Annotated in this window: 50 protein-coding genes and 1 tRNA gene; 19 read left to right on the plus strand and 32 right to left on the minus strand. The window is 73.4% G+C overall.

The window, feature by feature from the left end:
* Together ACFY3N_RS27735 and ACFY3N_RS27740 are read left to right on the plus strand one after the other, a co-directional pair.
* Positions 1 to 305 (plus strand): DUF475 domain-containing protein (locus tag ACFY3N_RS27735; protein ID WP_390819477.1); only part of this gene is annotated, 305 nt, incomplete at its 5' end.
* Positions 306 to 432: 127 nt separating this feature from the next.
* Positions 433 to 1,170 carry a Tellurium resistance gene (locus tag ACFY3N_RS27740; protein WP_390819478.1) on the plus strand — a complete coding sequence of 246 codons (738 nt, stop codon included), beginning with the start codon at positions 433 to 435 and terminating at the stop codon, positions 1,168 to 1,170.
* A gap of 30 nt (positions 1,171 to 1,200) precedes the next feature.
* Here ACFY3N_RS27740 and ACFY3N_RS27745 read toward each other — a convergent pair whose 3' ends face one another.
* Positions 1,201 to 2,142 (minus strand): TerD family protein, encoded by a 942-nt coding sequence (locus ACFY3N_RS27745; protein WP_390819479.1) that lies wholly within the window; start codon positions 2,140 to 2,142, stop codon positions 1,201 to 1,203.
* Between the two features lie 171 nt (positions 2,143 to 2,313).
* On the opposite strand from ACFY3N_RS27745, the gene ACFY3N_RS27750 reads away from it, so the two are divergent.
* The 3 genes from ACFY3N_RS27750 to ACFY3N_RS27760 are packed head-to-tail and all read left to right on the plus strand — an operon-like array spanning position 2,314 to position 6,988.
* Positions 2,314 to 3,480, plus strand: a complete 1,167-nt coding sequence (locus tag ACFY3N_RS27750; protein WP_390819480.1) for an HpcH/HpaI aldolase/citrate lyase family protein — start codon at positions 2,314 to 2,316, stop codon at positions 3,478 to 3,480.
* A 29-nt stretch (positions 3,481 to 3,509) separates the two neighbouring features.
* On the plus strand, positions 3,510 to 6,176 hold the full coding sequence (locus ACFY3N_RS27755; RefSeq protein WP_390819631.1) for a phosphoribosyltransferase: 2,667 nt from the start codon (positions 3,510 to 3,512) through the stop codon (positions 6,174 to 6,176).
* Positions 6,176 to 6,988: an HAD family hydrolase gene (locus ACFY3N_RS27760; RefSeq protein ID WP_390819481.1), complete on the plus strand. Its 813-nt coding sequence runs from the start codon at positions 6,176 to 6,178 to the stop codon at positions 6,986 to 6,988. Before ACFY3N_RS27755 ends, ACFY3N_RS27760 begins: the two co-directional genes overlap by 1 nt.
* Positions 6,989 to 7,021: 33 nt before the next feature.
* On the opposite strand, the gene ACFY3N_RS27765 is transcribed toward ACFY3N_RS27760, so the two are convergent.
* From ACFY3N_RS27765 to tnpB, 5 genes are all read right to left on the minus strand, one after another.
* Complete coding sequence (locus ACFY3N_RS27765) at positions 7,022 to 7,786, minus strand: DedA family protein (RefSeq protein ID WP_390819482.1); 765 nt, start codon at positions 7,784 to 7,786, stop codon at positions 7,022 to 7,024.
* A 463-nt stretch (positions 7,787 to 8,249) separates the two neighbouring features.
* Positions 8,250 to 8,471, minus strand: coding sequence for a zinc ribbon domain-containing protein (locus tag ACFY3N_RS27770; protein ID WP_390819483.1), 222 nt, complete (start codon positions 8,469 to 8,471; stop codon positions 8,250 to 8,252).
* A 37-nt stretch (positions 8,472 to 8,508) separates the two neighbouring features.
* The gene (locus ACFY3N_RS27775; RefSeq protein ID WP_390819484.1) at positions 8,509 to 9,948 is read right to left on the minus strand and encodes a hypothetical protein; all 1,440 of its coding nucleotides are present in this window, start codon (positions 9,946 to 9,948) and stop codon (positions 8,509 to 8,511) included.
* A 74-nt stretch (positions 9,949 to 10,022) separates the two neighbouring features.
* Positions 10,023 to 10,838 carry a DUF4097 family beta strand repeat-containing protein gene (locus ACFY3N_RS27780; protein WP_390819485.1) on the minus strand — a complete coding sequence of 272 codons (816 nt, stop codon included), beginning with the start codon at positions 10,836 to 10,838 and terminating at the stop codon, positions 10,023 to 10,025.
* A 145-nt stretch (positions 10,839 to 10,983) separates the two neighbouring features.
* The gene (gene tnpB, locus ACFY3N_RS27785) at positions 10,984 to 12,387 is read right to left on the minus strand and encodes an IS607 family element RNA-guided endonuclease TnpB (protein ID WP_390819486.1); all 1,404 of its coding nucleotides are present in this window, start codon (positions 12,385 to 12,387) and stop codon (positions 10,984 to 10,986) included.
* An 83-nt stretch (positions 12,388 to 12,470) separates the two neighbouring features.
* Here tnpB and ACFY3N_RS27790 point away from each other — a divergent pair.
* Positions 12,471 to 12,542, plus strand: a tRNA-Val gene (locus tag ACFY3N_RS27790).
* A gap of 66 nt (positions 12,543 to 12,608) precedes the next feature.
* On the opposite strand, the gene ACFY3N_RS27795 is transcribed toward ACFY3N_RS27790, so the two are convergent.
* Positions 12,609 to 12,950, minus strand: coding sequence for a hypothetical protein (locus ACFY3N_RS27795; protein WP_390819487.1), 342 nt, complete (start codon positions 12,948 to 12,950; stop codon positions 12,609 to 12,611).
* A gap of 109 nt (positions 12,951 to 13,059) precedes the next feature.
* Between ACFY3N_RS27795 and ACFY3N_RS27800 the strand changes: the two genes are divergently transcribed.
* The gene (locus ACFY3N_RS27800) at positions 13,060 to 13,293 is read left to right on the plus strand and encodes a DUF2277 domain-containing protein (RefSeq protein WP_390819488.1); all 234 of its coding nucleotides are present in this window, start codon (positions 13,060 to 13,062) and stop codon (positions 13,291 to 13,293) included.
* 306 nt (positions 13,294 to 13,599) lie between these two features.
* Here ACFY3N_RS27800 and ACFY3N_RS27805 read toward each other — a convergent pair whose 3' ends face one another.
* The 4 genes from ACFY3N_RS27805 to ACFY3N_RS27820 all read right to left on the minus strand — a co-directional run bounded on the left by ACFY3N_RS27805 (position 13,600) and on the right by ACFY3N_RS27820 (position 17,540).
* Positions 13,600 to 14,199: a DedA family protein gene (locus tag ACFY3N_RS27805; RefSeq protein ID WP_390819489.1), complete on the minus strand. Its 600-nt coding sequence runs from the start codon at positions 14,197 to 14,199 to the stop codon at positions 13,600 to 13,602.
* 274 nt (positions 14,200 to 14,473) lie between these two features.
* A complete protein-coding gene (locus tag ACFY3N_RS27810) occupies positions 14,474 to 14,926 on the minus strand; it encodes a DoxX family protein (protein WP_390819490.1) in 453 nt (150 codons plus the stop codon).
* A gap of 243 nt (positions 14,927 to 15,169) precedes the next feature.
* Positions 15,170 to 16,816 carry an alkaline phosphatase D family protein gene (locus ACFY3N_RS27815; protein ID WP_390819491.1) on the minus strand — a complete coding sequence of 549 codons (1,647 nt, stop codon included), beginning with the start codon at positions 16,814 to 16,816 and terminating at the stop codon, positions 15,170 to 15,172.
* Between the two features lie 79 nt (positions 16,817 to 16,895).
* On the minus strand, positions 16,896 to 17,540 hold the full coding sequence (locus ACFY3N_RS27820) for an HNH endonuclease family protein (RefSeq protein ID WP_390819492.1): 645 nt from the start codon (positions 17,538 to 17,540) through the stop codon (positions 16,896 to 16,898).
* A gap of 404 nt (positions 17,541 to 17,944) precedes the next feature.
* Between ACFY3N_RS27820 and ACFY3N_RS27825 the strand changes: the two genes are divergently transcribed.
* Together ACFY3N_RS27825 and ACFY3N_RS27830 are read left to right on the plus strand one after the other, a co-directional pair.
* Positions 17,945 to 18,526, plus strand: a complete 582-nt coding sequence (locus ACFY3N_RS27825; protein WP_390819493.1) for a TMEM165/GDT1 family protein — start codon at positions 17,945 to 17,947, stop codon at positions 18,524 to 18,526.
* 206 nt (positions 18,527 to 18,732) lie between these two features.
* The gene (locus tag ACFY3N_RS27830; RefSeq protein ID WP_390819494.1) at positions 18,733 to 19,395 is read left to right on the plus strand and encodes an HAD-IA family hydrolase; all 663 of its coding nucleotides are present in this window, start codon (positions 18,733 to 18,735) and stop codon (positions 19,393 to 19,395) included.
* A gap of 20 nt (positions 19,396 to 19,415) precedes the next feature.
* On the opposite strand, the gene ACFY3N_RS27835 is transcribed toward ACFY3N_RS27830, so the two are convergent.
* Positions 19,416 to 20,489 (minus strand): peptidoglycan-binding protein, encoded by a 1,074-nt coding sequence (locus tag ACFY3N_RS27835; protein ID WP_390819495.1) that lies wholly within the window; start codon positions 20,487 to 20,489, stop codon positions 19,416 to 19,418.
* A gap of 161 nt (positions 20,490 to 20,650) precedes the next feature.
* Here ACFY3N_RS27835 and ACFY3N_RS27840 point away from each other — a divergent pair, with 161 nt between their 5' ends.
* From ACFY3N_RS27840 to ACFY3N_RS27850, 3 genes are all read left to right on the plus strand, one after another.
* Entirely contained in the window at positions 20,651 to 22,741 is a 2,091-nt protein-coding gene (locus ACFY3N_RS27840) for a DHA2 family efflux MFS transporter permease subunit (RefSeq protein ID WP_390819496.1), read from the plus strand.
* Between the two features lie 233 nt (positions 22,742 to 22,974).
* Positions 22,975 to 23,637: a hypothetical protein gene (locus ACFY3N_RS27845; protein WP_390819497.1), complete on the plus strand. Its 663-nt coding sequence runs from the start codon at positions 22,975 to 22,977 to the stop codon at positions 23,635 to 23,637.
* A 3-nt stretch (positions 23,638 to 23,640) separates the two neighbouring features.
* Positions 23,641 to 24,381, plus strand: coding sequence for a hypothetical protein (locus ACFY3N_RS27850; RefSeq protein ID WP_390819498.1), 741 nt, complete (start codon positions 23,641 to 23,643; stop codon positions 24,379 to 24,381).
* Here ACFY3N_RS27850 and ACFY3N_RS27855 read toward each other — a convergent pair.
* Positions 24,370 to 24,798, minus strand: coding sequence for a DUF1992 domain-containing protein (locus ACFY3N_RS27855; RefSeq protein WP_390819499.1), 429 nt, complete (start codon positions 24,796 to 24,798; stop codon positions 24,370 to 24,372). The two genes, ACFY3N_RS27850 and ACFY3N_RS27855, sit on opposite strands and share 12 nt — an antisense overlap.
* A 101-nt stretch (positions 24,799 to 24,899) precedes the next feature.
* Here ACFY3N_RS27855 and ACFY3N_RS27860 point away from each other — a divergent pair, with 101 nt between their 5' ends.
* Positions 24,900 to 25,292 (plus strand): hypothetical protein, encoded by a 393-nt coding sequence (locus ACFY3N_RS27860; protein WP_390819500.1) that lies wholly within the window; start codon positions 24,900 to 24,902, stop codon positions 25,290 to 25,292.
* A 10-nt stretch (positions 25,293 to 25,302) separates the two neighbouring features.
* Here the strand turns inward: ACFY3N_RS27860 and ACFY3N_RS27865 are convergent, their stop codons facing one another.
* Positions 25,303 to 25,980 carry an O-methyltransferase gene (locus tag ACFY3N_RS27865; RefSeq protein WP_390819501.1) on the minus strand — a complete coding sequence of 226 codons (678 nt, stop codon included), beginning with the start codon at positions 25,978 to 25,980 and terminating at the stop codon, positions 25,303 to 25,305.
* A 79-nt stretch (positions 25,981 to 26,059) separates the two neighbouring features.
* Complete coding sequence (locus tag ACFY3N_RS27870; protein ID WP_390819502.1) at positions 26,060 to 27,466, minus strand: MFS transporter; 1,407 nt, start codon at positions 27,464 to 27,466, stop codon at positions 26,060 to 26,062.
* A gap of 393 nt (positions 27,467 to 27,859) precedes the next feature.
* On the opposite strand from ACFY3N_RS27870, the gene ACFY3N_RS27875 reads away from it, so the two are divergent.
* Positions 27,860 to 29,911: a bifunctional glycosyltransferase 87/phosphatase PAP2 family protein gene (locus tag ACFY3N_RS27875; protein WP_390819503.1), complete on the plus strand. Its 2,052-nt coding sequence runs from the start codon at positions 27,860 to 27,862 to the stop codon at positions 29,909 to 29,911.
* A 389-nt stretch (positions 29,912 to 30,300) separates the two neighbouring features.
* Here the strand turns inward: ACFY3N_RS27875 and ACFY3N_RS27880 are convergent, their stop codons facing one another.
* From ACFY3N_RS27880 to ACFY3N_RS27890, 3 genes are all read right to left on the minus strand, one after another.
* Positions 30,301 to 31,419 carry an NADH:flavin oxidoreductase gene (locus tag ACFY3N_RS27880; protein WP_390819504.1) on the minus strand — a complete coding sequence of 373 codons (1,119 nt, stop codon included), beginning with the start codon at positions 31,417 to 31,419 and terminating at the stop codon, positions 30,301 to 30,303.
* Between the two features lie 142 nt (positions 31,420 to 31,561).
* Complete coding sequence (locus ACFY3N_RS27885; RefSeq protein WP_390819505.1) at positions 31,562 to 33,145, minus strand: MDR family MFS transporter; 1,584 nt, start codon at positions 33,143 to 33,145, stop codon at positions 31,562 to 31,564.
* Positions 33,146 to 33,177: 32 nt separating this feature from the next.
* On the minus strand, positions 33,178 to 33,777 hold the full coding sequence (locus ACFY3N_RS27890) for an NADPH-dependent FMN reductase (protein WP_390819506.1): 600 nt from the start codon (positions 33,775 to 33,777) through the stop codon (positions 33,178 to 33,180).
* 114 nt (positions 33,778 to 33,891) lie between these two features.
* On the opposite strand from ACFY3N_RS27890, the gene ACFY3N_RS27895 reads away from it, so the two are divergent.
* Complete coding sequence (locus tag ACFY3N_RS27895) at positions 33,892 to 34,623, plus strand: TetR/AcrR family transcriptional regulator (RefSeq protein ID WP_390819507.1); 732 nt, start codon at positions 33,892 to 33,894, stop codon at positions 34,621 to 34,623.
* Positions 34,624 to 34,807: 184 nt separating this feature from the next.
* Here ACFY3N_RS27895 and ACFY3N_RS27900 read toward each other — a convergent pair whose 3' ends face one another.
* The 8 genes from ACFY3N_RS27900 to ACFY3N_RS27935 all read right to left on the minus strand — a co-directional run bounded on the left by ACFY3N_RS27900 (position 34,808) and on the right by ACFY3N_RS27935 (position 43,929).
* On the minus strand, positions 34,808 to 35,227 hold the full coding sequence (locus ACFY3N_RS27900; RefSeq protein WP_390819508.1) for a transglycosylase SLT domain-containing protein: 420 nt from the start codon (positions 35,225 to 35,227) through the stop codon (positions 34,808 to 34,810).
* 299 nt (positions 35,228 to 35,526) lie between these two features.
* Entirely contained in the window at positions 35,527 to 36,369 is an 843-nt protein-coding gene (locus ACFY3N_RS27905) for an ECF transporter S component (RefSeq protein WP_390819509.1), read from the minus strand.
* Entirely contained in the window at positions 36,366 to 38,030 is a 1,665-nt protein-coding gene (locus ACFY3N_RS27910) for an ABC transporter ATP-binding protein (protein WP_390819510.1), read from the minus strand. The genes ACFY3N_RS27905 and ACFY3N_RS27910 overlap by 4 nt, the downstream gene beginning before the upstream one ends.
* Complete coding sequence (locus ACFY3N_RS27915) at positions 38,027 to 39,073, minus strand: CbiQ family ECF transporter T component (RefSeq protein WP_390819632.1); 1,047 nt, start codon at positions 39,071 to 39,073, stop codon at positions 38,027 to 38,029. The genes ACFY3N_RS27910 and ACFY3N_RS27915 overlap by 4 nt, the downstream gene beginning before the upstream one ends.
* A 283-nt stretch (positions 39,074 to 39,356) precedes the next feature.
* Complete coding sequence (locus ACFY3N_RS27920) at positions 39,357 to 39,998, minus strand: SCO2322 family protein (RefSeq protein WP_390819511.1); 642 nt, start codon at positions 39,996 to 39,998, stop codon at positions 39,357 to 39,359.
* Complete coding sequence (locus ACFY3N_RS27925; RefSeq protein ID WP_390819512.1) at positions 39,995 to 41,221, minus strand: prenyltransferase/squalene oxidase repeat-containing protein; 1,227 nt, start codon at positions 41,219 to 41,221, stop codon at positions 39,995 to 39,997. Before ACFY3N_RS27925 ends, ACFY3N_RS27920 begins: the two co-directional genes overlap by 4 nt.
* Positions 41,222 to 41,603: 382 nt before the next feature.
* The gene (locus ACFY3N_RS27930; RefSeq protein WP_390819513.1) at positions 41,604 to 43,004 is read right to left on the minus strand and encodes an endo-1,4-beta-xylanase; all 1,401 of its coding nucleotides are present in this window, start codon (positions 43,002 to 43,004) and stop codon (positions 41,604 to 41,606) included.
* A 220-nt stretch (positions 43,005 to 43,224) separates the two neighbouring features.
* Positions 43,225 to 43,929 (minus strand): TetR family transcriptional regulator, encoded by a 705-nt coding sequence (locus tag ACFY3N_RS27935; protein ID WP_390819514.1) that lies wholly within the window; start codon positions 43,927 to 43,929, stop codon positions 43,225 to 43,227.
* A gap of 206 nt (positions 43,930 to 44,135) precedes the next feature.
* Between ACFY3N_RS27935 and ACFY3N_RS27940 the strand changes: the two genes are divergently transcribed.
* Genes ACFY3N_RS27940 through ACFY3N_RS27950 form a run of 3 tightly spaced genes read left to right on the plus strand, consistent with a single transcriptional unit; the run spans position 44,136 to position 47,478 of the window.
* Complete coding sequence (locus ACFY3N_RS27940; protein ID WP_390819515.1) at positions 44,136 to 45,656, plus strand: glycosyltransferase family 4 protein; 1,521 nt, start codon at positions 44,136 to 44,138, stop codon at positions 45,654 to 45,656.
* Positions 45,650 to 46,396 carry a class I SAM-dependent methyltransferase gene (locus ACFY3N_RS27945; RefSeq protein ID WP_390819516.1) on the plus strand — a complete coding sequence of 249 codons (747 nt, stop codon included), beginning with the start codon at positions 45,650 to 45,652 and terminating at the stop codon, positions 46,394 to 46,396. Before ACFY3N_RS27940 ends, ACFY3N_RS27945 begins: the two co-directional genes overlap by 7 nt.
* Positions 46,393 to 47,478, plus strand: coding sequence for a prenyltransferase (locus tag ACFY3N_RS27950; RefSeq protein ID WP_390819517.1), 1,086 nt, complete (start codon positions 46,393 to 46,395; stop codon positions 47,476 to 47,478). The genes ACFY3N_RS27945 and ACFY3N_RS27950 overlap by 4 nt, the downstream gene beginning before the upstream one ends.
* An 18-nt stretch (positions 47,479 to 47,496) precedes the next feature.
* Here the strand turns inward: ACFY3N_RS27950 and ACFY3N_RS27955 are convergent, their stop codons facing one another.
* The 6 genes from ACFY3N_RS27955 to ACFY3N_RS27980 all read right to left on the minus strand — a co-directional run bounded on the left by ACFY3N_RS27955 (position 47,497) and on the right by ACFY3N_RS27980 (position 52,592).
* Positions 47,497 to 47,790, minus strand: a complete 294-nt coding sequence (locus tag ACFY3N_RS27955) for a hypothetical protein (protein ID WP_390819518.1) — start codon at positions 47,788 to 47,790, stop codon at positions 47,497 to 47,499.
* Between the two features lie 73 nt (positions 47,791 to 47,863).
* Entirely contained in the window at positions 47,864 to 48,079 is a 216-nt protein-coding gene (locus tag ACFY3N_RS27960) for a DUF2249 domain-containing protein (RefSeq protein WP_390819519.1), read from the minus strand.
* A 93-nt stretch (positions 48,080 to 48,172) separates the two neighbouring features.
* Positions 48,173 to 49,000, minus strand: coding sequence for a hypothetical protein (locus ACFY3N_RS27965; protein ID WP_390819520.1), 828 nt, complete (start codon positions 48,998 to 49,000; stop codon positions 48,173 to 48,175).
* A gap of 155 nt (positions 49,001 to 49,155) precedes the next feature.
* Positions 49,156 to 50,091: an N-acetylmuramoyl-L-alanine amidase gene (locus ACFY3N_RS27970; protein WP_390819521.1), complete on the minus strand. Its 936-nt coding sequence runs from the start codon at positions 50,089 to 50,091 to the stop codon at positions 49,156 to 49,158.
* An 18-nt stretch (positions 50,092 to 50,109) separates the two neighbouring features.
* Positions 50,110 to 50,760 (minus strand): class I SAM-dependent methyltransferase, encoded by a 651-nt coding sequence (locus ACFY3N_RS27975; protein WP_390819522.1) that lies wholly within the window; start codon positions 50,758 to 50,760, stop codon positions 50,110 to 50,112.
* A gap of 98 nt (positions 50,761 to 50,858) precedes the next feature.
* Positions 50,859 to 52,592 (minus strand): MFS transporter, encoded by a 1,734-nt coding sequence (locus ACFY3N_RS27980; RefSeq protein ID WP_390819523.1) that lies wholly within the window; start codon positions 52,590 to 52,592, stop codon positions 50,859 to 50,861.
* A gap of 236 nt (positions 52,593 to 52,828) precedes the next feature.
* On the opposite strand from ACFY3N_RS27980, the gene ACFY3N_RS27985 reads away from it, so the two are divergent.
* Positions 52,829 to 54,256 carry an MFS transporter gene (locus tag ACFY3N_RS27985; RefSeq protein WP_390819524.1) on the plus strand — a complete coding sequence of 476 codons (1,428 nt, stop codon included), beginning with the start codon at positions 52,829 to 52,831 and terminating at the stop codon, positions 54,254 to 54,256.
* Positions 54,257 to 54,540: the final 284 nt, after the last annotated feature.

Consider the following 54,540-nt stretch of genomic DNA (forward strand, 5'->3'; position numbering starts at 1 on the left):
TCGTCCTGATGGCCCTCGGCCTGGGCATCGGCGCCATGTACGTGCGGTCCCTGACCGTCTACCTGGTCCGCCAGGGCACCCTCGACGAGTACGTCTACCTCGAGCACGGCGCCCACTACGCCATCGGCGCCCTGTCCCTGATCCTGCTCGTCACCATCCAGTACGAGATCCACGAACTCATCACCGGCTCCCTCGGCGTCATCCTCATCGGCGCCTCCTTCTGGTCCTCCGTCCGCCGCAACAAGCGGCTCGCGGCGGCCGAGGGGAACGCCGACGACAAGACTGAGGTCACCTCCGGGGTGTGACAGCCCTCCGGGTGAGGAACGCTCTCGACGGGGCGGCCACCGAGGACCACTCCTCGGGGCCGCCCCGTCGGCCGTCCGGGAGTCCCGGCGGCCCGAGCGGGGTTCGGCGACTGGACTTGGGGCGGGAATGGGTTTCCTGGACGGACTGTGGCGCGGACGTGAGAGCGCCTTCGACTCGGGCAGCGCGGCCAGCAATGCCATCGAGCTGACCAAACGGCACGGTCAGGTGTCCCTGACCAAACAGGGCGCGGCCACCGGCCACCTGCGGGTCAACCTGAGCTGGCGGATGCGGACCTCCGACTTCGGCGGCTCCCAGCGGGAGAGCCTGCTGCGCCACCCCCTGAAGGCGCTCAAGCCCCCGGAGGTGATGGGCCACAGCCAGTCCATGGTCGACGTCGACCTCGACCTCGGCTGTCTGTACGAGCTCCAGGACGGCACCAAGGGCGTGGTCCAGCCCCTGGGCGGCCTCCTCGGCGACGTCAACGCCCCGCCGTACGTCAAGCTCAGCGGTGACGACCGGTTCGGGTCGGGCTCGGGCGAGACCATGTACATCAACCTGGACCACCGCGAGAACATCAGGCGCCTGCTGGTCTTCGCCTACATCTACGACCAGACGCCCGCGTTCGACCGGACGCACGCCATGGTCACGCTCTACCCCAGCAGCGGCCCGCGGATCGAGATCGGCCTCGACGAACGCCACCCCCAGGCCCGCTCCTGCGCGGTGGTGATGATCGAGAACGTCAAGGACGAGATCCTCGTCCGCCGCGAGGTGAAGTTCGTCTACGGATTCCAGGCGGAGCTGGACCGGCTCTACGGCTGGGGGCTGCAGTGGGGGAGGGGCTTCAAGACGAAGGCCGGACGCTGAGGAGCCCCCGATGACGCGGGCGGTGCTCCGTCAGCGTCCGATGAACTGCGGCCCCTGCGGCGGAAGCCGGAAGTCCGGGTCGGGGGAGGCGGTGGCCGGCGGCGGGAAGCCGTACCCGGACGGCGCCCCCGGGGCGGCCGTGGCGGGCGCCGGCGGATAGCCGTAGGCGGGCTGGGCGGTCGGGTGCGGGTAGCCGTAGGCCGGCTGCGTGGCCGCGGGCTGCTGCGGCGGGTAGCCGTAGGCGGGCTGGGCGGGCACCCCCGCCGGCTGCTCGGGCGGCAGCGGCCGGGACACCTCGGGCGCCGGCGGGACGAGCGGGGCCTGCGGCTGCGTCAGGGCCTCGGAGGAGGTCCGGTCGGCGGCCGGCACCTGCGCGGTCGGGGGCGGCTGCTGGGTGACGTCGGAGGCGTCGGGCTCCTGCGCGGCCTCCGACTCGTCCACCGAGATGCCGAAGTCGGTCGCCAGGCCCTTCAGCCCGTTCGAATAGCCCTCGCCGAGCGCCCGGAACTTCCAGCCCTCCCCGCGCCGGTACAGCTCACCGCAGATCAGCGCGGTCTCCTGGCCGGTCTCCGGCTTGACGTCGAAATACGCCAGCGCGTCCCCGTCGGCGGCCTGCGCGTCGTACAGCAGGATGCGCAGGTCCCGTACGCGGTCGAAGGTGACGCCGTCCGCCGAAGCGACGAGCAGAATCCGGCCGACGGCGGACTCGACACCGGCGAGATCCGTCTGGATCGTGTCGGTCAGGCCCTCGGCGACGCGCTTCTTGCCGAGCCGCCACACCTGCCCGGCGGGGTGCCGCGGCTGGTTGTAGAACACGAAGTCCTCGTCGGAGCGCACACGACCGTCGGGACCGAGGAGCAGCGCGGAGGCGTCGACGTCCGGCACCCCCTGCCCGGGCGACCAGCGCAGCACGGCACGTACCGTGGTGGCCTCGAGAGGGACGTTCGACCCCTTGGGCATCGCGTGCGTCATGCGGTCATCCTGCCTTCTCCGTCCTGGTCACGACAACGCGGGGTTGGGGTCGACACGGCGGGGTTACCTGAAGTTCATGCCCCACGGGAACCGCCGACACGGATCCCTACGTACTATTACCGGCCACCTTCCGACATTCCCGAGATTCCAGAGAGGCCACGGGGGAGTTCTATGCGTCATTTCGGTCACCTCGCCCCTGCGGTGCGGAAACGTCTCTTCTACCGGGAGCCCGGCGAGTTCACGCCCGATTCCCCGGCCCGGCTGCTCTCCGCGGCCCTCGGCGCCACGCTCTACAGCCCCGCGACCCGGCCCCGGCTCGCCGACGACGTCGTCAAGCAGGGCGGACGCGGCGTGGTCTCCATGGTGCTGTGCCTGGAGGACTCCATCGACGACGCCGAGGTGACCGCCGGCGAGGAGAACCTCGTCCGGCAGTTCACGGACCTGGCCGGGCGGCCCGGGGCGGACCTGCCGCTGCTGTTCATCCGGGTCCGCACCCCCGGACAGATCCCCGACCTCGTCCGCCGCCTCGGCCCCGCCGTCCCGCTGCTGTCCGGTTTCGTACTGCCGAAGTTCACCGCGGAACGCGGCCTGCCGTTCCTGGAGGCGCTGGCCACCGCCGAGGCCGGGAGCGGCCACCGGCTGTTCGCCATGCCGGTGCTGGAGTCGCCCGAGCTGCTCTACCGCGAGTCCCGCGTCGAGACCCTCGAAGGCATCTTCCGCGCCGTCGACAAGTACCGCGACCGCGTGCTCGCCCTGCGCCTCGGCGTGACCGACTTCTGCTCCTCCTACGGGCTGCGCAGGGGCCCCGACATGACGGCGTACGACGTCCAGGTCGTCGCCTCCGTCATCTCCGACGTGGTGAACATGCTGGCCCGGGCCGACGGCACCGGATTCACCGTGACCGGACCCGTCTGGGAGTACTTCCGGGTCCAGGAACGCATGTTCAAGCCACTCCTGCGGCAGAGCCCCTTCCACGAGGTGCAGGCCGTGGCGCTGCGCGAGAAGCTGATCGAACACGCCATGGACGGCCTGCTGCGCGAGATCTCCCTCGACCGGGCCAACGGCCTGCTGGGCAAGACCTGCATCCACCCCTCGCACGTGCTCCCCGTGCACGCGCTGTCCGTCGTCAGCCACGAGGAGTTCAGCGACGCCCAGGACATCCTCCGGCCGGAACGCGGCGGCGGGGGTGTACTCAGGTCGGCCTACACGAACAAGATGAACGAGGTGAAACCCCACCGCGCCTGGGCCGAACGGACGCTGCTGCGCGCCGAGGCCTTCGGCGTCGCCAACGAGGACATCGGCTTCGTGGAACTGCTCGCGGCGGGCCTGGGCGAGTGACCGGGACGGAGAAGACCGTGAACGACGGGATGCGCCGCCCGGTGCGTCACGGAACGCGGACCGGCGAGGACGTGTGGTCCGGCAGCTGGGTCACGGAGCGGCTCGGCGTCGAGCTGGCCGGGGACGAGAGCCTGCCCGGCCTGCTGGGACTGGCCCTGCGCCGCAACCCCAAGCGGGCCCACCTGCTGGTGTCCAACGTCCTCGGCAAGCACGTCCCCCAGTCCCCGTCCGTCGTGTACGGCCACGGCGTGGCGCTCGGCCGCCGGGTGCGCGAGCTGCTGGGCGGCGAGGCGGACGGCGCGGTCGTCCTCGGCTACGCCGAGACCGCGACCGGTCTCGGCCATTGCGTCGCCGACGGCCTGGGCGCCGCCCCCTACCTGCACTCCACCCGCCGCCCGGTCGCGGGGACCGCCACGGCCGGCGGCTTCGAGGAGTCCCACTCCCACGCCACGTCCCACCTGCTGCTCCCGGAGGACCCGTCCCTGCTGGCCGGGGACGGCCCGCTGGTCCTGGTCGACGACGAGTTCTCCACGGGGAACACGGTGCTGAACACCGTCCGGGACCTTCACGCGCGGTATCCGCGGGAGCGGTACGTCGTGGTCGCCCTCGTCGACATGAGGTCGCCCGCCGACGCCGGCCGCCTGGACGGGTTCGCCCGCGAGATCGGGGCGCGCATCGACCTGGTGACCACCGCGTCGGGCACGGTGCGGCTGCCGGACGGTGTCCTGGAGAAGGGACAGGAGCTGGTGGCGCGGTACGAGGGTGCCACGAAGGGTGACCGGTCGTCCGCGGCCGCGTCGGGGCCGGCCGCGCAGTTCCCCGCGCCCCTTGAGGGAGATGCCCTTACCCCGAGCCTTGAAGCCGGTGCCCGGACTCACCCTCCGGGGGCGCGGGACGCAGTCGAATCCGCGGCCACCGCCGCGTGGGCGCGACCAGCCGCATCCGGCCCGCACCCGGCCGACGAGCCCGGCCGCGCCACGCGGGTGGACCTGCGCTGGCCGGACGGCCTCCCCGACGGCGGACGCCACGGCTTCACCCCCGCGCACCGGGCCCGCCTCGAACGCGCGCTCCCCGACATGACGGCCCGCCTCGCGGCGGCACTCCCCGACGGCGCGCGCCGCGTCCTGGTCCTCGGCTTCGAGGAACTGATGTACACCCCGCTCCGGCTCGCCGCCGAGCTGGAGCGGACCTGCGCCGACGTGCGCTTCTCCACCACCACCCGCTCGCCCGTCCTCGCCGTCGACGACCCCGGCTACGCGATACGCACCCGCCTGGTCTTCCCCGCCCACGACGACCCCGCCGACGGCCCCGGCGAGCGCTACGCCTACAACGTCGCCGGCGGCGGCTTCGACGCCGTCGTCGCCGTCGTCGACTCGGCCGCCGACACCCCCGCACTGCACGCGCCCGGCGGCCTGCTCGCCCGGCTCGCCGCGCACACCCCGCGGGTCCTCCTCGCGGTCGTACCGTCGTACGTGCCCGCCCCGCAGGACACCGCTCCCCAGGACGCCCGACCGGACGCCCCCGAAAGGCCCGCCACCATGCTGCCCGACCCCCTCAGAGGCCCCGCCTTCTCCTCGTACGCGCCCGAGGAGGTCGGCTGGCTGCTCCAGGACCTCTCGGACGTGACGCTGGAGGCGCCGACCGAGGAGCGCGAGGAGGCCATCCAGAGCGGCGGCGCCCACTACGCGGAGTCGCTGCCCGTGGAGTACCAGCCGAGCGAGCAGTACCAGGAGCTGTTCCACGCGGCCCTGGACGAGTCGGCGGCCCGCCTGGCCCACGCGGTGGGCGTGGTCACCGAGACCGTGCTCGCCGAGCGGTCCCCTCATCCGGTGCTCGTCTCGCTGGCCCGCGCCGGCACCCCCGTGGGCATCCTGATGCGCCGCTGGGCGCAGCACCGCCACCGTCTCGACCTCCCGCACTACGCCGTCTCGATCGTCCGCGGCCGGGGCATCGACGCCAACGCGCTGCGCTGGCTGGCCGCCCACCACGACCCCCGGGACGTGGTCTTCGTCGACGGGTGGACCGGCAAGGGCGCCATCACCCGCGAACTCGCCCAGGCCATCGAGGAGTTCGAGAAGACCGAGGGTGTCACCGGCTTCGACCCGGAGATCGCGGTCCTGGCCGACCCCGGCTCCTGCGTCCGCACCTACGGCACCCGCGAGGACTACCTGATCCCCTCCGCCTGCCTCAACTCCACGGTGTCCGGCCTGATCTCACGCACCGTGCTCCGCGCCGACCTGGTCGGCCCGCACGACTTCCACGGCGCCAAGTTCTACCGCGAACTCGCCGGCGCGGACCTCTCGGTGGCCTTCCTGGACGCCGTGTCCGCCCGCTTCCCGGAGGTCACCGACGCGGCCTGCGCCCAGGCCAAGGAACTGCTCTCCACCGACCGCACCCCCACCTGGGAGGGCTGGGCGGCGGTCGAACGCATCAGCGAGGAGTACGGCATCCACGACGTGAACCTCGTCAAGCCCGGCGTCGGCGAGACCACCCGGGTGCTGCTGCGCCGGGTGCCCTGGAAGGTGCTCGCCCGGGCCGGAGCCGGCCGCGACCTCGACCACGTACGCCTCCTCGCGCGGCAGCGGGGCGTCCCCGTCGAAGAGGTCCACGGACTCCCCTACACCTGCGTCGGGCTGATCCACCCCCGCTACACCCGCGGCGCCACCGGCGCCGACGGCAAGGCGGTGACCGGCTGATGCCCGTCATCGTCGCCAGCGACCTCGACCGCACGCTCATCTACTCCGCCGCCGCCCTCGCCCTGACCATGCCGGACGCGCGGGCGCCCCGTCTGCTGTGCGTGGAGGTCCACGAGAGCAAGCCCCTGTCCTACATGACGGAGACGGCGGCCCGGCTCCTCACCGACCTCGGCGACGCCGCCGTCTTCGTGCCGACGACGACCCGCACGCGCAAGCAGTACCAGCGCATCAACCTCCCCGGCCCGCCGCCGACCTACGCGATCTGCGCCAACGGCGGGCACCTCCTCGTCGACGGCGTGTCCGACCAGGACTGGCACGCCCGGGTGCTCGCCCGCCTGGCCGACGAGTGCGCCCCGCTGTCCGAGGTGCAGGACCACCTGCTGCGGACCGCCGACCCGGTCTGGGTGCGCAAGCACCGGGTCGCCGAGGACCTCTTCGCCTACCTCGTCGTCGAGCGGGAACTGCTGCGCGAGGAGTGGGTGAAGGAACTCGGGGAGTGGGCGGAGAACCGCGGCTGGACCGTGTCCCTCCAGGGCCGCAAGATCTACGCCGTCCCCAAGCCCCTCACCAAGAGCGCGGCCATGCGCGAGGTCGCCCGCCGCACCGGCGCCGAGCTCACCCTCGCCGCCGGCGACTCCCTCCTCGACGCCGACCTGCTCCTCGCCGTGGACCGGGGCTGGCGCCCCGGTCACGGCGAACTCGCCGACGCCGACTGGACGGCCCCCGCGATCAGTGCCCTCCCCGAGCGGGGCGTCCTGGCCGGTGAGCGCATCCTGCGCGAGTTCCTGCGGGCGGTGCGCTCACCCCGGTGAGGCCGTACGGCTCCGCGATCGTGCGGCCGGGCGTCAGCGGTGGCGGCGCAGGACCACGGTGTCGGCGGAGTCGTACCCGTCGCCGTGACCGTCCCCGGAGCGCGGCGGGTGCGGATGTCCCGTGTCCGCCCGCCCGTCCCGCCGCCGCCGGCCGGCGCCCGAGCGCAGCAGCCGCAGGACCACGAACGCCAGCAGCGCCAGCGCGGCCACGCCGAGGACCACCTTCGAGTACGCCGAGACGACGGTCGACACCTGCTCCCAGTTGTCCCCCAGCACATACCCCGCGAGCACGAACGCGGTGTTCCAGACCGCGCTGCCCAGCGTGGTCAGACCGAGGAACAGCGGCAGCCGCATGCGCTCCACACCGGCCGGCACCGAGATGAAACTCCGGAAGAGCGGAATCATCCGGCCGAAGAACACCGCCTTCGGCCCGTGCCGCAGGAACCACGCCTCCGTCTTCTCGATGTCCGCGACCTTCACCAGCGGCAGCCGCTCCGCTATCGCCACCGTCCGGTCCCGGCCGAGCAGCGCGCCCACCCCGTACAGCGCGAGCGCGCCGATCACCGAGCCGGCGGTGGTCCACAGCAGCGCGGCGAGCAGGCTCATCCGCCCACTGCTCGCGGCGAACCCCGCCAGGGGGAGGATCACCTCGCTGGGTATGGGAGGGAAGAGGTTCTCCAGCGCGATGGCGAGACCGGCCCCGGGGGCGCCCAGGGCGTCCATGAGGTCGTTGACCCACTGCGGTCCGGCACTGCCGTCCGCTGCCGCCGTGATCGTGTGCGCTGCGATGGCTGTCATGCCCGCCACGCTAGGAAACCGGAGCTGAAGGAAGGCTGAGGAAAGCCGCGCGCGCCGCGGCACTCAGCGTCCGCGCGTGCGGTTCTCCGCAGGGTGTCCGCATGGCCGCGTCCGGCCGGCCCCGCGATCGTGCGAGACATGGCGCGGTGCGCGGTGGGGCTGAGGGAGGGGGCGCCACCGCGGCCGTCGCCGAGCTGCTCCGCACCGTCCCGGCCGGCGCCTGCTCCTCCTGCTCGTCATGGCCCGCTCGCCCGTCCCACCGCGCGGGAGCGGGCGGTGCCGGCCGGGACGGCGCGGGGGCGCACCGAGGCCGCCGCCGTCGCGCGGGGCGCGGTGGGAAGACACACCGGCGCGATCTTGGGCGAGTTCGGGCCGGCCGGGGGCGGGGGCTGTCCGCGCGGGGCGCTCGCGGTGCCGCGCCGCCCCGGCGGCCGGTCTCCGGCGCCGTGGCCTCCGGCGGGGGTCAGCCGCAGCAGCCGCCACCGCAGCAGCCGCCGCCACCGCCACCGCCGCCCGCACGGGGGGCCGGGGCCGCGGCGCCACCGGCCACCGCGACCGTGGAGAGGAGCTTGACCGTGTCGTCGTGACCCGCCGGGCAGGCGGCGGGCGCGGAGGACTCCGCCATGGGGCGGCTCAGTTCGAAGGTGTCGCCGCAGGTCCGGCAGCGGTACTCGTAGCGAGGCATGGGCCCAGGTTAACCGGCGCGGCCGGTGCCGGGACGGTCAGTGGGCGCCGCCGCCGCGTTCCTCCCGGATCCCGGCCACCACACGGCTCACCGTCGCCCGCACCTCCTCCGTCTCCGTCAGGAAGTGCCAGTAGTCGGGATGGCGGCCCTCCAGTCCGGCGACGGCCCGCTCCAGACGGGCCACGGCGTCGTCCAGGGGGCGGGCGTGGCGCGGGTCGGGGGTGTGGCGGCCGGCCATGGCCAGTCGTTGGGCGTCCCGGATGGCGAAGCGGGTGCGTTCGATCTCCTGTCCGGGGTCCTTCTGTACCGCGTTCAGCCGCCGCAGCCGGTCGCCGGCGGCCGAGACCGCCTCGTCGGTCGTGTTCAGCAGCGCCCGCGCGGTCGACAGCAGGGCGGTGGCGTCCGCCCAGCGCTGCTCCTCGCGGGCCGCCCGGGCCTCGGCGAGTCTCGCCTCCGCCCGGCCCACGTTCTCCGAGGCGACGTCGGGGACGTGCTGCAGGTCCTGCCAGCAGGCGGCGGTGAAGCGCCGGCGCAGTTCGCTGAGGACGGGTTCGACCTGTTCGGAGCGGGTGGTGAGGGCCTGGGCGCGGGTGCGCAGGGAGACCAGCCGGTGGTCGATCTCGGCGGCCCGCTCCGGCAGCCGTCCGGCTTCGACGCGGACCGCCTCGGCCTCGCGCGTGACCCGTTCGGCCCGCTCCAGGGTCCCCGGCACGCCGTGCTGTCCCGCGCCCTGGTTCAGCTTGGTCAGTTCCGGGGAGAGGGCGGCGAGCCGGGCGGCGAGGTCGTCGGCCCTCAGGCCCGATCCGCGTGCGGTGTCGAGGGCGTTCGAGGCGGCGAGCAGTGTCTGCCGGGCGCGTTCGACGGCGGGCGCGAGCCGGGCGAGCTGGGTCTCGGCCTTGCCGAGGAGGGGGCCGAGCCCGTCGGCGAACCGGTCCAGCTCCTGCCTGACCCGGCCGAGTTCGTCCTTGGCGGCGGTCAGCCGGTCGCGGGCCTGGGCGGCGGCCGAGGCCTCCAGGTCGTCGCGGTCCAGGTCGTGGGCGTCGACGGCGCTGATGTACCGGTGGCTGGCCTCGTCGATGCGCCGGCCGAGCGCCTCGAAGTCGGCGACGGCACGGCGGGCGGCGGGGGAGGCGTCGACAGCGGTGATCGTCTCGATGGAGATCCGCAGGTCGCGCTGGGCGGTGTCGAGTTCGTAGAAGGCGGCCGCCGCCGCGTCCTTGGCGGCCTGCGCCTCGGCCCGCTGGCTCTCGGCCCGCCCGCCGAACCAGCGCCGCGTCCCGCCCCCGGCGAACGCGGCGGGCAGCACCAGCGCCGCGGCCAGCGGCAGCCCCACGAGGGCGAGCACGTCCCGCAGCCCGCCGGGGGCCCGGCGGGCACCCGGCCGAGGGGGAAGAGGAGGAAGAGGGGGCACGGCACGACGCGTGCGGGGCACGCGCGGCTCCGACGGCGAGTACGGCTGCGCTGGTGTCGCCGTCACATCCCTCTCCCGTACTGTCGTTCGCCCGGCCCGATGTCATTCTCCCACCGGTGAAGGACGAAGACACGGGCCGGTCAGTTCGCCGTGCGGACGGTGAGTCTGCCGTCGCCGGTGCGCGCGGTCACCGCGTGGGAGCTGGAGTCGTCGCGGGGCACGGACACGTCCTCGGCGCCGTCACCGGTCCCGGTGTCCACGCGGTAGGAGGCCCGCGGCAGGTCGATCGTCAGGGAACCGTCGCCGCTGCGGGAGTCCACCAGGTCGGGTACGGCGGCCAGTTCGAGGCGGACCGAGCCGTCACCGCTGCGGGTGCGCACCGTACGGGAGGAGACCTGCGCGCGTATGGACCCGTCACCGGTGCGCAGTTCCAGCGGCCCGGTGGAGTCCGTGACCCGGACCGAACCGTCCGTCGTGCGGATGCTCAGCGCGTCGCGGAAGCCCCGTGCCCGCACGCTGCCGTCCTCCCCCTCGACCTTGACGGAGACCCCGCGGGGCACCTCGATGCGGTGCTTGGTCGAGCAGTCGGCGACGACCCCCGAGCACTTCTCCCGCAGGACCAGCCGGTCGCCGTCCATGGACCAGGTGACCTTCGGGTCCGAGCCGATGGCGACGGTGCCCTGGAACCACCGGGTGACCTCGATCCGGCCCGGGGCGTTCGCGTCCGAGGCGACGATCTCCAGGGCGGATTCGTCGGAGTCGACGGTGAGGGTGGTGCCGGGCAGGTCGAAGGAGCGGCGGTCGGGATCGTCGTCGTCGGAGGCCGACGCCCCGCAGGCGCCCACGCCCGCGACGATCACCGCGGTGGCCCCGGCGAGGGCGAGGGCGCGGCTCCACACGGCACGGGCGCCGGAAGCGGAACCGGTGGTGCGGGTGGTGCGGGTGGTGCGGGTCATGGCGGTCTCCCCCTGGGACGGACGGTGGCGCTCTCCGGCGGTGTCCGAGCGCTCCTCGACCGTACGGACGGGGAGCCCGCAGGGGGATCCGGGTGGCTGGTGGATCCGGGGTGGGGATATCCGTTGCTCTGAGTCTCAGTGACTCTCAGCATTCAGGGTGTTTCCGCCCGGAAGGTTCGTGACGGTTTCGCCAGAGCGCGAGTTGCTCGTGTCCGGTGTCCTGTCGACGATCTCTCGTTTCCGTCCCCTGGCGGGGTGTTGCGCCGGCCGCCCGCGTGCCCGTCCCCTTGCGGGTTCGGGCGGTGCGGGTCTTCTGCTCGGCTCCACGAGGCTTCGGCACCACCGCCAGGGTGGGGCCCGGGTCTCCGGCCACTCCGGTACCCGTTTCACGGTTGGTCGCCGCGAGGGCGGCCAGGTTGTGGCCTGCGTTTGCGTCCCGGTCCAGGACGAATCCGCAGGCGTCGCACTCGAAGACACGCACGCCGAGGGGCAGCTTGGCTTTCACCACACCGCAGCGGGAGCAGGTCTTCGAGGAGGGCATCCAGCGGTCGGCGACGATCAGACGTCCACCGTGGCGCTGGGTCTCGTAGGTGAGCTGGCGCCGCAGTTCCCCGAACGCCGCGTCGGAGATACGGCGGGACAGACGCCGGTTGCGGACCATGCCTTTGACGTTGAGGTCCTCGACCACGACGGTGCCGTACTCGGCAGGGATACGCGCGGTGGCCTGGTGGAGATGGTTCTCCCGCAGGTTCGCCACCCGGTGGTGCACCCGGTTGCGGACCGCGTCGGCTTTCTCCCAGCGGCGGGACGGTGCCTGTCCGTTGCGCCGGTTTGGGCCGCGGCGGCGGGAAACGGTCCGAGATGCCTTCCGAAGCTGCGTGAGGGCTTGGTCGTAGTGCTTGGGGTTGGCGACTTCGCGGACTTCGCCGGTCGAGTCCGCCATGACGAGGAGCGTCTTCACGCCGAGGTCGATCCCGACCGCCGTGCCGGACCGGGTGGCAGGGGTGATGGTGCGGCGTTCCTCGGTCTGCAGGACCGCGAACCAGCGGCCCCGCTCGAACCGCACCGTCACCGACAGAATCCGCATCCCGCCCTCGCTGATCGCGTCCACGAGAGGCTGGGCGTCCTCGTGGAGGCGGATCCGGCCGAGGCGGGGCAGGACAATATGCCGCCGGTCATCGAGACGGATGGTGCCGGTGGTGAACCTGCACGCCAAACGGGCCTTCCGCTTCGACTTCAAGCGGGGCCTACCCATTCGGGCGCCCTTGCGCTTGCCGCGCCGGGACCTGGCGTAGTTGTCGAACGCTGCGGCAGCGTTCGCGAGGCCGGTGTTGTAGGCCTCCTTGGAGTTCTGCGCCCACCACTGGCGCAGGAACGGGTCGGTGTGCTTGGCCTCGTTGAACGCCTTCCGCAACGAAGGCAGCGACCACGACCGCCACGGAACACGCTCTACTTCGTAGATGCCGTAGGTCTCCTCCGCCGCACGCTGTGACCAACTTGCCAGTACATGCCGCACCGCCCACTGATAAGGAATGAGACTATTGTTCACCCTCGGTGACCGGTAGGGGTGTGCCGGTCCATGCCCCGGCCATGTAGGCTGTCGACTCGACCTGGGCGCACCGCCCGGGTCCCGGGTGCGTAGCTCAGGGGTAGAGCGCCTGCCTTACAAGCAGGATGTCGGCGGTTCGAAACCGTCCGCGCCCACCGGGACACAGGGCCTCCGGAGTCGCTCCGGGGGCCCTTCTCGTGTGCCTCCCCGGTCCTTCCCTCCTACGAGGGCTCCTCGGTGTCCTCGTGGGCGTGCTTCAGCCGGGAGCGGGCGTGCACGCGGTCGGCGCCGGCGAGTCCGGCCCAGTGGCGGTGGGTGCTGACGAACACCGCGAGCTCGTGCTCCCGTTGTCTCAGCTTCTCCACCTCGGCCTGTTCGTCGGCGGTCCAGCCGGGCGAGGCGGGGCGCTCGATCTTGCGCCAGCCGTTGTCGTCGCTGAACCCGTCGAGGGGTTCGACCGACCAGGGGAGCCGCTTCAGCAGGGCCGACAACTCGGCCCGGACCTGATGCAGTTCCTCCTGACCGGCGAGGAGGTCACTCGGAAAGTCATAGGTCGCAGCCACGACCCAATGATACGCCTGTTCGATTTTGAGTGGCGAGTCGCTCAGCGGTCTCCACCCGTGATTCACCCGTTCGTGGCCCTCCCCGGGCTCCGCGCGCCAGACTGGGGGCATGTGCCGGAGCATCAAGACCCTGCGCCCGCCCGTACTGCCCGAGGAGGCCACGGAGGAGGAGATCCGGGCCGCCGCCCTGCAGTACGTGAGGAAGGTGTCCGGCTTCCGCGCGCCGGCCGCCCACAACCGCGAGGCGTTCGACCGGGCGGTGGACGCGGTCGCCGAGGCGACGGCCGAGCTGCTGGACGGGCTGGAGGTGCGCGGGAACGCGGCGCGGCGGACGGCGGGATAGCGTCCTCCGGGCGCCGTGACCGCGGGCGGTCGTCGCCTTCCGCCCGTGCCTCGAAGGCCGGGGAGTCACCCTCCAGGGCGATGGGGTCCCCGCTCATGGGGTCCCTCCCGCCCGAGCGAAGCCGAGCGCGGGGGAGAAGCCGAGCGCGGGGGAGAAGCCGGGAGCGGAGGGGGAAGGGCGGGAGCGGAGGGGGAGGGCGGGCGACGGGGGAGGCGCCCGGCAGGCGCCGGGCCGCGCAACATCCCCGGTCGGCCCGGTCGTTCCCGGCTTCGGGACTCCGCGCGGAGTCCCGGGGTCCCGCGGGACCTAGGAGGCCTCCGAAGGCTGTGGCCGGCGGCGCATCAGGTACCCCGCGCCCGCCCCCGCCGCGAACAGCGCGCCCACCGACACCGCCGTGGCCAGCCAGGTCGCCCCCAGCCAGTGGGCGCCGAAGTAGCCGAGGGCCACGCTGTACGCGGCCCAGGACAGCCCCGCCAGGGCGGACCAGGGGAGGAAGTCGCGGGCGCGGTGGCGCGCGGCGCCGGCGCCGAGGGAGACCACCGAGCGCCCGGCCGGCGCGAAGCGGGCGAGGACGACCAGGGCGCCGCCCCGGGCGAGTGCCGCGCCGAGACGTTCCTGCGCGCTCCTGAGCCGCCGCGAACGGGCCATCGCCCGGTCCAGACGGGCGCCGCCGCGCCAGGCGAGGCGGTAGGCCGCCAGGTCGCCCAGGACGGAGGCGGTGGCGGCGCACAGCGTCAGCACCAGGATGTCGGGCACGTCGGTCGCCGTGCCCGCGGCCGCCGCCGTGGCCGCGGTGATCACCAGTAACCCGCTCGGCAGGACCGGCACGAACACGTCGAGCAGGACCGAGAGGGCCACCACCCCGTAGATCCACGGGCTGCCGACCAGCGACCCCAGACTCTCCACCCGAACTCCCCGTGGCTCCCCCGCGGGCCGCGCCGTACCGCGCTGTCGCGGGGGGAGCGGCAGGAGTGGCAGGAGTGGCCGATGACAGCCATACAGCGTACGCCCGGTGAGTGGCGGAAAGGTCACGGGGGGTTCGTGTGTTCAGCACCCGGTGTTCCCCTTCCCTTCCCCCGCGCACGGGGGAAGGGTGTCCTCCCCGTCGTGCGGGGAGGACACCCGTGCGCCGTCCGGGGGAGGGCGCCCGTGGGGCCCGGAAGGGCCCGGCGGGAGACGGTCAGGCCGTCACCGGGGTCCGTTCCGCCTGCCGTTCGCCGTTCGCCGACGAGCGCCTGGTGAACAGGCGGTCCAGGCCGAAGGCTCCGGAGCCGGTGAACACCAGCAGGAACATGGCCCAGCAGTACAGGGCCGCGCCCTCGCCGTTGTTCTCTATCGGCCACAGGGCCTCGGGCTGGTGGACCTTGAAGTACGCGTAGGCCATCGCGCCGGACGAGACGAACGCGGCGGCGCGGGTGCCGAGGCCGAGCAGGACCAGGGTGCCGCCGACGAGTTCGATCACGGCCGCGTACCAGCCGGGCCAGGCGCCGGTCTCGACGGTGCCGCCGTTGCCGTCCGCGCCGCCGAGCAGGCCGAACAGGGAAACGGCGCCGTGGCAGGCGAAGAGCAGTCCGACGACGATGCGGAACAGGCCGAGGACATACGGCTGGGCGCTGTTGAGGCGTCCGGTCATGTGGGGGGTCTCCTTCGGTCAGGCCGGCCCCCGGGCGGGGCCGGTCCGGGGGGACGGAACCGAGTCGACCACCCACGTTAGGTGTCCCTAATCGATACTTGCAAGTTCAACATTTGGCCACGGGTTCACCTCCGCTTGGCCGTTCGGGCGCCCGCTCCCGCCGGTCAAGGGGGCGCCCGCCCCCGCCTCCGTGGCCCGCGAGGTGACCGGATTCGCACCACGGTGCACAGCGGGCTCACAGGTTCACCGGCTCAGCCGGGTCTCCGTCACGCTCCTGAGGCGCGTTCCGGCCTGCTCCTCCTGCGCGTGCTCCAGCCGCAGCACCGCCGAACGCCCCTGGGTGGTCAGCGTCATGAGCTGGTTGCCGAACCAGGGGCCGCCCGTCTTGCGCCAGGTGACCGGCGGCGGACCGAGGCGGCCGTGCCGCGCGAACAGGCGGCCGAGGAGCCGGGCGGCGCCGCCCCAGCCCACGCGGAAGCCGAGCCGCATCGACAGCGGGATGGAGTTGTGGACGGGCGAGCAGGTCAGCTGCACCACCCGGGAGTCCGGCCCGGTGCCGTCCGGCCAGCTCGGCTCGGCGACATAGGCGTGATGGACGTCCCCGGAGAGCACGCACACCGTCGCCGGGGCCTCCGGTCCCGTACCGGCCTCGGCGATCAGCTCCGCCAGCTCGTCGAACGACTCCGGGAAGGCCGCCCAGTGCTCCAGGTCCGCCCCGCGCCGCAGCCTCTCCCCGAGCCGCGCCCAGCGGGTGCCCCGGTCGCCCCGGCACAGCGCGGAACTCCACGCCTCGACGTCGTGCACCAGGTGGGGCAGCAGCCAGGGCAGGGACGTGCCGATGAGCAGGTGGTCGTAGGAACCGCGCCCGTCCAGGGCCTGTTCGCGCAGCCAGTCGGCCTCGGCCCGGTCGAGCATGGAGCGCCGGCCCTCCTCCAGGACGCGGGCCGCGCGGCTGTCCACCATCACCAGGCGCACCCGGCCGAAGTCGCGCCGGTAGCTCCAGCGCACGGTGGCCGCGTCCGCCTCGGCCCGGGAGGCGAAGGCGCGCAGCGCTTCGGTGCCGTCGTCGGCCGCCCGGACGGACGCGTACAGCGGGTCGGCCTCGACCTCGGCGGGGGAGAGGTTGCCCAGGTGCTGGTACACCCAGTACGACATCAGGCCGCTGAGCACCCGCTCCCGCCACCACGGCGTGGCGCGCATGTCCTCGATCCAGGAGGCGGAGGTGTTCCAGTCGTCGATCACGTCGTGGTCGTCGAAGATCATGCAGGTGGGCACGGTGGACAGCAGCCAGCGCACCTGCGGGTCGAGCCAGGACTCGTAGTAGAGGTGGGTGTACTCCTCGTAGTCCGCCACCTGGCTGCCCGGGGGGTCGTCCAGGTCGCGGCGGGCGGCGAGCCACTCGCGCGTGGCGTCGGAGGTCTCGTCGGCGTACACCTGGTCGCCGAGGAGCAGCAGGACGTCGGGCCGTTCGCCGTCCGGTTCGGCGGCGATGCGCTCCGCCAGGGCGGACAGGGCGTCGGGGCCCACCGGGTCGGGCTCCCCGGTGGGCGGCGAGGCCCAGCGGCAGGAGCCGAACGCGACGCGCACCCGGCCGTCCGGGTCCGGGGTGGGGATGACGGACGGCGGGAGCGACGGGAAGGGGTCCTCGGCCGGCGGCCACACCCGGGTGTCGTCCAGGAAGACCTCGTACGGGGTGGCCGTCCCCGGGGTGAGACCGGTGACGTGGACGAGCGCGTAATGGTGGCCCGCGATCCGGAAGGTGCCGGCCGTCCCGCCGGTCCCGTCCGCGCAGCGCACCTCCACGGTGCCCGGGCGGCCGGTCTCCACCCAGAGGGTGGCGGACGAGCCGTCGACGTACCTCAGCAGCGGTCCGAGCCGCAGTCCGGCCATGGTGCCCCCTTCCTCCGTCGCTCCGTACGGTACGCAGCGACGGAGGTCACCGGGGAGACGTACGCGCCCGGCGGTCGGTTCAGCAGCTCGCGAGGCGGCTCTGCAGGGCGGACTTCTCGGCCGAGTCGACCGACAGGCCGTAGTAGTACTTCACCTGGACCCAGGCGCGGACGTAGGTGCAGTGGTAGGCCGTGCGCGACGGCATCCAGGTGGCCGGGTCCTGGTCGCCCTTGGACTGGTTGACGTCGTCCGTGACGGCGAGGAGCTGCGGGCGGGTCAGGTCGTTGGCGAAGGACTGGCGCCGCGAGGTGGACCAGGAGTCGGCGCCGGAGTCCCAGGCCTCGGCGAGCGGTACGAGGTGGTCGATGTCGACGTCGGAGGCGGCCGACCAGGTGGCGCCGTCGTACGGGGAGTACCAGCTGCCGCTGGTGGCGGCGCAGGAGGAGTCGGTGACGACGCCCGAGCCGTCGCGCTTGAGGACGGTCTCGCGGGTGTTGCAGGTGCCGGACTGCGTGATCCAGTGCGGGAAGAGGTCGCGGCTGTAGCCGGTGCGGTCCTCGGTGGCGACGGTGAGGGCGGCGAGGTAGCCGCGGGCCGTGGCGGCGCTGACCGGGGTGGGGAGGGCGGCGGAGGCGGCCGGTCCGTTGAACAGGCCGACGGAGGCTATGAGTCCGGTGAACGCCGCGACTATGCTGAGCCGTCGACGCGCGTAGAACTTCGACATGCGAACTCCCTTGTCGGGTGGGGCCGTTGGCGTGCGGGCAGGGGAATGCTCGCCACGCCGTGTTGCCGGGAAGGGTGGATCCGGTAAGAAGTTAGTGACGTGTTCATGACACGTCTACGGTTCGGGCGTGACGTTTCCGCGCGTGACGGCCGGCGCGGGCCTCGCGTACCATGGGCGGCGCAGAAGGGGAGTAGCTCTTCGCCGGACCGTCGACACACTGCTCAGCACGCCTGAGCCGGCGCCCGGAGGCGGACCTCGTGACACGGGGTCGGCCAGCGAGACCTTCGGCAAGCAGTGCACGCCCGTGCCGTACGGCACGGGCGCCGTGTGTGCTGCCGTGCCGAGGTGTCCCGTGGAAGCGCGCAGCACTCTCGGCGGGGCAGTCCCGACCGATTGAGGAACCGTTGATCAGCCTGACCGTGACGGCCGTCGTCTTCGGCGTCGTCTTCCTCGCCGAACTCCCGGACAAGACCGCGCTCGCCGGCCTCGTCCTCGGCACCCGCTACCGGGCCTCCTACGTCTTCGCCGGTGTCGCCGCCGCCTTCGCGCTCCACGTCGCGCTCGCGGTGGCGGCCGGAAGCGTGCTCACGCTGCTGCCGCAGCAGATCGTGCACGCGATCACGGGTGTGCTCTTCCTGGGCGGCGCGGCGATGCTGCTGATGAAGAAGGACGAGGACGAGGAGGAGATCCGCAAGCCGGAGAACCAGTCCTTCTGGAAGGTCTCGGGGGCCGGATTCATGCTGATCCTGGTCGCCGAGTTCGGCGATCTGACGCAGATCATGACGGCCAACCTCGCCGCCCGCTACGACGACCCGCTCTCCGTCGGCCTGGGTGCGGTGCTCGCCCTGTGGTCGGTGGCCGGGCTCGGCATCGTCGGCGGAAAGGCGCTGATGAAGCGGGTCCCGCTCAAGCTGATCACGCAGATCGCGGCGCTGCTGATGCTGGGCCTGGGCGTGTGGAGCCTGTGGGAGGCGGTCACCGGCTGACGCCCCGCCGCGCGGGCCCCGCGCGGCGACGGCGGGCCGAAGTGTCGGTGAACGGTCGGCGAAGACGGTGGCGGGACACCGGGTTTGTTTTGTACCGTGGATGAACAAAGTGGCTCCCGCCCGTTTTCCCTGACCGGCGGGCGGGGTCACTCTGTTCCCCCGGGCCGCCACCCCGGAGCCCTCTCCTCCGCGCCTTGGAGCTGCCGATGACGGCCACCGCCGTACTCACCGCCCGCGCCCTCCTGCTGGACATGGACGGCACCCTCGTCAACTCGGACGCCTCCGTCGAGCGCGTCTGGCGGCGCTGGGCCGACCGCAACGGGCTCGACGGCGACGAGGTCATGAAGGTCGTGCACGGGCGCCAGGGATACGCCTCGATGGCCCTGCTGCTGCCCCACCGGCCGATGGAGCAGAACCACGCCGACAACGCCCGCATGCTCGCCGAGGAGACCGCGGACACCGAGGGCGTCGTCGAGGTGCCGGGCGCCCGCGCGTTCCTCGCCTCCCTGAAGGGGCTGCCGCACGCGCTCGTGACCTCCGCCGACGTCGCCCTGTCGACGGCGCGGATGGCCGCCGCCGGGCTGGAGCAGCCCGACGTGCGGGTGACGGCGGAGTCCGTCGGCGCGAGCAAGCCCGACCCCGAGGGCTTCCTGAAGGGGGCGGCGGAACTCGGCGTCGACCCGGCCGACTGCGTGGTCTTCGAGGACTCCGGCGCGGGCATCGCCGCGGGCCGCGCGGCCGGGATGCGGGTCGTGGGCATCGGCCCCCGGGCCGGCTTCCACCGCCCGGACGCGCTCGTACGGGACCTGACCCGGGTACGGGTGGAGGCGGCCGCCGACGGCACCCTCCGCCTGCACATCACGCAGTAGCCCGCGGGGGCCTCGGACCCTCAGGGTTCCCGGGTCTCCGTCTCCAGGCGGGCCCGCGTCTGCGCGCCGTACACGCCCAGTTCGGACTGGAGGCCCCGGGACCACTGGTAGTTGCGCAGGGACTCCTCCACGCGGTGGTTGAACTGGCCGTTGACGTCGTCGTTGTAGAGGTACAGCTGGCGCAGGCGCAGCTGGAGCTCGGTGACCTCCGGGCCGCGGTCGCCGCGGCGCAGCACCGCGCCGGTGTCCTCGCCGCCGTCCTCCTCCGTGTCCTCGGCGGAGCCGGTCGACGCCGTGGCCGTCGGGGTCGAGGACGGCTCGGCGGACTCCGACGGGCTCGCCGGGGCGGTGGACGCCGACGGTGACGGCGGGGCCGACGTGCTCGCGCTCGCCGACGGCGAGTCCGAAGCGGAGGCGGACGGCGACGGCGCGGCGGAGGACGCACCGGCCGTCGGCTCCTCCGTGGAGGGCGGGGCGGACGACACGTCCGGGACGCTCGCCCTGACGTCCTCGGGCGCCGCGCCGTCCCGGGACGGCGTCTCGTAGGAGAACATCCCGCTCGCCCACCCCGCCGCCCCCACCACGGCGACCACGGCCCCGGCGACCGCGAACAGCGCCCCGCGGCGGCGCCGGCGCGGCGGGGCCCCGTCGGCGCCGGCCGGACCGGGCGCGGCGGGGACGGCCGCGAGGGGCCGCGTGGTGTCGAACAGGTGCAGATCGGTGGCGTTCGGCCGGGCCGTCCCGGGGGCCAGCGGCGTCGGGAGGGCGGACGTCGGGTCCGCCGCGCCGGGCGCAGCCTCCGGCGGGACGGCGCGCAGCGGCATCGTCGCGTCCGGCGTCCCCGGGGCCGCGGGCGTCTCCGGTGCGCCGGCCGCCTCCGCCGCTCCGTCCGGCGTACTCCGCCCGGTCCCGCCGTCCAGCTCGACGTAGGGCCGTATGCGCAGCGGATCGAAGTCCTCCGCGGCGGCGGCCTCCGCCGTACGGGCGTCGCGAAGGGCGTCGGAGGCGCGCAGGGTGCAGGCGCACGACGGCGTGTTGTCGTCGTTCCTGGGCGCACCGCACTCCGGGCACGGGTGTCCGTTCGGCCGTTCCACGTGTTCGTCCCTCCCCTCGTGAACTCCAGAGATTATGCAGATCTTCTTCACAGTCCGGTCCGGGCGCCCCCGGAATGTGGACTTCCGGAAGGAGTCGACAGGCCATAACGGGTCACACCGATCACGATGGAGGGTGGAACCAGGATTCTGTGGAGGTCTTCATGGCCGGGGACGCGCACCGTACGACGCCGAGGGCGAGCAACGCGGGGCCGGTACCCGGCGCCGGACCACCGGACCGTGACGCCGGCGGCCGGGAGCACGTGTCCGGGAACGTCGTGGTCTCGATCGGCGCCCTGCTGCTCGGCCTGCTGCTCGCCGCCCTCGACCAGACCATCGTCGCCACCGCGCTGCCCACCATCGTCAGCGAACTGGGCGGCCTGGAGCACCTGTCCTGGGTGGTCACCGCGTATCTGCTGGCCTCGACCGCCGCGACCCCGCTGTGGGGCAAGCTCGGCGACCAGTACGGGCGCAAGAAGCTCTTCCAGACCGCCGTCGTGATCTTCCTGGTGGGCTCCGCGCTGTGCGGCGCGGCCCAGGACATGTCCCAGCTGATCGCGTTCCGCGCGCTCCAGGGGCTGGGCGGCGGCGGCCTGATCGTGCTGTCGACGGCGATCGTCGGCGACCTCGTCCCGCCCCGTGAACGCGGCCGCTACCAGGGCATGTTCGGTGCGGTGTTCGGCGCGACGAGCGTCCTCGGGCCCCTGCTCGGCGGACTGTTCACCCAGCACCTGAGCTGGCGCTGGGTGTTCTACATCAACCTGCCCGTCGGGATCGTCGCCCTCGCGGTGATCGCGGCGGTGCTGCACATCCCGCGCCGGCGGACCGAGCACGTCATCGACTACCTCGGCACCTTCCTCATCGCCTCGGTCGCCACCTGCCTGGTCCTGGTCGCCTCCCTCGGCGGCACCACCTGGGAGTGGGCCTCGCCGCAGATCGTCGGGCTCGCGGTGCTCGGCGTGCTCCTCGCCGTGGCCTTCGTGGCGGTGGAGCGGCGGGCCGCCGAGCCGGTGCTGCCGCTGAAGCTGTTCCGGGTGCGCACGTTCACGCTCTCCGCCGTGATCAGCTTCATCATCGGCTTCGCCATGTTCGGCGCGATGACCTACCTGCCGACCTTCCTCCAGGTGGTCCACGGCGTCACCCCCACCATGTCCGGCGTGCACATGCTGCCGATGGTGGCCGGCATGCTGCTGTCCTCCACCGGCTCCGGGCAGATCGTCAGCCGCACCGGCCGCTGGAAGGTGTTCCCGATCGCGGGCACCGCCGTCACCGCCCTCGGACTGCTGCTGCTCCACCAGCTCGACGCGCACAGCTCCACCGCGGTGATGAGCGCCTTCTTCTTCGTCCTCGGCTTCGGCCTCGGCCTGGTGATGCAGGTCCTGGTGCTGATCGTGCAGAACGCCGTCCCCTACGAGGACCTCGGCGTCGCCACCTCCGGCGCGACCTTCTTCCGCTCCATCGGCGCCTCGTTCGGCGTCGCCGTCTTCGGCACGATCTTCGCGAGCCGCCTCGGCCACGAACTCACCGACGCCTTCCGGGGAACGGGGCTCCCGCCCGGCGTCTCCGCCGACTCGCTGGAGGCCGACCCGCGCGGCATCGCCGCCCTGCCGCCCGCCCTGCGTCCGCCGGCGCTCGACGCGTACGCCACCGCCATCACCGACGTCTTCCTGTACGCCGTACCCGTCGCCCTCGTCGGTTTCGCGCTGTCCTGGTTCCTCCGGGAGGACCCGCTGCGCGCCTCGGTCACCGTGCCCGACGGCACCGAGACGCTCGCCAGCAACCCCGTGGAGCGGTCCTCGTACGACGAGGCGTGCCGCGCGCTGTCGGTGCTCGGCACCCGCGAGGGACGCCGCGAGATCTACCGGAAGATCACCGACCGGGCGGGCTACGACCTGCTGCCCGCGACGAGCTGGCTGCTGCTGCGCATCAGGAAGTACGGCTCGGTGGAACCGGCCCGGCTCGCCGAACGCAGCCCCGTCCCGCTGGGCGTCGTCCTGGAGGCCGCCCGCCAGGCCGAGATCCGGCACCTCGCCGTGCGCCGGGGCCTGGACATGACGCTCACCGACGAGGGGCGCGAGGTGACGGAGCGGCTGGCACGCGCCCGCGAGGAGTCGCTGGCCGCGCTGCTCGGCGACTGGTGGGGACCGGACCGCCCGACCGACCTGGTGCGGCTGGTGCACGAACTGAACGACGAACTGTGCGGCTCCCGGAGCGAACGCCCGCACGACCGGCGGCCGGTGGCCCGGACCGGCTGACGCGCCTCCCCCGGCCCGGCTCCCCGGCGAACCGGTGCGCGGCGTACGGGGCGGCGTCGTGCGGCTCGGTCTCCGCGTGGCCGGGCCGGACGTACGGCGCCCGGGCGGGCGGGCGGACGAGCCGTGGCGGACCGTGACGGCCCCGAACCGTTTGTGCGCGAACCTTCGGGCAACCCGATGGACGAACCGGCTCGCGAGGAGTGCCGGTTGGGCCGAGAACCCGGAAGGCATCCATGTCCACTGGCCTGATCATTGTGTTGATCGTGATTGTCGCGGTCGCTGTCGTCGCGGCCGTGCTGACCCTGCGCGCCCGCGGCCCGCGGCACGGCGCCGGCCTCAAGCGGCGCTTCGGACCCGAGTACGACCGTGCCGTCGCCCGGCACGACGGGGACACCAAGGCCGCCGAGCGAGAGCTCGCCGAGCGCGTGGAGCGCCACGGCGACCTGCGCGTACGGTCGTTGGAGCCCGTCGAGCGGGAGAGGTACGAGGCGCGCTGGACGGCCGTCCAGGAGCGGTTCGTCGACGCGCCGCGGGAGGCGGTCGCCGAGGCGGACCGGCTGATCGCCGAACTCGCCGCCGCGCGGGGCTTCCCCGCCGACGGGCACTACGAGGACCAGCTCGCCGCGCTGTCCGTGCACCACGCCCACCACGTCGAGGGCTACCGGCGCGTGCACCGGGTGGTGCAGGCCCGCGCGGACGGCGGTGGCGCGGGCACCGAGGAGATGCGCGAGGCCCTCGTCGAGGCCCGCGCGCTGTTCGAGGAACTGGTGCGGCCGTCCCGGCACGAGGCCGGACGCCACCGCGCCGGTGCGGACGGCGACCGTACGTCCCCGGCCGCCGGACGCGGCCACCACACACCGTCGTTGTTCCACCGGCACCAGGCGAAGGAGAGCTGAGCGATGACCGACGCGACCCGCCGTCCCGGCGACGTCCCGCCCGTCGAGGGGCACCACACCACCCCCGGCCTCCGGAGCGACGCCCCGGTCCCCGGCCTCCGGAAGGACGCCCCCGATCCCGCCGCCCGGAGCGGCGCCCCGGACCCGGGCACCCGCGGCTCCGGCACCCGTGGGGAAGCCGGCCGCACGGCCCCGGCCGCCGACGGCGAGAGCCCGCTGGTCGCCGCGCACCCGCAGCCCGGCGACACCGCCTCCGCCGACACCGGCGCGCGCCGTGACGGTGACCGGACGTCCGTGGGTACCGGTACGCACCGTGACGGCGATGGGACGCCTATGGGTACCGGTACGCACCGTGACGATGACCGGACGCCCGTAGGTGCCGGTACGCACCGTGACGGCGACCGGACGTCCATGGGCGCCGGTACGCGCCGTGACGGCGACCGTTCCCCCGCCGCCCGTCTCCTCCGGCTCGACGACACCGACAAGCTCACGGCGCAGTTGCAGCACGCCGTGGCCGGCTTCGTCGACGCGCCGCGGGACGCCGTGCAGGAGGCCGACCGTGCACTGCAGGAGCTCACCGAACGCTTCACGGAGGCGGTGACCGAGCGGCGCCGCACCCTGCGGCGGTCCTGGCAGACCGACGGCGCCGGCGAGGGCAGGACCGAGGCGGCGACCGATACCGAGCAACTGCGGCTCGCCCTGCGGGACTACCGCGAGCTGGCGGAACGGCTGCTACACGCCTGACCCGTCCGGCCCGCCCGCCGTCCGGCGCTCCCGCCACTGCCGTACGACGTCCTCGACGTCGTACGGCTTCTTGCCCAGCGGGGGGCCGGGCGGCGGCTTGAACATCATGTCGCCGATCCTCGCGTTGATCTCCGTGAGGATCTTCCGCACGATCCGCTCCGAAGGCGCCGCGAGGGCCGCCTCCAGCGCGTCCTCGGCCTCCTTGCGCAGGGCCAGCGTCGGCGGCAGCACCGAGAAGCCCTCACGGGCCATCTTCCGCTTGACCCACCACAGTTCGTCGTAGGTGGTCTCGACCTCGCGGGGGAGAGGCTTGCCCGCCCCCGCCAGCCGCTCGAACTCGCCGCGGGCCGCGGCGTCACGGATCTGCTTGTCGACCCAGCTCTCGAAATCGACCCCAGGTGGCTTTCGCTCGGTCATGGGGCCATTGTGCCGGACACCGCGCAGTCGGGCGTTTTATCATTCGGCGGCAGCCGGTCCGGGCCTCTCCGGTCCGCAGGGACGTCTCAGGAGGAGCCCACGTGCTCGAACTCACCATGGCCGCGGTGTCCGCGGCGGAAGCGGGCGCCACGGCCGGCATGCTCATGGCCGACGCGCCCAGCGAGCCGGGCACCGTGCTGCGGGTGGGCCGGGACAAGTCCCTGTGCCGGCTCTCGACGCCGGACGACTGGCTGTTCGTCTCGCGGGTCCACCTGGAGTTCCGGTGCGCGCCGGACGGGACCTGGCAGCTGACCTGGCTGCGCGGCTCCCTGCCCGATCCGTCCTCCGAGGTGCGGCTGACCGTCGGCGAGTACACCCACGCCGTCGCCTACGGCGGCACCGTGGCGCTGCCCCGGGGCGGCAGCGGCGAAGTTGTCGTCCAGGACCGCACCGCCCCGCGCAGCGTCAACGTGGGCTTCTACCACGAGGTGTAGGGCACGGGGCTCAGGCCAGCACCCGGGCCAGCGCGAAGCCGTCGTAGTCCTTGGCGCCGACCGTCTGGAGCGCCGTGCCGCTCAGCCGGGGGTGGCCGCCGATCAGGTCGAGGGCGGCGCGGGTGCCCAGCACGTCCGGGTCGGTGCTGTCCGGGTCGGCCACCCGGCCGTCGCGCACCACGTTGTCGAGGACGATCAGGCTGCCCGTGCTGGTCAGCTTGAGCGCCCACTCCATGTAGTGCGGGTTGTTCACCTTGTCGGCGTCGATGAAGACCACGTCGAACGGCGGCGGGTTCTCGTCGGCCAGCCGGGGCAGCGACTCCAGCGCCGCGCCCACGCGCACCTCGACCTGCTTGTCGAGTCCCGCGCGGGCGATGTTGCGGACGGCGACCTCGGCGTGCCAGGGGTCGTACTCCAGGGAGATCAGCCGCCCGTCGGCGGGGAGGGCGCGGCCCAGCCAGATGGTGCTGTAGCCGCCGAGCGTGCCGATCTCCAGGATGTTCCTGGCGCCCTGCAGCTGGGCGAGGAGCTGGAGCAGCTTGCCCTGCAGGGGCGAGACGGCGATCGGCGGGAGACCGGCGGCGTCGCTGTCGCGCAGGGCGGCCGCCAGGGCGTCGTCGGGGGCGTCGGGCAGGAGACGGCCGGTGAAGTAGTCGTCCACCTTGTGCCAGAGCTGCGACTCGCTCATGCACCTGTACCTTCCGTACGGCTGGTCGGTCCGTCCGACCAGTGCCGCCAGCGAAGATACGCCGGGCCCCCGCTCCCCGTCAGGCGCTCTCCCGGTGTGTCCCGGCCTCCAGCGACGGCGCCGAACCCGGCAGCGGGCGGCCCGCCGACTCGGCCATGCGCCACACCGCGAAGCCGCCGATCACGGCCGCCGCCATCATGTAGTAGGCGGGCATCATCATGTCGCCGGTCGCGCCGATCAGGGCCGTGACCACCAGCGGGGTGGTGCCGCCGAACAGGGACACCGAGACGTTGAAGCCGATCGACAGCGAGCCGTAGCGCACCCGGGTCGGGAACAGCGCGGGCAGCGCGGACGGCATGGCCGCGGTGAAGCAGACGAGGAGCAGGCCGAGCGCGCCCATGCCGGCGGCGACCGCGAGCAGACCGCCGTCGCGGATCAGCAGCAGCGCCGGCACCGACAGCACCAGGAACCCGGCGCAGCCGGCCGCGATCACCGGACGGCGGCCGACCCGGTCGGTCAGCGCGCCGGCGAACGGCTGGACGATCATCATCAGCACCATCACGCCGAGCACGACGACCAGGCCGTGCGTGGCGTCGTAGCCCAGCTCACTGGTGAGGTAGCTCGGCATGTACGACAGCAGCATGTAGTCGGTGACGTTGAAGACCAGCACCAGGCCCACGCAGAGCAGCAGCGCGCGCCACTGGCCGGCCACCATCTCCCGCAGCGGCACCTTCGGGCGCTCGCTCTCGGCCTTCGCGACCTCGGCCGCGAACGCCGGGGTCTCCTCCAGGCGCATCCGCAGGTAGAGGCCGATGACGCCCATCGGGCCCGCGATCAGGAACGGCACGCGCCAGCCCCAGGAGAGCAGGTCGTCCGGGGAGAGCAGCGCGGTCATCAGGGTGACCAGGCCCGCGCCGCCGATGTATCCGGCGAGGGTGCCGAACTCCAGCCAGCTGCCGAGGAAGCCGCGCCGCTTGTCGGGGGCGTACTCGGCGATGAAGGTGGACGCGCCGGCGTACTCGCCGCCGGTGGAGAAGCCCTGCACCAGACGGGCCGCCAGCAGCAGGACCGGGGCGCCGACGCCGATCGCGGCGTAGGAGGGGATGAGGCCGATGGCGAAGGTGCCCGCCGCCATCATGATCATCGTGAGCGCGAGGACCTTCTGCCGCCCCACGCGGTCGCCGAGCGGGCCGAAGACCATGCCGCCGAGCGGGCGGACCAGGAAGGCCGCGGCGAAGGCGCCGAACGTGGACAGCAGCTGGGCGGTGGGGTTGCCCGAGGGGAAGAAGACCTTGCCCAGCGTGACCGCGATGTAGCTGTAGACACCGAAGTCGAACCATTCCATCGCGTTGCCGAGCGCCGCGGCCTTCACGGCGCGCCGGACGAGCGCGGGGTCGGTGACGGTGGGGGCGGAGGAGTGGGCGGCACCGGACTCCGGCGGGGCCTTCCGCAGGGACGGGGGAGCGGCGACCGTGACAGTGGTCAAGACTTCGCTCGCCTACCTTTCGACGGGAACAGGGGCGGGTCCGCGCGGCGGCGCTGTCGGGCGGGCCGAAGAAAGCGACGATAGGCGGACTTGGCCCCTCTACGGGCGGTATGCGAATAGCTGCACACTGCACATAAATGCGCCGTACGCAGGGGCGCAGCGCCGCGCCGAGGCGTTCCGCCCGGTGGCTCATTGTGATCCTTCTCGCGTCGCCCGCGGGCAACGCGATCTCCCGCGGACTATCGTCATCCGGACAAAAGTGAGAGGGCCGTCAGGTGAAGCCGCGGTTTCCCGCGTCCCTGTCCAGGGGTGGCGCGGGCCCCACGGGGCCCGCGGAGCGGATCCCCACGCACGGGACGCGCGGGGCGAAACGGGGCGGGAGGCCGACGAGGCGTGGCGAACGCGGAGCACAGTGGGCGACCGGCAGAGACCCTCGGGGCGACAGCGGTCGGCGGCACCCGGGCACGGCTGCGCGTCGCGCGCCTGGCCCTGTGGCTGCTGGCCGCCGTCCTCGCCGTACGCCAGGTCGCCGTCGTCCTCACCACGCCGAGCGGGGAACGGCTGACCGCCCTGGAGACCTGGGTGGGCCCCGAGGGCGTCCTGCACGTCAGCGGCTCCCTCTACGACTCCACCCGGTTCACCGGCACCCCCTTCGGCGGACTCGTCCTCAAACCCCTCACCCGCCCCGCCGAACAGGCCCTCGGCTGGGGCTGGACCTTCGGCACCCTGCTGCTGGTCGTCGCCCTCGGACTGGTCGCCGCCCGCGCCCTGCCCCGGCCGGTCGGCCGCCGCACCGCGCTCCTGGCCGGGCCCGTCGCCGTCAGTCTGCTCATGCTCTCCCTGCCGGTGCGCAACACCCTCTGGCTCGGCCAGACCAGCATCATCCCGGTCCTGCTCGTCCTGCTGGGCTGCTTCGTCGTCCGCGGCCGGCGCGCCGGCGGCGTACTGATCGGCACCGCCGCCGCCCTCCAGCCCACCCTCCTCCTCTTCGCCCCGCTGCTGTGGTCCACCGGCCGCCGCCGGACCGCCGCCGCCACGGGCGTCACCTTCGCCGCGGCCACCGCGCTCGCCTGGGCCGCGATGCCGCACGACTCCCGCACCTACTGGGTGCACCACCTGGCGGGCGCCGGCCTCGGCGGCCCCGCCGACGCCCTCGCCAACCAGTCCCTGCACGGCGCCCTGCTCCGCCTCGGCCTCGAGGGCCCGCTGGAGACCGGCCTCTTCCTGCTGCTCGGCGCGGCCGTCGTGGCCCTCGCGCTGAGACGCGCCGTCCACTACGCCCACGACGGCCAGCTCCTGCTCGCGGTCGCCGTCACCGGCTGCGCCGCCCTCGCCGTCTCCCCCACCGCGTGGCAGCACCAGCTGCTGTGGGTGCTGCTCACCGCGGTCGGCCGGGTGGGAAGACGCGCCCGCGACCGCCTGGTGTGGCCCGTCGCCGTCGTCCTGGTGATGACGCTGCCGGCGAAGATGATGCTGCCGGACATGGCGTTCCTGCACCCGCTGCGCGACAACGTCGTCCTGCTGGCCGCCCTGGCCGCCGCCACCGCGGTCCCCTTCCTCTCCCGCAGCTCGCCGTACTTCCGCACCCCGGTCCCGACCCGGTACGCCCCGCCCGCCCCGGCCCGCCACGCGTTCGTCCCCCTGCTGCCGTTCCTGCGCCGGGCGCTCATCCGACCGAACCTCCTGCTCGAGCTCCTGCTGATCCGCGTCACCTACGCCGCGTACGCCAAGGTCCGCCTCGCCGCGACCGGCGGCAGCAACTCGGCGGGCCGCCTCCGCGCCGAGGAGCACGGACAGCAGATCCTCGACCTCGAACGCCTGCTCCACCTGGACATCGAGCACGCCGTCAACCACGCCGTGGTGAAGGTCGGCTGGTTACGGGAGTTCTTCGACTTCTACTACACGTCGTTCCACTTCGCCGTCCCGCTGACCGTGCTCGGACTGCTGTACTGGCGCCGTCCCGTCGACTACCGCTGGGCCCGCGCGAGCCTGGGCTTCGCCACCCTCCTCGCCCTGGTCGGCTTCTGGCTCTACCCGCTCGCCCCGCCCCGCCTCATGCCGGACCTCGGCATCATTGACACGGTCCACGGCGTGCAGGACTTCTCCCAGCCCGACTACGGCACCCTCACCCACCTCACCAACCAGTACGCGGCGATGCCGTCGCTGCACTTCGGCTGGTCCCTGTGGTGCGGACTGGTGATCGCGGTCATCGCGCCGAAGGCGTGGATGAAGGCGCTGGGCCTGTTGCACCCCCTGTTCACGGCCTCCGCGATCGTCGCCACCGGCAACCACTGGGTGCTGGACGCGGCCGGCGGCGCGGTCGTCGTCGGAGCCGGCTTCGGACTGACGTACCTGCTCCAGGGCCCGCGCGCCCGTACGGCCGTGGCCGCGGCCGGGCTCGCGAGCGAGCCGCCGGCGCCGGTGAGGGACCGCGCTCCGGGCTGATCCGGTACGCGCCGGGTGCGGACACCGTGAGCCGGGTGAACGCGCCGTGGCGGCTCGGGCGGTCGCCGTCGCCGCGCAGCCGGGGCGAGTGGACGACCCGCACGGTCACCGCACCCGGCCGGGACGCGCGGAGCACCAGGTCGGCACCGGTGGTCCGGACGACGGTCCCGGGGGCGGAGACGAGCGGCACGGCGTCGCGGACGCGGAACACCTGCCAGTGGGCGTCGTGCCGGACGGGCAGCAGCCAGTCGGGGCGGGTACGGCTGTCGCGCATCGGCCGCGCCCGCTCCATGGTGAGCCGCCGGTTCCAGCCGCGGACGAGACGGGAGTGGGGCACGCTCGCGTGGACGTGGAACGGGCCGGCGGTCGTCTTCCCGCTGTCGGGCGACTCAGTCGAGCGTGCCGACGAGGTCCACGTGGAAGGGGTTGAGATCCTCGGTTCGGCCGCTGAGTACCTTGGTCAGCCAGTCGGGATCACCCAGGAGAGCCCGGCCGACCGCCACGAGGTCGAACTCGTCCCGTTCCAGACGGGCGAGCAGGCCGTCGATGTCGGTGACACCTGCCTGTTCGCCCTGGAACACCTGGAGGAACTCGTTGCTGAGGCCCACCGCTCCCACGGTGATGGACGGTTTGCCGGAGAGCTTCTTCGCCCAGCCCGCGAGGTTGAGGTCGGAGCCGTCGAACTCGGGCAGATGGAAACGGCGGGTGGAGCAGTGGAAGGCGTCGGTGCCCGCCTCGGCGAGCAGGCTGAGAATGGTCTCCAGTTCCTGCGGCGTCTCGGCGATCCTCGCCTGGAAGCCGTTCATCTTCCACTGGGAGAGGCGGAAGAGGACCGGGAAGTCCTCGGACACGGACTCCCGGCAGGCCGCCACGATCTCTGCGGCGAAGCGGGCGCGGGAGGCGACATCGCCGCCGTACGCGTCGCTGCGCTTGTTGGTGTGGGCCCAGAGGAACTGGTCGATGAGGTAGCCGTGCCCGCCGTGGATCTCGACGCCGTCGAAGCCGAGCGCCTCGGCCGCCGCTGCGGCGGTCGCGTAGGCCGCGATCACGTGATCGATGTCCGCCTGCGTCATTGCCTCCCCTGTCACCGAACCGTCCAGCGCGATGCCGGACGGACCGATCCGCGGGGCGTCGGGCACCGGCGGGGCTCCGTCGGCGCGTTGCATGCCGACGTGCCACAACTGGGGCACGATCCGGCCACCCGCCTCATGCACCGCGTCCGCCACCGCGGACCAGCCGATGAGCGCGTCGTCACTGTAAAAGCGTGGCACCCGGCCGCTGCTCCCCGCCGAGTCGTGGCCGACGTACGTGCCCTCGGTGATGATCAGGCCGACGCCGCCGGCCGCCCGCCGGGCGTAATACCGCGCCACATCTCCGCCCGGGACGCCGTCGGGGGAGAACTCGCGCGTCATCGGCGCCATGACGACGCGGTTGGGAAGAGTGAGGCTTCCCAGGGAGAAGGGGCGGACCAGTAAGTCCTTGGCACGTGCGGCCGAGTTGCTGGACATCGTTCATTCGCCTTCGGTAGAGGGCCGATCGCACGGAGAGGGGCGTGTGAACCGTGCGATCTGTACCTGGTCGGGGTGATGTGGCTCGGGCGGTCGAGGGCTGACCTCGGCCGCGGCAGGTGATCGGACGAGAGGACGGGGCTCAGTCCGCGGTGGGTGTCTTGAGAGCAGCCTGTGCCGCGTCGGCGTCCGGCGGGTCCACGGCCCCGGGGACTGTCGCGTCGGCAGCCGGCGCCGCCCGTATGAACCACGCCGTGGCGAACGCGATCGCCGACAGGACTGCGGCGCCGACCACGACACCGTGCAGACCGCTGCTGACGGCTTCCGCGACGGCGTCGCGTGCCCCGGCGGACATGTCCTTCAACAGGGCCGGGGTGAGTTCGCCCCCGGCCGGCAGTCCGTCCTCGGCTTCGGAACCGAGCCGCTCGGCCAGCACGTCGCCCATGCGGTTGCTCTGCACGGCCCCCAGGACGGCGACCCCCAGGGAGCCGCCGAGGGTGCGCACGAGGGTGACTGTTCCCGTGGCGGCTCCCATGTCACGCGGAGCGGCGTTGTTCATGGTGGTGATCAGGGTGCTCTGCATCAGGATGCCGACACCGACCCCGATGGTCAGAGTGAGCGCGGAGGCCACGGCGACAGGGGTGTCCGTACCGAGCAGGAGCAGCAGCAGCGCGCCGCCGGTCATGACGGCACCGCCGGTGAGCGGCAGGACGCGCTCCAGGCCGCCGCGGTCCACCATCCGCCCGGTGGTCAGCTGGGCCGTCAGTGAGCCGAGCATCAGGGGAAGGAGGAGCATGCCACTGAGCGTGGACGAGGCGCCCTGCACGAACTGCAGGTACTGCGGAAGATAGTTGATCACGGAGACCAGAACGGCACCGACCAGGAAGCTGAGAACCTGGGCGAGGGCGAACTCGCGGCTGCGGAACAGGCTCGGCGGTGTGATCGGTTGCGCCGCGCGCAGCTCGACACGGGCGTACCACGCCAGGCTCACCGCGGCCGCCGCGCCGAGTCCGGCGATCTGGGGCGACGCCCAGGCATAGCTGGTGCCGGCCCGACTGGCCAGCAGGGTGAGGGCCAGGACGCCGGTGGTCAGGAGAGCCGCACCGAGGTAGTCGACCCGGACCTTGACGCGTTCGCTGTGCAGCAGTACGCCTCGGGAGACCGCCAGCAGCGCGACGGCACCGACCGGTACGTTCACGTAGAACGTCCAGCGCCAGTCCATGTAGTCGGTGATGAACCCGCCGAGCAGTGGCCCGCCGACAAAGGCGACGGGCAGCATCACGCCGACCATCGACTGGATGCGGCCCCGCTCCTGCTGCGGCACCAGCACCCCGATGACCGAGAGCGCCCCGACCATCAGCCCGCCGGCACCGATCCCCTGAACGGCCCGGAAGGCGATGAGCTGGCCCATGCCCTGAGCCAGGCCGCACAGCATCGACCCGGCCAGGAAGACCACCACCGCGGACATGTAGGCGCCCTTGCGGCCGTACAGGTCACCGAGTTTGCCCCAGAGCGGGGTGGCAGCGGCCATGGTGAGCAGATACGCCGTCACCGACCACGAGAAGTTGTCGAGGCCTCCGAGGTCGCCCACGATCGTCGGGAGCGCGGTACTGACGATCTGCCCGTCGAGGGTGGCCAGGAAGATGCCGAGCATCAGTCCGAAGACGCCCAGGCGGGGCAGGTCCGGCCGGACGGGTGCGGGATTGCCCGCTGTGCGGTCGTTCATTGGTTCTCCCCCCATGCGCGCGTGGCGAGACGTCAGACGGCGTACGGGCGGACGCGTTTGGCCTCCCGCAGGGCGTGCCCCCACCAGCTGAGCTGGTCGAGCATGGCCTTGGCCGCGACGTCGCATCCCGGGTCGGACGGCTTGCCGTCCGCGTCGAAGACCTCGCCGTAGTTGTGGAAGCTGACGGTGTTGCGGATCGTCACCGCGTGGAGCTCCGCAAGCACGACGCGGAGCTGCTCGACGGCGCGCAGGCCGCCGGCGAGGCCGCCGTAGGACACGAAGCCGACCGGCTTGGCGTGCCACTGGTCGTTGTGCCAGTCGATGGCGTTCTTCAGCGACGCCGGGAAGCTGTGGTTGTACTCCGGCGTGACGACGACGAAGGCGTCTGCTGCCGCCAGCCTTGGCGACACCGCGCCGAGCAGCCGCATGACTTCTGGGGAGGGCGCCTGGCCGAAAGCCGGGAAAACCGTCGGCATGGGCGTCTCGACGAGGTCGACGAGATTCGCGGTCATGCTCTCGTGCTGCTGGATGTGGTCCTTCAGCCAGTCGGCCACGACGGGGCCGAATCGTCCGTCCCTGGTGCTGCCGATGATCACCGCGGTCCGCAGAGGACTGTCGTTCCGGTCGCCCATGAGAAACACCTCGATGTGTACGTCGTATCGGTTGCGTACAACGTACACATCGGAGTGTGCGACGTCTACTCTTGATACGGTGTACACGAATGCTCGGCGGAAGGAGCCCGGTCGATGCCCGCCCAGGAGAGACATGCACAAAGCGGGAATGGGGACCGTGTCTCCCTGTGGGAACGCCTCGAACGCCCTGCTCCCGCTCCTCGGACGACCCTCACCGCGCGGCGGATCGCCGACGCCGCGGTCGGGATCGCCGACGCCGAGGGCATCGACGCCGTCACGATGCGGCGCCTGGCCACCGAACTGGGCGTAGCCCCCATGGCGGCGTATCGCTACGTCTCCAGTAAGGACGAACTCCTGGAGTTGATGGTCGACTTCGTCTACGGGGAGCTGGAACTCCCCGAGGAGGCGATGGACTGGCGCGAGGTCATGCGGACGCTCGCCCTGCGCATCCGTGACGTCCTGCTCAGGCACTCGTGGGTGACCCGCGTGACCTGGTGTGCACCGACCCCGAACCAGTTGGCGGTGCCGGAGAGGGCATTGGCCGCGCTCTCCGGTCTCGACACCGACACGGCGATGGCGGTCTACAGCACCGTCACCGCGTACGTGCACGGAGCCGTCGACTCGGAAATCGGCCTGACGCGAATGCTGAGGGCCCGCGGCTGGTCAAGCCGCGAGGACGCGCGCTCAGGACTGGCCTCGCACATGACCTGGCTCATGAACACCGGCCGCTACCCGAGGTACGAGCACTACATCGGCGACGCCGCGCGCAAGGACGACCCGCAGTGGCAGTTCGAGACCGGCCTCGACTGCGTCCTCGACGGCATCGCGGCACGCCTGGCCGCCTGAAGCGTCCCGCGTCCGCCGTGCACCCCCTCGCCCTCCGAACGGCGCACGCCCGGAATGGCGCCTCTCCACCGGTCGGGGCGTTTACCACCGGGGCGTACGGGCCGCAGTGCCGTACGGGAACGGCGAAGGCGGCGGCCCCGGGGATCGGGGGGCCGCCGCCTTCGGTACGGGGGGTACGGAGCCGTCAGTACCAGTTGTTGGCCTGCCAGAAGGACCAGGCGCCGCAGGCGCTGCCGTAGCGGTCCTTCATGTAGTCCAGGCCCCACTCGATCTGGGTGGCGGGGTTGGTCCTCCAGTCGGAGCCGGCCGAGGCCATCTTGGAGGCGGGCAGGGCCTGGACCAGTCCGTAGGCGCCGCTGGAGGCGTTGGTGGCGGTGGGGTTCCAGCCGCTCTCGTGCTGGACGATCTTCGAGAAGCACTGGAATTCGGCCGAGTCGCCGATCATCCTCTGCGCGGTCGCCTGGGCGGAGGAGGCGCTCGTCGGGGTCGCGGCCTGGGCGGGCGCGGCGGCGATCAGGGTGCCGCAGGCGGCGGCGGCCAGGGCGGCGCCGGCGAGGGTCTTCTTCGGGGTGGCGATGGTGCGGAGGAGCGAAGCGGCGGACACGGGCGGCCTTTCGGTCGGAAGCGTGGAGGTCGCGTCACGCGGTGCCGGACGCCTTGGGCGGCGGAGGCGTGCGTCGGCGCCGCGACCCGTGGGGTACGTCGGCGCCCGGCGACCGCTCCACGGAAACAAATTCCGGAATTGCCCGCAAAGGTCCCCTTTACTACCGGAGTTCGGAGAGGCCGGCCCGGGAGGCGGGGGTGCCCCGCGCGGCCCCGGCGCCCCGCTACGGTGCCGGATCGTATGTGACGCCGGTCATGTGGGGTGCTTCACCGTCCTGGTCGCGGGGTGTGAGCGGGGGTTCACCGAGGGGCGTCCCCGAAGGTGACCGGCGCCTCGAAGGCCGCCCTGCGGGTGGCGCGGCGGAGGGCCTTGAGGAGGGGGGCGCCCACGGTGAGGGTCAGGGCGACCGTGACCAGGGCGCGGCCCAGGTCCCAGCCGAGGGACGTCGCCAGGCAGTAGGCCAGGAAGCGGGCCAGGTTGGTGGGGAGCGGCGCGTCGGGGGAGAAGGAGATGCCCGAGGCCGACGCGGACATGAAGGGCCAGCCCGCCATGTTCATCACCGTGCCGTAGGCGAAGGCCGCCAGGAATCCGTACCCGGCGAGCATCCAGAGCTCCGCGCGGCCCCGCAGGCGGTCGGCGCCCGGGAGGAAGCCGGCGCCCATCGTGAACCAGCCCATCGCCAGCATCTGGAACGGGAGCCAGGGGCCGACACCGCCCGTGAGCAGCGCGGACGCGAACATGGTCACCGAGCCGAGGACGAAGCCGAAGCCGGGACCGAGGACCCGGCCGCTGAGGACCATGAGGAAGAACATGGGTTCCAGGCCGGCCGTACCGGCGCCGATGGGGCGCAGGGCGGCGCCCGTCGCGGCCAGGACGCCGAGCATCGCCACCGCCTTCGGGCCCAGGCCCGACTCCGAGATCGTCGCCGCCACCACCGCCACCAGCAGGACCAGCAGGCCCGCGAAGAGCCAGGGGGCGTCCTGGGCGTGGGCGTTCAGGGAGGAGGTGGGCGGGGCCAGGAAGGGCCAGCCGAAGCCGGCGACGCCCACCGCGCTGACCAGGGCGAGGGCCAGCCACGAGCGTGGGCCCAGGCGGATCGCCCGGGTCCGGCGGTCCGTCCGCCGGCCTGTGGTGGTGGTCATCGCTCCAGCGCCTCCCGGACCTGGGAGACCGTGAGCCACTGCTGCGGGGCCAGGATCTTCGCCACCTGCGGCGCGAAGGACGGGGACGCCACGACCACCTCCGCCGACGGGCCGTCCGCGATCACCTCGCCCTCGGCGAGCAGCACCACCCGGTGGGCGAGTTCCGCCGCCAGTTCCACGTCGTGCGTGGCCATGACGATGGCGTGGCCCCCGGCGGCCAGTTCCCGCAGGATCGTCACCAGACGGGCCTTCGCCGCGTAGTCCAGGCCGCGGGTCGGCTCGTCGAGGAGGAGCAGGGGCGGGCGGGCGGTGAGGACGACCGCCAGGGCGAGGGTCAGGCGCTGGCCCTCGGACAGGTCGCGGGGGTGGGTGTCGTCGGCCACCGAGGGGAGCAGCCGGGTCAGCAGGGCGCGGCAGGTGCCGGGCTCGGCGCCCGCGTCCCCGTCGGCGGCCGCGCACTCCGCCGCGACCGTGTCGGCGTAGAGGAGGTCGCGGGGTTCCTGGGGGACCAGGCCGACGCGGCGGACCAGGTCGCGGGGGCGGGTGCGGTGGGGGACCGCGTCGCCGGTGCGGACCGAGCCCGCGGACGGGGCGACCAGGCCCACCAGCGCGCCGAGCAGCGTCGACTTCCCCGCGCCGTTGCGGCCCATGAGGGCGATCGTCTCGCCGGCGGCGACCGTCAGGTCGACGTGCCGCAGCGCCTGCACGCGGCCGCGGCGGACGGCGAGGGAGCGGACCTCGGCCACCGGGGCGGGGGCGCCGGTGTCCGGCTTCGTGCGCTTGAACGGGCGCCGGGCGGGGGCGGTGGGGAGCGAGGGCGCGTCCTCGTCCTGCGGGGGCCGGTGGCCGGCCAGACGGTCGCGCAGCGCACCCGCCCCGCGGCGGGCGTCACGGACCGTCAGGGGGAGGGGGGACCAGCCGGCGAGGCGGCCCAGCTCGACCACGGGGGGACAGACGGGGGAGACCGCCATCACCTCCGGCGGGGTGCCGAGCCACGGCCGCTCGCCGGGGCCCGGCAGCAGGGCCACCCGGTCGGCGTACTGGATGACGCGTTCCAGGCGGTGTTCCGCCAGGAGGACGGTGGTGCCCAGGTCGTGGACCAGGCGCTGGAGGACGGCCAGGACCTCCTCGGCGGCCGCCGGGTCCAGTGCGGACGTCGGCTCGTCCAGGACCAGCACCCGGGGGTGCGGGGTGAGGACCGAGCCGATGGCCACGCGCTGCCGCTGGCCGCCGGAGAGGGTGGCGATGGGGCGGTCGCGGAGGCCGGCGAGGCCGAGGAGGTCCAGGGTCTCCTCCACCCTGCGGCGCATCACGGCCGGAGGGAGGCCCAGCGACTCCATCCCGTAGGCGAGTTCGTCCTCCACCGTGTCCGTCACGAAGTGGGAGAGCGGATCCTGGCCCACCGTCCCCACGACGTCGGCGAGTTCGCGCGGCTTGTGGGTGCGGGTGTCGCGGCCGGCGACCGTGACCCTGCCGTGCAGGGTGCCGCCGGTGAAGTGCGGGACCAGGCCGCTCACCGCGCCCAGCACCGTCGACTTGCCGACGCCGGACGGGCCGACGAGCAGTACCAGTTCACCCTCGGGGACCTCGAAGTCGACGCCGTGGACGGCGGGTTCGGACGACCCGTCGTAGGTCACCGACACGTTCTCGAAGCGGATCACGTCGTCGGCTCCTTGCGGGTGTGCGACGCCTCGGGGGCGGGGGCGAGGAAAGCGGGCAGCAGGCCGGTCAGCACGGCCGCCGCCGGCCACAGGGGGAGCGTGGGCGCGACGAGCGGGACCACGCCGGGGTGCAGGGCCGCCGGGTCGCGGGAGGCGGCGAGGGTCAGGAGGGCGGCCACGGCGGCTCCGGACGCCGTGACCAGCCAGGCGCGGGCGTCCCAGGGGTCGGGGCGGTAGCGGGTGCGCAGGGTGCGCCGGCCGCCCAGCCACAGGCCCGCGAGGGCGGCGGCGACACCGGCGAGGAGGACGGGGAGGCCGTAGGCGCCGCCCTCGGCGGTGAGCAGTCCGTACGTTCCCGCGCAGACGCCGAGCAGGCCGCCGAGGGTGAGGGCGGCGGTGGTACGGCGGACGGCGGGGGGCACCTGGGCGGTACGGCCGTATCCGCGGGCGTCCATCGCGGCGGCGAGGGCGACCGAGCGCTCCAGCGCGCCCTCCAGGACCGGGAGCCCGACCTGGAGCAGACCGCGGACGCCCCTGTCGGGCCGGCCGCGCAGCCGGCGGGCGGCGCGCAGGCGCTGGACGTCTGCGATGAGGTGGGGCGCGAAGGTGAGGGCCACGACGACGGCCACGCCGAGTTCGTACAGGGCGCCGGGGAGGGACTTGAGCAGGCGGGAGGGGTTGGCGAGGGCGTTGGCGGCGCCCACGCAGACGAGGAGGGTGGCGAGGCGGAGGGCGTCGTACAGGGCGAAGGCGAGGGCCTCGGCGGTGACCTCGCCGCCGAGGCGGATGCCCTGGGCCCAGTCGGGGAGGGGGACCTCGGGGAGGCGCACGAGGACGTGCGTGCCGGGGATGGGGGAGCCGAGGAGGACGGCGAAGGCGAGGCGGACGAGGAGGACGGCGAGGGCGAGTCTGACGAAGGCGCCGTAGGAGCGGGACCAGGGGGCGTGGGGGCGGCGGGTCGCCACGACGTAGGCGGAGACGGAGAGGAGGAGGGCGAGGAGGAGGGGGTTGGTGGTGCGGGTGGCCGCGGTGCCGAGGGCCAGCGCCCAGAGCCACCAGGCGCCGGGGTGGAGTTGGGTGCGGTGTGTGTGCCGGGCGGGGCCGGGTGCGCTCGCCGGCGCTTGCCGGGTGCCTCCCCCACTCTCGACTTCTCCCCCACTCTCGACTTCGCTCGAGCGGGGGGACCCCCATGAGCGGGGGGACCCCCATGAGCGGGGGGACGACCCCCATCGCCCACCCGTGCCGCCCCTGGGGGCACCTCCCAGGCCCTTGAGGCGCTGGGGGAGGCCCGACTGCCCGCAGTCACGCGGATGCGACTGCCCGTGGTTACGACGCACGGCGGCGGGTCTGCCAGACGGCTGCTGCTCCTAGGAGGGCCACCACGGCGATTCCGGCTGCCAGGCCCACCGACGGGCCGCCCGAGTCGTCCGGCTCGGTCCTCTCCTCTGCGGGAGCGGGGGGCTGTTCCGCCGAGACCTGTTCTCCGCAGCCCTTCTCCGGGTAGCCCGCTATCGCGCAGAGGAGGGCGTTCGTGTCGTAACGGAGGGGCTTCGCGACCGAGGCGAGGGCCTCGGCGGTCGTGGCGTCCTCGGCGACCCGGGCGCAGGCCGTGCGGCCGGACGGCGGGGTTTCGCCGGACGGGGCGTCGGCGGGGGTGCCGAAGTCGATGACCAGCGCCACGCGTTTCCTGCCGTCGGCCGCCGGGGTCTTCGCGCAGATGGTGCCGAAGTCGGCGGTGCCACGCGGCTTCGCCGCGTCGGCGGAGTCCTCGCTGACGGAGAAGCGGAAGCCGTGGACGTCGCCGTCGGCGGGGCGGGCGAGGGACGGGCCCTGGTCGGCGTACGTCCACGCCGTGCCGTCCTGCTCCCAGAACGACCAGTAGCGGTAGCCGGCGGCCTGCGCCCGGCCCGCGCCCGCCGACAGGGGCAGGAGCGCGGCCAGGAACAGCACGGTGGCCCGGCGGATCACGGCTGCTGCCGCTTCGTACGGCCGCTGACCAGGAAGCCGATGCCGATGCCGGCGACCAGGCAGACGCCGACGAACCACCAGACGCCGAAGCCGGATCCGGACTCGTCCTTCTTCTCGTCCTCGTCGTCGCTCTTCGTCCCGGCGGTCTTCTCGGCGGCGGCGGGGCCGGTCGCGCCCAGCTGCTTCACCAGGTCCGTGCCGCCGAAGTCGCGCGGGTCGGCGCCGGTCGCGTGCGCGGCGAAGATCAGCTGGGCGTAGGCGGCGGGGCCGCTCTGTGCCGCCCAGTCGGCGGCGTTCTCCTCCAGCCAGGCCAGGGACGCGCCGGCCTGCTCCGTGGAGCCCTGCGCGGCGAGCGCGACCACCGCGTCGGCGGTGTTGCCGTAGTCGGGCCGGTCCTCGGCGCCGGCGAGGGCGGAGGTGAGGTGGCCGTTCTCGGCGAGGGCGGAGGTGAGGTGGGCGGCACCGTTGGCGGCGGCCTGCTCGGGGGTGCCGGCCTTCTCGCAGGAGGCCGCCGCCTTCGCGTCCTTGCCGGGCTCGACGACCAGGCCCGCGCCGAGCGAGCCGAGCACGCCCGCCGCGGTCGCGTCCGCGTTGGCGACCAGCTCGCCCTTCTTGTCCGGCTGGAAGGCGAAGGCGCCCGCGCCGTCGCCCTCGCAGGGGAGCGCCAGCTTCAGCAGGGCGTCGTAGGGGGACTTGCCGTCCTTCTTCACCTCGGCCGGCTTCTCACCGGCGGCCGCGAGCGCGCCGATGACGACGGAGGTGGAGTTGGTGTCGCTGGCGCCACCCGCCAGGTAGCCCCAGCCGCCGTCCTCGTTCTGCGCGGACTTCAGCCAGTCGACGGCCTTCTTCGTCACGTCGTCGTGGCCGCCGAGCGCGGCGAGGGCCTGGACGGCGGCGGCGGTCTGGTTGGTGTCGACCGTCGTCTTCGCGTCGCACGCCCCGGTGGGGTCGGCGCGGTACGGGGCGAAGGAGCCGTCGGCGCACTGCTGCCCGGTGAGCCAGTCGACGGCCGACCCGGCCGGCTCGACGCCGACCGTGTGCTGGGCGAGCAGGGCGAGCGACTGGCGCCAGACGCCGTCGTACTGCGGGTCGCCGTCGCCGTACAGGCCGGAGGGGAGCGCCCGGGACGGCGACGGGGACGGGGTGGTGTCGGCGACGGCCGGAGTGGCGGCGCCGATCACGGCGACGGCGGCCAGGACCGCTGCGCTGCGGCGGACATTCATGATCGGCGGGTGCCTTCCCTGCGGGGGCCGGGCAGCGCGGGACACCCCGGCGGCTCGGCTCCGTATGCCTCGACGGTGCCGTGCGCCGGCGGAGCGCCGGGCACGTGAGCCGGTCACGAACCGTGCGGGGCGGTCCGGCTCACCGCCTCGGGGGCGGCTTACGGTAGGGGTCTCCCCGGGTCGAGCGAAGTCGAGACCTGGGGAAGGGTCAGCGCCGGAATTGCACCGGCTTCCCCCCGTACGGTGTGATGACGACGCCGACACTCTACCCGCCCGTAGGGAAGGGGTAAGAGGTGGCTTCGGTGAGTGGGGTCACGCGGGCCGTGAGGCGCGCACCGCACCCGCAGTCCCGGAAAAGGGATGCGGGTGCGGGTGGGCCGGGTCAGGACGCCGTGCAGGCGCCGACCTGCGGCGGGGGTGTCGTACCGCCGTTCACGGTGAAGCCGAAGCTGGTCGAGGCCCCGGCCGCGAGCGTGCCGTTCCAACTGGACCGCACCGTCATGACGGTGCCGCCGCTGTCCCAGGTGGGTGAGCCGTTCCAGACGGAGACGACCTTCTGCGGGGCCGTCATGGTGACGTTCACGCTCCAGGCGGTGATCGGCGAACTGCCCGCCGTGATCGTCACCTTGCCGTTGTAACCGTCGCCCCACTGTTCCGCTGTGGTGGAGGTGGCGGTGCAGGCCGCTCCGGGCGTGCCCGGACCGCCGGGGCCGCCACCGGGGGCGCCGCCCAGGGCGCTCAGTACGGCGTCGTAGGCGGGCTTCTTGTTGTAGTTGTTGTCGAACAGCAGGGGGGTGCCGCTCGCCCGCCACGAGTACTTGTCCGGGATGCCCCACACGGTGATGCCGGTGCAGCGCGTCACCGCGAGGCAGGCCCGTACGACGTTGCCGTAGTTGGTGGCCTGGGCCTGGCCCGAGCCCTCGATGTCCAGCTCCGTGATCTGCACGTCGACCCCGAGGTCGGCGAAGCGCTGGAGGTTGGCCCGGAAGTCGGAGGGGACCGGCGAGTTGCTGTTGAAGTGGCCCTGGAAGCCGACGCAGTCGATGGGGACGCCACGGGACTTGAAGTCCTTGACCATGTTGTAGACGGCGGTGCTCTTCGCGTTGACGCCGTCGGTGTTGTAGTCGTTGTAGCAGAGCTTGGCGGCCGGGTCGGCCGCGCGGGCCGTGCGGAAGGCCTCCTCGATGAAGCCGTCGCCGAGCTTGCTCTGGAAGGGCGAGTTGCGCCGGGCGCCGCTGCTCCCGTCCTGGAACGCCTCGTTGACCACGTCCCAGGAGTGGATCTCACCCTTGTAGTGGGTCATGACCTGGGTGATGTGGTTGTTCATCGCGGACCGGAGGCCGGTGGCGCCGAGTCCGGAGACCCAGCTCGGCAGCTGGGAGTGCCAGACCAGGGTGTGGCCGCGGACGTCCATGCCCTGGCTCCGGGCGTGGTTCACGATCTGGTCGGCGCGGCTGAAGAGGAAGGAGCCGCGGCTCGGCTCGACGGCGTCCCACTTCATCTCGTTCTCGGGCGTCACCGAGTTGAACTCGCGGTCGAGCGTGGCCGCGTACTGCGCCTCGTCGAGGTGGTTCGCGGCGACGGCGGCACCGAAGTAGCGGCCCTTCTCGGCCGTCGCCGCGCCCAGGGTGTCGGCGGCGTGGGCGGTGGTCTGGGGAAGCGCGGCGAGCGCGGTGACGGTGAGCAGGGCGGTGGTGGTGGCGCCGAGGGCGGCGCGCGGTCGGCCGCGTGCGGGGCCGCCGCCTCCGGCTCCCGCTCTCGCTCGCTTTCTGATCATGAGCATGTCATCCCTTCTCCGGTGGAGCCCCGTGCTGCGGGTGAGTGGGATTGCTGCCGTGCGGTCGAACGAAAGTTTCGGACTCGGTTCCGAATTTCCGCGGAGACGATACGGGTCACCGGGAGGGCGGTCAATCATTCACACAGGGCGGAAGTCCTCGGCATGTGAGGGCCTGTAAAGCAAAAGCCCGCCGTCAGTATTGACGGAACGCTTTCGAAAGTTTCGCCTACGGTTGTCGGTGGCCGTCGGCGCTCTCCGGGGCCGTCAGGTCCACCAGACGGCACGCCGTCTCTATGTCGATCCTGACCTGGGCGATGGAGGCGCGGCCCGAGAGCCAGGTGATCAGGGTCGAGTGCCAGGTGTGCCCGATGACCCGGACGGCCGAGAGCTGCTCGGGCGTGGGGTCGGTGAGCTCCATGGCGTCCAGGATGATCCTCGTGGTCTGCCGGGAGACCTGGTCGACCTCCGGGCTGACGCTGCGGTCCGCGAACGTCAGGGCGCGCACCATCGCGTCGGCCAGGTGCGGCTCCCGCTGGAGCGCGCGGAAGGCCCGCATCAGGGCCTCCGCGACCCGCTCGGCCGGGGTCGCACCGGCCGGCGGCTTCTTCCGCAGCGTGCCGTGCAGGGTCTCCAGCTGGTCCTGCATGGTCGCGACCAGCAGATGGATCTTGGACGGGAAGTAGCGGTACAGCGTGCCGAGTGCCACCTGGGAGGACTCCGCGACCTCGCGCATCTGCACCGCGTCGAAGCCGCCCCGGCCGGCCAGCTGCGCGCAGGCCCGCAGGATGCGGCGCCGACGCGCCTCCTGGCGCTCGGTGAGCGGTGAGGCCGGGACGGGCCGCGCGGTGCCGGCTCCCGTCGCCGCCGCCTTGCCCGCCCTGTCCGCCGCGGCCGCCCTGGCCGCCTCGGCCCTGTTGGCTTCCGTAGGCATCGGTCCCGTCCGTGACAGTCGGTGAGGGTGGATGACCGGACAGCATGGCATGCCGTCCGTCGTGGCGTGAATCACCTGATCCACTGCTGCCAGCACCCCTACCTGCCGGTAGATTCGGATCCTCCGAACGATCAACTCTGAAACTTGTTCTAGATTAGCGTCCCGGCGTAATCTCGCGGGACAGTGCAGGGAGAAGGGGGCCCAGAGTGACCGCTGAGGCCAGTCAGGCCGGGCCCTCGCAGGGTCCCGCATCCGACGGCTTGCGACCGCTCCGCATCGCACTCCTCACCTACAAGGGAAACCCGTTCTGCGGCGGGCAGGGCGTCTACGTGCGCCACCTCTCCCGCGAGCTCGCCCGCCTCGGACATCGCGTCGAGGTCATCGGCGCCCAGCCCTACCCCGTCCTCGACGTCCTCGACGGGGGCCACGACGGGCCGGTCCTCACCGAACTGCCCAGCCTCGACCTCTACCGGCAGCCGGACCCCTTCCGCACCCCGAAGCGCGACGAGTACCGCGACTGGGTCGACGCGCTGGAGGTCGGCACGATGTGGACCGGCGGCTTCCCCGAGCCGCTGACGTTCTCCCTGCGCGCCCGCCGCCATCTGCGGGCCCGGCGCGGCGACTTCGACGTCGTCCACGACAACCAGACCCTCGGCTACGGCCTGCTCGGCGACCTCGGCGCCCCCCTGGTGACCACCATCCACCACCCCATCACCGTCGACCGCCGACTGGAACTGGCCGCCGCCGAGAACTGGCAGCGGCGCTACTCGGTGCGCCGCTGGTACGCCTTCACGCGGATGCAGAAGCGGGTGGCGCGCCGCCTCCCGTCCGTGCTCACCGTCTCCGGCAGCTCCCGCCAGGAGATCGTCGACGACCTCGGCGTACGGCGGGACCGCGTCCACGTCGTCCACATCGGCGCCGACACCGACCTGTTCGCGCCCGATCCGTCGGTGCCGGTCGTGCCGGGCCGGATCGTGACCACGTCCAGCGCGGACGTGCCGCTGAAGGGGCTGGTCTTCCTCGTCGAGGCACTGGCGAAGGTACGGGCGGAGCAGCCCGGCGCCCATCTCGTCGTGGTCGGCAAGCGGCCCGCCGAGGGGCCCGTCGCGCAGGCCGTGGAGCGGTACGGCCTCGAGGGCGCCGTCGAGTTCGTCAAGGGCATCTCGGACGCCGAACTCGTCGACCTGGTGCGGTCGGCGCAGGTCGCGTGCGTGCCGTCGCTGTACGAGGGGTTCTCCCTGCCGGCCGCCGAGGCCATGGCGACGGGCACCCCGCTGGTCGCCACGACCGGCGGGGCGATTCCCGAGGTGGCCGGCCCCGACGGGGAGACGTGTCTCGCCGTACCGCCCGGCGACGCGGGGGCACTGGCCGCCGCGCTGACCCGGCTGCTCGGGGACCCGGAGCTGCGCGCCCGGCTCGGGGCGGCCGGACGGGAGCGGGTGCTGCGGCACTTCACCTGGGCGCGTGCGGCCCAGGGCACGGTGGCCCGCTACCGCGAGGCGATGGCCCGCGCGGGCCGGGGCACGGGCGCCGCCCGCGGGGACCGTGACACCGGGGACGGCCGCCCGGCGGCCGCGCCTTCGCACCGCTCCGGCTCCGGGGCCGCCGCCCGCGCGGGCGCCCCGGCCGCCGGGGACGCCGGCCCCGACACCCTCGCGGACACGGCCGCCGCCGTGTCCGCGCACGCAGCCGACACCTCCGACCGCGAAAGCAGGGCCACGTGCTGACCGTCGACTTCTCCCGGTTCCCGCTCGCCCCGGGCGACCGCGTCCTGGACCTCGGCTGCGGGGCCGGCCGGCACGCCTTCGAGTGCTACCGGCGCGGCGCCCGGGTCGTGGCGCTGGACCGGAACGGCGAGGAGATCCGCGAGGTCGCCAAGTGGTTCGCGGCGATGAAGGAGGCCGGGGAGGCGCCCGCCGGGGCCACCGCCACCGCCATGGAGGGCGACGCCCTCGCCCTGCCCTTCCCCGACGAGTCCTTCGACGTCGTCATCATCTCCGAGGTGATGGAGCACATCCCGGACGACAAGGGCGTCCTCGCGGAGATGGTGCGGGTGCTCAGGCCCGGCGGCCGGATCGCGATCACCGTGCCGCGCTACGGCCCGGAGAAGGTGTGCTGGACGCTCTCCGACGCCTACCACGAGGTCGAGGGCGGCCACATCCGCATCTACCGGGCGGACGAGCTCCTGGCGAAGATCCGCGGGGCCGGACTGCGCCCGTACGGCACCCACCACGCGCACGCGCTGCACTCGCCGTACTGGTGGCTGAAGTGCGCGTTCGGCGTGGACAACGACAAGGCGCTGCCGGTGCGGGCGTACCACAAGCTGCTGGTCTGGGACATCATGAAGAAGCCGCTGGCCACCCGGGTCGCGGAGCAGGCGCTGAACCCGCTGATCGGCAAGAGCTTCGTGGCGTACGCGACCAAGCCGCACCTGCCGCGCGCCGAGGCCGAGGCGGACGCCACGTGACGACCCCCCGGACCCCTCGGACGGAACACCTCGTCCTGCCCGGGGTGCTCACGGCCGGCCAGGCCGCCGCGACCGTCGCCGGCATCCTCGCCGCGCAGCGGGAGGACGGGGCGATCCCCTGGTTCCGGGGGCACCACCTCGACCCGTGGGACCACGTCGAGGCCGCGATGGCCCTGGACGCGGCGGGCGAGCACGCCGCCGCCGAGCGGGCCTACCTCTGGCTGGCCCGGCACCAGTTGGCGGACGGCTCCTGGTACGCGGCCTACGCCGACGGCGACCCGCTCGACGTCACCGACCGCGGCCGGGAGACCAACTTCGTCGCCTACGTCGCGGTCGGCGTGTGGCACCACTACCTCTCCACCGGCGACGACACGTTCCTGGACCGCATGTGGCCGGTGGTGTACGCGGCGGTCGAGTTCGTGCTGCGGCTGCAGCAGGCCGGCGGGCAGATCGGCTGGCGGCGCGACGACGACGGCACGCCCACCGCGGACGCGCTGCTCACCGGCTCCTCCTCGGTCCACCACGCGCTGCGCTGCGCGCTCGCCGTCGCCGAGCAGCGCGAGGAGCCGCAGCCGGACTGGGAGTTGGCGGCGGGCGCGCTGCGGCACGCGATCCGGCACCACCCGGAGCGGTTCCTCGACAAGGACCGCTACTCCATGGACTGGTACTACCCGGTGCTCGGCGGCGCGCTCACCGGCGCGGAGGCCAAGGCCCGCATCGAGGAGGGCTGGGACCGCTTCGTCGTGCCCGGACTCGGGGTGCGCTGCGTGGTGCCCAACCCGTGGGTGACCGGCGGCGAGTCGGCCGAACTCGCCCTGGCCCTCTGGGCGATGGGCGAGTCCGACCGCGCGCTGGAGGTGCTCCAGTCGATCCAGCACCTGCGCGATCCGGAGAGCGGCCTGTACTGGACGGGCTACGTCTTCGACGACGACGCGGTCTGGCCGCGCGAGCTGACCACCTGGACCGCCGGCTCACTGCTGCTGGCGGTCGCCGCCCTCGGCGGCCACGAGGCCACCTGCGCGACCTTCGGCGGCGACCGCCTGCCCAGGGGCCTGGACCCGGACTGCTGCGCGCTCACCTGAACCGGCCGGGCGCCGGCCTCAGTACCGGCGCAGGCGGCCGGCGACGGCATGGCCGATGAACAGGTAGACGACGGCGGCGAGTCCGTAGCCGGCGACCACGCGGGCCCAGGCCTCGTCGAAGGTGAAGAGGTCACGTGACCAGGCGGCCAGCCAGTTGGCCGCGTCGTGGACGAACCGCACCAGGTCGTTGCCCCGGTTGGCGTCCAGCAAATACATCAGGATCCACAGTCCGAGGATGACGGCCATGATGTCCGCGATCACCGCGACGACCGTCCCTGCGGAGTTGGAACCAGTGCGATATCGAGGGGACATGCTTTCCGACTGGCCCCGAAAGCCGGGTTGAAACCCGGAACTCCCGGGGCCGGTGCGGAAGTTCGGCGTGGGTTCAGCGGTGGGTGAGCAGCAGGCGCCACGCCTTTGGGCCGCGCTGCCGGTACTCCACCGAGAAGACACCGGGGTGCCGGTCCTCGATCTGCCGCGGCAGCGGGTCGTGCGGCGCCACGAGCAGCAGGGCCCGCCCGGCGGGCACGGCCCCGAGCGCGCCGAGGACCGTGGCGTGACGCAGCGCGTGCGGGACATCCCGGACGTCGGGTTCGGGCACGTCCGCGTCGGCCGGCCGTGACGGGTCCCGCCGTACGGCGACGGCCCCCGCCCGGTGGGGCGGGGGCCGTGACGAGGGAAGGGCCGGGACCGGTCAGCCGCGCTGGATGCCCGAGGTGTCCTGGAGGACGCCGCGGCGGCCGTCCTGGGTCTGGGCGACGAGGGCCGGACCGCGCTGCTCGACCGCCAGGTACCAGGTGCCGGGGGCCAGTTCGGCGATCGGCGTGGGCGAGCCGTCCTCCGGGAACAGCGGACGGGGCACCGGCACGGCGAACCAGAACGGCGAGAAGTCCGCGGCGGGCGCCGGAGCGGGCTGGCCCGGCTGCGGCTGGCCCGCGAAGGGCTGCTGCGGCTGCCCCGGCTGCGGCTGACCGCCGAACGAGGCCGGCTGCTGCGCACCCGGGTAGCCGTAACCACCGGGCGGCTGCGCCCCGTACGGCTGCGGGGCGGCGGGACGGGCGGCCGGGAGGAGCGCACCCTTGAGGGCGGGCACCAGGGGGGTGGCGACGGCGGCGGCGGCCATGACGAGCGTGGCGACGAGGGCCAGGATCAGACCGGTGCCGGCGTCGGGTCCGTCCGAGGAACCGCCGCCGATGTTGTCGACGCCGCCGCCCACGTCGAAGATGTTGCCGAGGGCGCTCCAGGCGGCGAACACCGTGAAGGCGACGCCGAACTGGCCGAGGTCGAGCCCCGCGACCTTCGGCGGCTGCGGCAGGCCGCGGGCGACGACGACGAGCGCGGCGCCGATGAGGCCGGCCAGCACCACTCCGAGCACGACCGGACCGCTGCCCCACAGGCTGGGGAGGTCGTAGCCGTCGGGGGCGCCATCGACGGAGTAGAGGTCGAGGAACGACGCGATGAACAGCAATACCGCTGCTCCGAGCACCACGCCGTCGCCTCGAGTGAGGGAGCGGATATTCACTTCAGGTCCTTCGTAGGTCGTCTCGTCGGAAGAGGCGTCGCTGTCACCATGTCGCCCGAAGGCCCCGGTGTGAAGCGCGGGGGTGGCCCCTCATCGTACGGACGACACTATCGTCCGAAGGATCGGGCTGTCCGCCCGGATCGGCGCGCCGGTCCCTACCCGCGCAGGAAACTCACGATTCCGTCGGAGATCCCCCGCGCCGCCTTCTGCCGCCAGGCACCGCTGGTCAGCAGCGCCGCGTCCGAGCTGTCGCGCATGTTGCCGCACTCGATGAACACCTTGGGAACCGTTGACAGATTGAGACCGCCCAGGTCCTCGCGCGTGACGAGACCGGTGCCACCGCCGACGTAGTTGGAGGGCGCGCTGCCGGTGGCGCGGACGAAGGTGCCCGCGATGCGCGTACCGAGGTCGCCCGACGGTCCGACGATGGCGCGGGTGTCGGCGGCACCGGCGTGCACGGCGCCGGGGAGGATCACGTGGAAGCCGCGGTTGCCGGGGCCCGAGCCGTCCGCGTGGATCGACACGGCGGCGTCGGCCTTCGCCTCGTTGCCGATCCGGGCCCGCTCGTCCACGCACGGGCCGAACGGCCGGTCCCCGTCCTGGGTCAACTTCACGGTGGCGCCCTGCTGCTCGAGGAGCGCGCGCACCCGGTGGGCGACGTCGAGGGTGAACTCGGCCTCGGCGTAACCGTCGTTGGTGGAGGTGCCGGTGGTGTCGCACTCCTTGCGGTGGGTCCCGATGTCCACCTGGCGGCCGATCTCGGCGGTGTGCTCGACGTTGTCCGGGTTGTGCCCGGGGTCGATGACGACGACCTTGCCCTCGAGGGGGCCGCCCGCGGCGGCGGAGGCGCCGGACTTCTCGTCCCCGGGACGCGCGGACGGCGTCGGCGACGACGTACCGGACGGGGCGGAAGCGGAGGGGGAGGCGGCGGCGCTCCCCGGCCCCCCGTCGCCCCCGGACCCGCCCACCGCGGCGTACGCCGCCCACCCGAGCAGCGCGCCCGGCACCAGCGCGGCGAGTGCCACGGTCAGGGGCCCGCGCCGGGACCTCCGTGGCTGGGGCGGATCGAAACCGGGACCTGTGTACGACACGCGGCCACCCTAGCGGTGTCAGGTGCCCGCGCCGGTACGGCGCAGTACGCGCAGGGACCCGGTGGCCGAGACCTCGGTGAACGCGCCGGACGCGAGGGCCCGGAGGTAGACGCGGTACGGCGCCTGGCCGGTGAACTCGTCCACCGGGTCGGGGAAGACGTCGTGGATGACGAGCAGACCGCCCTCGGCGACGTGCGGGGCCCAGCCCTCGTAGTCGGCGGTGGCGTGTTCGTCGGTGTGGCCGCCGTCGATGAAGACGAGGGCGAGGGGGGAGGACCAGAGGGCGGCGATCCGGGGGGAGCGGCCGACCAGGGCCACCACGTGGTCCTCCAGGCCCGCCCGGTGCAGGGTGCGGCGGAAGGTGGGGAGGGTGTCCATCAGGCCCAGTTCGGGGTCGACCGTCTCCGGGTCGTGGTACTCCCAGCCGGGCTGCTGCTCCTCGCTGCCGCGGTGGTGGTCCACGGTGAGCGCGGTGACACCGGCCGCGCGGGCCGCGTCGGCGAGCAGGACCGTGGAGCGGCCGCAGTAGGTGCCGATCTCCAGGAGCGGCAGCCCGAGACGGCCGGCCCCGGCCGCCGCCGCGTACAGGGCGAGGCCCTCGTCCAGGGGCATGAAGCCCTTCGCCGCCTCGAACGCGGCCAGGATCCCGGGCCCGGGTGCCGTCGACATGGGGCTTGCCTCTCCTGAGGGCGTACGTGTGTGCACGGGCCCATGCTGCCGTACCCCCCGCCGGACCGGCCGGCAGGGGTACCGCCGGGTGACGGGGGTCAGGCGGAGACCGCCTCGCCCGGCAGGGACAGGTCCAGGTCGACCGGACGCGCGTCGCCCTCGTGGCGGGCCGGGGAGGTGAGCGGGGCGTGGCCGGTGGCGCGGGCGGCCAGCACGTACGCGCCCCCGGCGGGGACGGCGAGGGAGTAGCTGCCGTCGTCGCCGGAGACCGTGGCGCCGGCCGGACGGCCGTGGCGGTCGGTCAGGGTGACCTCGGCGCGGGCGACGGGGACGCCGGCCGCGTCCAGGACCCGGCCGCGGAAACCGCGCAGGGCCGCCTGGGCGCGCTCCAGGTTCGCGTCCTCCTCGCTGCTCGCCCGCAGCCGCGGGTGCGCCGACGGACGCCCGGAGGGCAGGAACAGGGCCAGGACCAGGCCCACGGCCACCGCCGCCGTCGCGATCAGGAAGGAGAGCCGGAAGCCGTGCCGGGTCGGGATCTCCATCCCGCCCACGATGTCCGCCGTGTTCGCCAGCACCATGCCGATGACGGCGCTCGACACCGACGTGCCGATGGACCGCATCAGGGTGTTGAGGCCGTTCGCCGCGCCCGTCTCCGAGGCCGGCACCGCGCCGATGATCAGCGCGGGCAGGGAGGAGTAGGCGAGGCCGATGCCCGCGCCGATGACCACCGAGGTGACGACGGTCTGCCAGGCGGCGTCCATCAGGCCGAGGCCGCCGCCGTAGCCGGCCGCGATGACCAGCAGACCGAGGATGAGGGTGGTCTTCGGGCCGTACCGGGCGGACAGCCGGGCGTAGACGGGGGCCGTGAACATCATCGTCACGCCCAGCGGGGCCACGCACAGGCCCGCGACCACCATCGACTGGCCGAGCCCGTGGCCGGCGGGGAGCTGGAGCAGCTGGGGCAGGACCAGGGAGACGACGAAGAAGGAGACGCCGACCATGATCGACGCGAGGTTGGTGAGCAGGACCTCGCGGCGGGCGGTGGTGCGCAGGTCCACCAGGGGCGCGGAGACGCGCAGTTCCATCAGGCCCCAGAGCAGGAGCACCACGACCGCCGCGGCGAACAGGGCCAGCGTGGTGCCGGAGGCCCAGCCCCAGTCGCTGCCCTTGGAGACGGGCAGCAGGAACAGCACCAGCCCGGCGGACAGGCCCAGCGCGCCCGGCAGGTCGAAGGAGCCCTTCGCGCGCACCGGGGATTCCGGTACGACGGCCAGGGTGAGCGCGATCGCGAGGACGCCGAGGCCGGCGGCGCCGAAGTAGAGGACGTGCCAGTCGGAGTGCTGGGCGACCAGCGCGGCGGCGGGCAGCGCGAGACCGCCGCCGACGCCTATGGAAGAGCTCATCAGGGCCATCGCCGAGCCCAGCCGCTCGCGCGGCAGCATGTCGCGCATCAGGCCGATCCCGAGCGGGATGGCGCCCATCGCGACGCCCTGCAGCGTACGGCCGGCGATCATCAGCAGCAGGTCACTGGTGAACGCGCTGACCAGCGCGCCGGCCACCATCACCGCGAGGCTGGCGACCAGCATGCGCCGCTTGCCGTGGAGGTCGCCGAGGCGGCCCATGATCGGGGTGGCCACGGCGCCGGACAGCAGGGTCGAGGTCAGCACCCAGGTCGCGTCGGAGGGGGTGGTGTCCAGCAGCCGCGGCAGATCCTTGACGACCGGGACCAGCAGGGTCTGCATCACCGCGACAACGATGCCCGCGAAGGCGAGCACCGGGACCACGGCCCCGCCCGCTCTGCCGGAGGGACGGTCGGTCGTCGTCTGCGTCATGAAGGGTGCCTCCGGGGCGGCCGTGTGCGGGGGTACGTGCAGACCGAACCCCGTACACCGAGGCAACTATTCCGATGCTTCGGGTCACTAACGAATTCTTGACCGTTCCTTGGCAAGCGGGGAACCCGCCCCGGCCGGCCCGATCCGGCCGGCCGGGGCGGCGAGCGGTCCAGGACCGGGGACCGAGTCCGGTGTGGGACGAAAAGCCGATGCCGGAGCGGGGGCCGGTTGAGAGCATGGCGGACATGCTCGAAACCACCGACACCGCCCGCAGGTCCGCCCGCTCCTCACCACCCGCGTGGCTGGTGGTGGCGCTCGCCTGTGCCGGGCAGTTCCTCGTCGTCCTCGACATCTCGGTGGTGAACGTCGCCCTGCCGTCCATGCGCGGCGGGCTGGCGCTCGACGAGCAGGGCCTGCAGTGGGTGGTGAACGCGTACGCCATCGCCTTCGCCGGTTTCATGCTGCTCGGCGGGCGCGCCGGCGACCTCTACGGGCGCAAGCGGATGTTCCTCGTCGGCCTCGGCCTGTTCACGCTGGCCTCGCTGGCCGGCGGACTGGCCCAGGAGGGCCGGCAGCTGCTGCTGGCGCGGGCCGTGCAGGGACTCGGGGCGGCCGTCCTGGCGCCCTCCACGCTCACCATCGTCACCTCGGCGGTGCCGGAGGGCGCGGCCCGCGCCCGGGCCATAGCGACCTGGACGGCCGTCGGGGCCGGCGGCGGCGCGGCCGGCGGGTTCGTCGGCGGGGTGCTCGTGGACGCGCTGTCGTGGCGGTGGGTGCTGCTGATCAACGTACCCGTCGGCGTGCTGGTGCTGGCCGGGGCCGCCCGGTGGCTCGCGGAGAGCCGGGCAGGGGACGGACGCCGGCTCGACCTGCCGGGCGCGCTGCTGGTGACGTCCGGCCTCGCCACCCTCGCGTACGGCATCTCGCAGACCGAGGCCGAGGGCTGGACGGCGGCGGCCACGCTGGTGCCGCTGTGCGCCGGACTCGTCCTCCTCGCCCTGTTCCTCCTCGCCGAGGCACGGGCCAAGGCCCCGCTGATGCCGCTCCGACTGCTGCGGCTGCGGTCGGTGGCGTCGGCGAACGTGGCGATGCTCATCAGTGGCTCCGCCATGTTCTGCATGTGGTTCTTCATGACCCTGTACGCCCAGAACGTGCTCGGCTACACCCCGCTGGAGGCCGGACTGGCCCTGGTGCCGAGCTCGCTCGCCGTGATCATCGGCTCCAAGCTCGCGCCCCGGCTGATGCGCGCGGCCGGAGCGCGCGCCGTGGCCGTGCTCGGCACGCTGATCGCGACGGCCGGCTTCGGCTGGCAGTCGACGATGACCGCGGACGGGGCGTACCTCACCGCGATCATGTTCCCCGGCGTCCTGATGATGCTGGGCGCGGGCGTCGCCGCCACCCCGCTGGCCTCGCTGGCCACGTCCGGTGCGGCGCCGGAGGAGGCCGGCCTGGTCTCCGGGCTGGTCAACACCTCCCGCACGATGGGCGGCTCCCTGGGCCTCGCGATCATGTCCACGATCGCAGCGGCCCACACGGGCACCGCCCGCACCCCCCAGTCCCTGACGGAGGGCTACGCCCTGGCCTTCCGCACCAGTACGGCACTGCTGGCGGCCGGCGCGCTGGTGATGTGGCTGTGGCTGCCCCGGAGGACGCCGGTGCGCTGACGAGGAGGAGGCGGCCGTCCTCGTCGCGCGCACCGAGGCCGCCGACGCCGACGGTCCGCTGTGGACCGACGAGGCGCGGGGACGGTGCGGTGCGGGTGAACGTCGGCGCCCTCGCGCGGGGCGAAGCGCCGGTGCTCGCCGATACGACGGTCGAACACGACCGAGCCGGGGGGGGGGGGGGCGGGGGGGTGGGGCCGCCCCCCCCGCCCCCGGCGGGGGGCCCGGCGGGGCGTATATGGGGGGCGCGCGCAGTAGAGGAATACACGCCACCGCCACAGATCCCG

The organism is Streptomyces sp. NPDC000348 (assembly GCF_042898795.1).
Lineage (GTDB): Bacteria > Actinomycetota > Actinomycetes > Streptomycetales > Streptomycetaceae > Streptomyces.

What these genes read in the sequence shown, in the direction of transcription:
- ACFY3N_RS27955 (WP_390819518.1), bottom strand. Translation starts at nt 47,790, where the DNA reads ATGTCCCCTCGATATCGCACTGGTTCCAACTCCGCAGGGACGGTCGTC.
- ACFY3N_RS27765 (WP_390819482.1), bottom strand. Translation starts at nt 7,786, where the DNA reads ATGACAGCCATCGCAGCGCACACGATCACGGCGGCAGCGGACGGCAGT.
- ACFY3N_RS27880 (WP_390819504.1), bottom strand. Translation starts at nt 31,419, where the DNA reads ATGTCCAGCAACTCGGCCGCACGTGCCAAGGACTTACTGGTCCGCCCC.
- ACFY3N_RS27890 (WP_390819506.1), bottom strand. Translation starts at nt 33,777, where the DNA reads ATGGGCGACCGGAACGACAGTCCTCTGCGGACCGCGGTGATCATCGGC.
- ACFY3N_RS27830 (WP_390819494.1), top strand. Translation starts at nt 18,733, where the DNA reads ATGACGGCCACCGCCGTACTCACCGCCCGCGCCCTCCTGCTGGACATG.
- ACFY3N_RS27750 (WP_390819480.1), top strand. Translation starts at nt 2,314, where the DNA reads ATGCGTCATTTCGGTCACCTCGCCCCTGCGGTGCGGAAACGTCTCTTC.
- ACFY3N_RS27820 (WP_390819492.1), bottom strand. Translation starts at nt 17,540, where the DNA reads ATGTCGAAGTTCTACGCGCGTCGACGGCTCAGCATAGTCGCGGCGTTC.
- ACFY3N_RS27780 (WP_390819485.1), bottom strand. Translation starts at nt 10,838, where the DNA reads ATGACCCGCACCACCCGCACCACCCGCACCACCGGTTCCGCTTCCGGC.
- ACFY3N_RS27810 (WP_390819490.1), bottom strand. Translation starts at nt 14,926, where the DNA reads ATGACCGGACGCCTCAACAGCGCCCAGCCGTATGTCCTCGGCCTGTTC.
- ACFY3N_RS27865 (WP_390819501.1), bottom strand. Translation starts at nt 25,980, where the DNA reads ATGAGCGAGTCGCAGCTCTGGCACAAGGTGGACGACTACTTCACCGGC.
- ACFY3N_RS27905 (WP_390819509.1), bottom strand. Translation starts at nt 36,369, where the DNA reads ATGACCACCACCACAGGCCGGCGGACGGACCGCCGGACCCGGGCGATC.
- ACFY3N_RS27745 (WP_390819479.1), bottom strand. Translation starts at nt 2,142, where the DNA reads ATGACGCACGCGATGCCCAAGGGGTCGAACGTCCCTCTCGAGGCCACC.
- ACFY3N_RS27840 (WP_390819496.1), top strand. Translation starts at nt 20,651, where the DNA reads ATGGCCGGGGACGCGCACCGTACGACGCCGAGGGCGAGCAACGCGGGG.
- ACFY3N_RS27885 (WP_390819505.1), bottom strand. Translation starts at nt 33,145, where the DNA reads ATGAACGACCGCACAGCGGGCAATCCCGCACCCGTCCGGCCGGACCTG.
- ACFY3N_RS27895 (WP_390819507.1), top strand. Translation starts at nt 33,892, where the DNA reads ATGCCCGCCCAGGAGAGACATGCACAAAGCGGGAATGGGGACCGTGTC.
- ACFY3N_RS27740 (WP_390819478.1), top strand. Translation starts at nt 433, where the DNA reads ATGGGTTTCCTGGACGGACTGTGGCGCGGACGTGAGAGCGCCTTCGAC.
- ACFY3N_RS27855 (WP_390819499.1), bottom strand. Translation starts at nt 24,798, where the DNA reads ATGACCGAGCGAAAGCCACCTGGGGTCGATTTCGAGAGCTGGGTCGAC.
- ACFY3N_RS27770 (WP_390819483.1), bottom strand. Translation starts at nt 8,471, where the DNA reads ATGCCTCGCTACGAGTACCGCTGCCGGACCTGCGGCGACACCTTCGAA.
- ACFY3N_RS27850 (WP_390819498.1), top strand. Translation starts at nt 23,641, where the DNA reads ATGACCGACGCGACCCGCCGTCCCGGCGACGTCCCGCCCGTCGAGGGG.
- ACFY3N_RS27800 (WP_390819488.1), top strand. Translation starts at nt 13,060, where the DNA reads ATGTGCCGGAGCATCAAGACCCTGCGCCCGCCCGTACTGCCCGAGGAG.
- ACFY3N_RS27930 (WP_390819513.1), bottom strand. Translation starts at nt 43,004, where the DNA reads ATGCTCATGATCAGAAAGCGAGCGAGAGCGGGAGCCGGAGGCGGCGGC.
- ACFY3N_RS27815 (WP_390819491.1), bottom strand. Translation starts at nt 16,816, where the DNA reads ATGGCCGGACTGCGGCTCGGACCGCTGCTGAGGTACGTCGACGGCTCG.
- ACFY3N_RS27845 (WP_390819497.1), top strand. Translation starts at nt 22,975, where the DNA reads ATGTCCACTGGCCTGATCATTGTGTTGATCGTGATTGTCGCGGTCGCT.
- ACFY3N_RS27975 (WP_390819522.1), bottom strand. Translation starts at nt 50,760, where the DNA reads ATGTCGACGGCACCCGGGCCCGGGATCCTGGCCGCGTTCGAGGCGGCG.
- ACFY3N_RS27755 (WP_390819631.1), top strand. Translation starts at nt 3,510, where the DNA reads ATGCGCCGCCCGGTGCGTCACGGAACGCGGACCGGCGAGGACGTGTGG.
- ACFY3N_RS27925 (WP_390819512.1), bottom strand. Translation starts at nt 41,221, where the DNA reads ATGAATGTCCGCCGCAGCGCAGCGGTCCTGGCCGCCGTCGCCGTGATC.
- ACFY3N_RS27985 (WP_390819524.1), top strand. Translation starts at nt 52,829, where the DNA reads ATGGCGGACATGCTCGAAACCACCGACACCGCCCGCAGGTCCGCCCGC.
- ACFY3N_RS27760 (WP_390819481.1), top strand. Translation starts at nt 6,176, where the DNA reads ATGCCCGTCATCGTCGCCAGCGACCTCGACCGCACGCTCATCTACTCC.
- ACFY3N_RS27935 (WP_390819514.1), bottom strand. Translation starts at nt 43,929, where the DNA reads ATGCCTACGGAAGCCAACAGGGCCGAGGCGGCCAGGGCGGCCGCGGCG.
- ACFY3N_RS27980 (WP_390819523.1), bottom strand. Translation starts at nt 52,592, where the DNA reads ATGACGCAGACGACGACCGACCGTCCCTCCGGCAGAGCGGGCGGGGCC.